At 36.8% G+C, this 57,671-nt stretch carries 51 protein-coding genes (2 of these 51 cut by a window edge); 29 read left to right on the forward strand and 22 right to left on the reverse strand.

What is annotated here, in order from left to right; genetic code table 11:
* Both ACYVHJ_RS07950 and ACYVHJ_RS07955 read right to left on the reverse strand, forming a co-directional pair.
* Nucleotides 1–1,926, reverse strand: the 5' portion of a protein-coding gene (locus ACYVHJ_RS07950) for a DUF5916 domain-containing protein (protein WP_460513873.1). 252 nt of this gene lie to the left of the window's left edge; the window shows 1,926 of its 2,178 coding nt (coding positions 1–1,926); the start codon lies at nucleotides 1,924–1,926; the stop codon falls past the left edge of the window.
* A gap of 176 nt (nucleotides 1,927–2,102) precedes the next feature.
* Nucleotides 2,103–3,296, reverse strand: a complete 1,194-nt coding sequence (locus tag ACYVHJ_RS07955; protein WP_460513875.1) for a Gfo/Idh/MocA family protein — start codon at nucleotides 3,294–3,296, stop codon at nucleotides 2,103–2,105.
* Nucleotides 3,297–3,528: 232 nt separating this feature from the next.
* On the opposite strand from ACYVHJ_RS07955, the gene ACYVHJ_RS07960 reads away from it, so the two are divergent.
* Nucleotides 3,529–4,209: a hypothetical protein gene (locus ACYVHJ_RS07960; RefSeq protein ID WP_460513877.1), complete on the forward strand. Its 681-nt coding sequence runs from the start codon at nucleotides 3,529–3,531 to the stop codon at nucleotides 4,207–4,209.
* 113 nt (nucleotides 4,210–4,322) lie between these two features.
* A complete protein-coding gene (gene lhgO / locus ACYVHJ_RS07965) occupies nucleotides 4,323–5,522 on the forward strand; it encodes an FAD dependent oxidoreductase family protein (protein WP_460513879.1) in 1,200 nt (399 codons plus the stop codon).
* 182 nt (nucleotides 5,523–5,704) lie between these two features.
* On the opposite strand, the gene ACYVHJ_RS07970 is transcribed toward lhgO, so the two are convergent.
* From ACYVHJ_RS07970 to ACYVHJ_RS07990, 5 genes are all read right to left on the reverse strand, one after another.
* Complete coding sequence (locus tag ACYVHJ_RS07970; protein ID WP_460513881.1) at nucleotides 5,705–6,055, reverse strand: hypothetical protein; 351 nt, start codon at nucleotides 6,053–6,055, stop codon at nucleotides 5,705–5,707.
* Between the two features lie 150 nt (nucleotides 6,056–6,205).
* Entirely contained in the window at nucleotides 6,206–7,432 is a 1,227-nt protein-coding gene (locus ACYVHJ_RS07975) for a BaiN/RdsA family NAD(P)/FAD-dependent oxidoreductase (RefSeq protein WP_460513883.1), read from the reverse strand.
* Between the two features lie 20 nt (nucleotides 7,433–7,452).
* Nucleotides 7,453–8,985, reverse strand: coding sequence for a P-loop NTPase family protein (locus ACYVHJ_RS07980; RefSeq protein WP_460513885.1), 1,533 nt, complete (start codon nucleotides 8,983–8,985; stop codon nucleotides 7,453–7,455).
* A gap of 213 nt (nucleotides 8,986–9,198) precedes the next feature.
* Nucleotides 9,199–9,606, reverse strand: a complete 408-nt coding sequence (locus tag ACYVHJ_RS07985; RefSeq protein ID WP_339902323.1) for a DUF4332 domain-containing protein — start codon at nucleotides 9,604–9,606, stop codon at nucleotides 9,199–9,201.
* Between the two features lie 32 nt (nucleotides 9,607–9,638).
* Entirely contained in the window at nucleotides 9,639–10,091 is a 453-nt protein-coding gene (locus ACYVHJ_RS07990) for a DUF937 domain-containing protein (protein ID WP_339902324.1), read from the reverse strand.
* A gap of 811 nt (nucleotides 10,092–10,902) precedes the next feature.
* Between ACYVHJ_RS07990 and ACYVHJ_RS07995 the strand changes: the two genes are divergently transcribed.
* Complete coding sequence (locus ACYVHJ_RS07995; RefSeq protein WP_460513888.1) at nucleotides 10,903–11,538, forward strand: molecular chaperone DnaJ; 636 nt, start codon at nucleotides 10,903–10,905, stop codon at nucleotides 11,536–11,538.
* 1,003 nt (nucleotides 11,539–12,541) lie between these two features.
* Here the strand turns inward: ACYVHJ_RS07995 and ACYVHJ_RS08000 are convergent.
* Nucleotides 12,542–13,144, reverse strand: coding sequence for a tetratricopeptide repeat protein (locus ACYVHJ_RS08000; protein ID WP_460513890.1), 603 nt, complete (start codon nucleotides 13,142–13,144; stop codon nucleotides 12,542–12,544).
* A 14-nt stretch (nucleotides 13,145–13,158) separates the two neighbouring features.
* On the reverse strand, nucleotides 13,159–13,974 hold the full coding sequence (locus ACYVHJ_RS08005; RefSeq protein WP_339902327.1) for a 2,3,4,5-tetrahydropyridine-2,6-dicarboxylate N-succinyltransferase: 816 nt from the start codon (nucleotides 13,972–13,974) through the stop codon (nucleotides 13,159–13,161).
* Between the two features lie 36 nt (nucleotides 13,975–14,010).
* Here ACYVHJ_RS08005 and ACYVHJ_RS08010 point away from each other — a divergent pair, with 36 nt between their 5' ends.
* The 16 genes from ACYVHJ_RS08010 to ACYVHJ_RS08085 all read left to right on the forward strand — a co-directional run bounded on the left by ACYVHJ_RS08010 (nucleotide 14,011) and on the right by ACYVHJ_RS08085 (nucleotide 27,943).
* A complete protein-coding gene (locus ACYVHJ_RS08010; RefSeq protein ID WP_460513892.1) occupies nucleotides 14,011–15,138 on the forward strand; it encodes a glycosyltransferase family protein in 1,128 nt (375 codons plus the stop codon).
* A 251-nt stretch (nucleotides 15,139–15,389) separates the two neighbouring features.
* Complete coding sequence (locus tag ACYVHJ_RS08015) at nucleotides 15,390–16,061, forward strand: metal-dependent transcriptional regulator (RefSeq protein ID WP_460513894.1); 672 nt, start codon at nucleotides 15,390–15,392, stop codon at nucleotides 16,059–16,061.
* Nucleotides 16,062–16,221: 160 nt separating this feature from the next.
* Nucleotides 16,222–16,674, forward strand: a complete 453-nt coding sequence (locus ACYVHJ_RS08020; RefSeq protein WP_460513896.1) for a thioredoxin family protein — start codon at nucleotides 16,222–16,224, stop codon at nucleotides 16,672–16,674.
* Nucleotides 16,674–18,056: a tRNA modification GTPase gene (gene mnmE, locus ACYVHJ_RS08025; RefSeq protein WP_460513898.1), complete on the forward strand. Its 1,383-nt coding sequence runs from the start codon at nucleotides 16,674–16,676 to the stop codon at nucleotides 18,054–18,056. The genes ACYVHJ_RS08020 and mnmE overlap by 1 nt, the downstream gene beginning before the upstream one ends.
* Before the next feature lie 499 nt (nucleotides 18,057–18,555).
* Nucleotides 18,556–19,134, forward strand: a complete 579-nt coding sequence (locus ACYVHJ_RS08030; protein ID WP_460513900.1) for a virulence RhuM family protein — start codon at nucleotides 18,556–18,558, stop codon at nucleotides 19,132–19,134.
* 18 nt (nucleotides 19,135–19,152) lie between these two features.
* On the forward strand, nucleotides 19,153–19,491 hold the full coding sequence (locus ACYVHJ_RS08035; RefSeq protein WP_460513902.1) for a type II toxin-antitoxin system death-on-curing family toxin: 339 nt from the start codon (nucleotides 19,153–19,155) through the stop codon (nucleotides 19,489–19,491).
* 70 nt (nucleotides 19,492–19,561) lie between these two features.
* Nucleotides 19,562–19,732 (forward strand): hypothetical protein, encoded by a 171-nt coding sequence (locus ACYVHJ_RS08040; RefSeq protein WP_460513905.1) that lies wholly within the window; start codon nucleotides 19,562–19,564, stop codon nucleotides 19,730–19,732.
* Nucleotides 19,733–20,075: 343 nt separating this feature from the next.
* Nucleotides 20,076–20,435 (forward strand): helix-turn-helix domain-containing protein, encoded by a 360-nt coding sequence (locus ACYVHJ_RS08045; RefSeq protein WP_460513907.1) that lies wholly within the window; start codon nucleotides 20,076–20,078, stop codon nucleotides 20,433–20,435.
* 254 nt (nucleotides 20,436–20,689) lie between these two features.
* Nucleotides 20,690–21,076: a hypothetical protein gene (locus tag ACYVHJ_RS08050; RefSeq protein WP_460513909.1), complete on the forward strand. Its 387-nt coding sequence runs from the start codon at nucleotides 20,690–20,692 to the stop codon at nucleotides 21,074–21,076.
* A gap of 409 nt (nucleotides 21,077–21,485) precedes the next feature.
* On the forward strand, nucleotides 21,486–21,869 hold the full coding sequence (locus ACYVHJ_RS08055) for a DUF2147 domain-containing protein (protein ID WP_460513911.1): 384 nt from the start codon (nucleotides 21,486–21,488) through the stop codon (nucleotides 21,867–21,869).
* Nucleotides 21,832–23,238 carry a TolC family protein gene (locus ACYVHJ_RS08060; protein WP_460513913.1) on the forward strand — a complete coding sequence of 469 codons (1,407 nt, stop codon included), beginning with the start codon at nucleotides 21,832–21,834 and terminating at the stop codon, nucleotides 23,236–23,238. The genes ACYVHJ_RS08055 and ACYVHJ_RS08060 overlap by 38 nt, the downstream gene beginning before the upstream one ends.
* A gap of 1 nt (nucleotide 23,239) precedes the next feature.
* On the forward strand, nucleotides 23,240–24,313 hold the full coding sequence (locus ACYVHJ_RS08065; protein WP_460513915.1) for an efflux RND transporter periplasmic adaptor subunit: 1,074 nt from the start codon (nucleotides 23,240–23,242) through the stop codon (nucleotides 24,311–24,313).
* Nucleotides 24,310–25,545 carry an ABC transporter permease gene (locus ACYVHJ_RS08070; protein WP_460513917.1) on the forward strand — a complete coding sequence of 412 codons (1,236 nt, stop codon included), beginning with the start codon at nucleotides 24,310–24,312 and terminating at the stop codon, nucleotides 25,543–25,545. Before ACYVHJ_RS08065 ends, ACYVHJ_RS08070 begins: the two co-directional genes overlap by 4 nt.
* A gap of 10 nt (nucleotides 25,546–25,555) precedes the next feature.
* Entirely contained in the window at nucleotides 25,556–26,224 is a 669-nt protein-coding gene (locus tag ACYVHJ_RS08075; RefSeq protein ID WP_460513919.1) for an ABC transporter ATP-binding protein, read from the forward strand.
* Entirely contained in the window at nucleotides 26,221–27,219 is a 999-nt protein-coding gene (locus ACYVHJ_RS08080; RefSeq protein WP_460513921.1) for a sensor histidine kinase, read from the forward strand. Before ACYVHJ_RS08075 ends, ACYVHJ_RS08080 begins: the two co-directional genes overlap by 4 nt.
* Nucleotides 27,200–27,943, forward strand: coding sequence for a LytR/AlgR family response regulator transcription factor (locus ACYVHJ_RS08085; RefSeq protein WP_460513923.1), 744 nt, complete (start codon nucleotides 27,200–27,202; stop codon nucleotides 27,941–27,943). Before ACYVHJ_RS08080 ends, ACYVHJ_RS08085 begins: the two co-directional genes overlap by 20 nt.
* A gap of 81 nt (nucleotides 27,944–28,024) precedes the next feature.
* Here ACYVHJ_RS08085 and ACYVHJ_RS08090 read toward each other — a convergent pair whose 3' ends face one another.
* The gene (locus tag ACYVHJ_RS08090; protein ID WP_460513925.1) at nucleotides 28,025–28,273 is read right to left on the reverse strand and encodes a hypothetical protein; all 249 of its coding nucleotides are present in this window, start codon (nucleotides 28,271–28,273) and stop codon (nucleotides 28,025–28,027) included.
* A 310-nt stretch (nucleotides 28,274–28,583) separates the two neighbouring features.
* Between ACYVHJ_RS08090 and ACYVHJ_RS08095 the strand changes: the two genes are divergently transcribed.
* From ACYVHJ_RS08095 to ACYVHJ_RS08120, 6 genes are all read left to right on the forward strand, one after another.
* Entirely contained in the window at nucleotides 28,584–29,156 is a 573-nt protein-coding gene (locus ACYVHJ_RS08095) for a Crp/Fnr family transcriptional regulator (RefSeq protein WP_460513927.1), read from the forward strand.
* Nucleotides 29,157–29,274: 118 nt separating this feature from the next.
* The gene (locus ACYVHJ_RS08100) at nucleotides 29,275–30,483 is read left to right on the forward strand and encodes an MFS transporter (RefSeq protein ID WP_460513929.1); all 1,209 of its coding nucleotides are present in this window, start codon (nucleotides 29,275–29,277) and stop codon (nucleotides 30,481–30,483) included.
* A 102-nt stretch (nucleotides 30,484–30,585) separates the two neighbouring features.
* On the forward strand, nucleotides 30,586–31,551 hold the full coding sequence (locus ACYVHJ_RS08105; RefSeq protein WP_460513931.1) for an LLM class oxidoreductase: 966 nt from the start codon (nucleotides 30,586–30,588) through the stop codon (nucleotides 31,549–31,551).
* 721 nt (nucleotides 31,552–32,272) lie between these two features.
* Nucleotides 32,273–33,073, forward strand: coding sequence for an alpha/beta fold hydrolase (locus ACYVHJ_RS08110; protein ID WP_460513933.1), 801 nt, complete (start codon nucleotides 32,273–32,275; stop codon nucleotides 33,071–33,073).
* Nucleotides 33,074–33,075: 2 nt separating this feature from the next.
* On the forward strand, nucleotides 33,076–34,191 hold the full coding sequence (locus tag ACYVHJ_RS08115) for a sensor histidine kinase (protein ID WP_460513935.1): 1,116 nt from the start codon (nucleotides 33,076–33,078) through the stop codon (nucleotides 34,189–34,191).
* Between the two features lie 498 nt (nucleotides 34,192–34,689).
* The gene (locus ACYVHJ_RS08120) at nucleotides 34,690–35,646 is read left to right on the forward strand and encodes an IS4 family transposase (RefSeq protein WP_460513937.1); all 957 of its coding nucleotides are present in this window, start codon (nucleotides 34,690–34,692) and stop codon (nucleotides 35,644–35,646) included.
* 306 nt (nucleotides 35,647–35,952) lie between these two features.
* Here ACYVHJ_RS08120 and ACYVHJ_RS08125 read toward each other — a convergent pair whose 3' ends face one another.
* Nucleotides 35,953–36,174, reverse strand: a complete 222-nt coding sequence (locus ACYVHJ_RS08125) for a hypothetical protein (protein WP_460513939.1) — start codon at nucleotides 36,172–36,174, stop codon at nucleotides 35,953–35,955.
* A gap of 578 nt (nucleotides 36,175–36,752) precedes the next feature.
* Here ACYVHJ_RS08125 and ACYVHJ_RS08130 point away from each other — a divergent pair.
* From ACYVHJ_RS08130 to ACYVHJ_RS08140, 3 genes are read left to right on the forward strand one after another with little or no spacing between them, the layout of a single operon-like run.
* Nucleotides 36,753–36,998: a ribbon-helix-helix domain-containing protein gene (locus ACYVHJ_RS08130; RefSeq protein ID WP_040417784.1), complete on the forward strand. Its 246-nt coding sequence runs from the start codon at nucleotides 36,753–36,755 to the stop codon at nucleotides 36,996–36,998.
* Nucleotides 36,995–37,267, forward strand: coding sequence for a type II toxin-antitoxin system RelE/ParE family toxin (locus ACYVHJ_RS08135; RefSeq protein ID WP_460513942.1), 273 nt, complete (start codon nucleotides 36,995–36,997; stop codon nucleotides 37,265–37,267). Before ACYVHJ_RS08130 ends, ACYVHJ_RS08135 begins: the two co-directional genes overlap by 4 nt.
* The gene (locus tag ACYVHJ_RS08140) at nucleotides 37,264–37,482 is read left to right on the forward strand and encodes a helix-turn-helix transcriptional regulator (protein ID WP_460513944.1); all 219 of its coding nucleotides are present in this window, start codon (nucleotides 37,264–37,266) and stop codon (nucleotides 37,480–37,482) included. Before ACYVHJ_RS08135 ends, ACYVHJ_RS08140 begins: the two co-directional genes overlap by 4 nt.
* A 152-nt stretch (nucleotides 37,483–37,634) precedes the next feature.
* On the opposite strand, the gene ACYVHJ_RS08145 is transcribed toward ACYVHJ_RS08140, so the two are convergent.
* From ACYVHJ_RS08145 to ACYVHJ_RS08180, 8 genes are all read right to left on the reverse strand, one after another.
* A complete protein-coding gene (locus tag ACYVHJ_RS08145; protein ID WP_339902368.1) occupies nucleotides 37,635–37,703 on the reverse strand; it encodes a hypothetical protein in 69 nt (22 codons plus the stop codon).
* Nucleotides 37,704–38,182: 479 nt separating this feature from the next.
* Entirely contained in the window at nucleotides 38,183–39,316 is a 1,134-nt protein-coding gene (locus ACYVHJ_RS08150; RefSeq protein WP_460513946.1) for a sialidase family protein, read from the reverse strand.
* 53 nt (nucleotides 39,317–39,369) lie between these two features.
* Nucleotides 39,370–41,040: an apiosidase-like domain-containing protein gene (locus tag ACYVHJ_RS08155; RefSeq protein ID WP_460513948.1), complete on the reverse strand. Its 1,671-nt coding sequence runs from the start codon at nucleotides 41,038–41,040 to the stop codon at nucleotides 39,370–39,372.
* Nucleotides 41,041–41,286: 246 nt separating this feature from the next.
* A complete protein-coding gene (locus ACYVHJ_RS08160; protein ID WP_460513950.1) occupies nucleotides 41,287–42,183 on the reverse strand; it encodes an alkaline phosphatase in 897 nt (298 codons plus the stop codon).
* 1,541 nt (nucleotides 42,184–43,724) lie between these two features.
* Complete coding sequence (locus ACYVHJ_RS08165) at nucleotides 43,725–44,903, reverse strand: sialidase family protein (RefSeq protein ID WP_460513952.1); 1,179 nt, start codon at nucleotides 44,901–44,903, stop codon at nucleotides 43,725–43,727.
* A complete protein-coding gene (locus ACYVHJ_RS08170) occupies nucleotides 44,903–46,381 on the reverse strand; it encodes a sulfatase (protein WP_460513954.1) in 1,479 nt (492 codons plus the stop codon). The genes ACYVHJ_RS08165 and ACYVHJ_RS08170 overlap by 1 nt, the downstream gene beginning before the upstream one ends.
* Before the next feature lie 31 nt (nucleotides 46,382–46,412).
* Nucleotides 46,413–47,894, reverse strand: coding sequence for a RagB/SusD family nutrient uptake outer membrane protein (locus ACYVHJ_RS08175; protein WP_460513956.1), 1,482 nt, complete (start codon nucleotides 47,892–47,894; stop codon nucleotides 46,413–46,415).
* A gap of 11 nt (nucleotides 47,895–47,905) precedes the next feature.
* Complete coding sequence (locus ACYVHJ_RS08180; protein ID WP_460513958.1) at nucleotides 47,906–50,995, reverse strand: SusC/RagA family TonB-linked outer membrane protein; 3,090 nt, start codon at nucleotides 50,993–50,995, stop codon at nucleotides 47,906–47,908.
* A 496-nt stretch (nucleotides 50,996–51,491) separates the two neighbouring features.
* On the opposite strand from ACYVHJ_RS08180, the gene ACYVHJ_RS08185 reads away from it, so the two are divergent.
* Nucleotides 51,492–52,361, forward strand: a complete 870-nt coding sequence (locus ACYVHJ_RS08185) for an AraC family transcriptional regulator (RefSeq protein ID WP_460513960.1) — start codon at nucleotides 51,492–51,494, stop codon at nucleotides 52,359–52,361.
* A gap of 91 nt (nucleotides 52,362–52,452) precedes the next feature.
* On the opposite strand, the gene ACYVHJ_RS08190 is transcribed toward ACYVHJ_RS08185, so the two are convergent.
* The 3 genes from ACYVHJ_RS08190 to ACYVHJ_RS08200 all read right to left on the reverse strand — a co-directional run.
* On the reverse strand, nucleotides 52,453–53,925 hold the full coding sequence (locus ACYVHJ_RS08190; protein WP_460513962.1) for a RagB/SusD family nutrient uptake outer membrane protein: 1,473 nt from the start codon (nucleotides 53,923–53,925) through the stop codon (nucleotides 52,453–52,455).
* Between the two features lie 32 nt (nucleotides 53,926–53,957).
* A complete protein-coding gene (locus tag ACYVHJ_RS08195; protein ID WP_460513964.1) occupies nucleotides 53,958–57,437 on the reverse strand; it encodes a SusC/RagA family TonB-linked outer membrane protein in 3,480 nt (1,159 codons plus the stop codon).
* Nucleotides 57,438–57,554: 117 nt separating this feature from the next.
* Nucleotides 57,555–57,671: the end of a FecR family protein gene (locus tag ACYVHJ_RS08200; protein ID WP_460513966.1), read on the reverse strand. It continues 885 nt past the right edge of the window; 117 of the gene's 1,002 nt are visible here — the last part of the coding sequence; the start codon falls outside the window, past its right edge — the gene reads right to left on this strand; the stop codon is at nucleotides 57,555–57,557.

Below are 57,671 nucleotides of genomic sequence, written 5' to 3' on the forward strand. Positions count from 1 at the left end.
TTCGGGCAGGTCTATTTGGTTGTAATTTCCAGTTATAGACAGGCCTACATAAGGTTGAAAACGGTAACCAATTTCACCGGCGAGGTTTAACCTTTCCCCATCAGCAAAGTAGCCCCCATACTGAGATGAAAGCGTATAGGTAAATAAGCTTTGGGGCTTAGAAATATACTCCAAACCGTAAGCATTCCACTGATGTTCAGTAAAAGCATCAAGGGTATTTTGACTATAATTGGTAGGGTCAAATTCTTGTTGTAAGACGATGTGATTGTAGGCATATTTTGCTGTCAGCACACTTTGACTCCTAAATTTAATCCCATAGGAAAGTGAAGTAATATTGTCTGTTTGGTTCAGGTCCATGTCATAAAACAAGGAGGTATTAACTGTTGGCCCATGGTTTAGAATTAATTTACTTTTTGGGAAAAATAAATAAGAAGCATTGGGATTAATTCGATAATAGCCGTTTCTGGGTACATAGCCTACTTCGGCCAAATAATTGGGCGCTACATATTCGTGTTTCCATTCCCAAATCAAATTCCCTCCCAAATATTTAATATTGGCAGCATGTACGGCACTTTCATTGGAAACTATAGGGCTAAACGATTTGACATAAAAAGCTTTTCCTGTCCATTTCCCGTTAGAAGAGGCCAAATTGTATTCCAAACCGGCATTTCTATTATAACTGGCTATTGGGTTTTCTACCCCTTCTCCTCCAGTTGGAATGCTTCCAATATTGGTCCGATTAACAAAAATTACACCTATATTTGATCTTTGTCCAACCCTCCTTTGACCGGCAAGAACGGTATAATTTTGCGAAGGAGTATTGGTTTCACTCACTTTTCCGGTTTGCATGTTCATGGCGCCTATACGCCAATCCTTGTTGATTTTCCCACTTAGCCTGGCACCAAACTGAATGGGTGCATTCAACCCAATTCTTCTGGAGAAAAACGGCCTGATGGTTTCATAACCAAAACTGGCAAATAGATCTCCGTTTTCCAGGAAAAATTGACGCCGCTCAGGATAAAACAATTCGAAACGATCAAGATTTGTAATTTGCCTATCTACTTCAACCTGTGAAAAATCGGGGTTAACCGTCAAATCTAAATTTAAAGAGGAACTAACGGCAATTTTAGCGTCTACCCCCACTCTGTTTTGATAATCTGATGGTAAATCTCTGACATTGTCTTTCACCATCCCTCCCATTACGTAAGGAATCACAGATACGTTCATACCAGGTTCCGGTGGTGCTTCGTCCCATACCAAAATACCGGTATAAGCCAATGAGGCAGAAGGGAATTGACGAGGAACAGGGGCCCAGGAAGATTTTTCTGTTGACTTGAGGTCTTTTCGGCTAAAGTTAATTCCCCATTCTTTGATTCCTTTTTTATACCGTATGGATTTAAAAGGAATGGCTGCTTCAAAAACCCATTTGTCGGGGTAATTTTGAACCTTAGAAAACCATTTATTGTCCCAACTTAAATCCACACTTCCACCTCCATACATGATACCATCCCACTGTGCTCCCGCGGCATTGGCTCCAAAGGAAAACCCGTTAGTTTGGTCATCAAAAGTATCCATGAATAGCAAAAAATTGTCATTTTTACCAAAGGTAAAATCCCTTCGTAGAGATTCTACATAATAAGGTCCTTCTTCTCCATGATGATTAATTACCAATAGGTAGATTTTGTCATCATCATAGGTCATCATAACCTTAGTCTTAACTTCAGCATAACTTGTATCAATGGGTAGAATCATGTAAAAATCTTTGGCTACATCGGCATCAGCCCAAGCCTGTTCATCCATTACTCCATCTATAATTATTGGAGAACTGGCTCGTTTAATATTTAACCTGTAGTCATCATTGATTTTTTGCGCCATCCCGGGTATGGCCAATAATAGTACTAATAATAAAGTAAAACTCTTTCGCATGATTCATTCCGCTTACCGTCAAAACTAAAAATTGAGCATTTGACAAGTAATTAATAAAATATTTAATTTTCTGCGCAATAATAACCTAATTATTGCAAAAACTTAGTTCGGCGCATTGGATTTTTTATTAAAAAAGCAGGATATTATGACTTACAGCAAAATGAGGGTATAAATGGTTAATTTTTTAAGGTCCTTTGGATCAACTTACCGGTTTCTTTGTGTTTCAAGATCAGTTTTTCATCTCCATTGGGCAATATTTCCTTTTTAATTAAAAAGTGTTCTGCGTCGTGGCTTATATATGCCTTCTCCTCCTCATTTCCTTCATTTCCGCGCCAATCCTCTATGATTACCTGCTCCCAATTTTTGCTTTTAGCTGATAAGAAGGCAGCATCCAATATGGCATTGACAATGTATCCATCATAAAAAGTTTCTCCGGGTGCTCTACCTTTATCCAATGCATCAAACATATCTGTAAACATATGAGGATAACCCAGCTCGTGTGCTTCATCACCTACCGGGAATAGCCAACCGGAATCCGACTCCGCTTTCTCAGCAATGTAATTGTCACCTTTTCCGGTAGTAAAAAGATCGAACCCGGTCCGAAGAAAACTATTTAACCAGATGGTTCCTTCTGTTCCCATCACCTCATCTCTCAAGTCCATCCCACCCCTAAAGGTCCAACTTACTTCAAATTGACCTATGGCTCCATTCTCATATTTAACTAATCCGATGGCATGATCTTCGGCATCTATGGGGTGTACCTGTGTATCAGCCCAACACATGACTTCTACCGGACGAACATCCTTGCCAATAAAGTTTCTTCCGATCTCCACACAATGGCAACCCAAATCTATAATGGCACCTCCTCCTGATTGTTCTTTGTCCCAAAACCAATCACTGTGAGGGCCAGGATGTGCTTCTCTGGATTTGGTCCATAAAATTTTTCCCAAACTCCCATTATTAACGCTTTCTACCGACTTTAAAAATTTTGGTGTATAACACAGGTCTTCTAAATAACCGGCAAAAATCCCGGCTTTTTCAACAGCCTCAAGCATTTTCTTTGCCTCCTTGGCCGTTCGCCCCAAAGGCTTGGTACACAATACTGCTTTACCGGCTTTTACACAGGCCATCACTGCCTCTTCGTGCAAATGATTGGGCAATGAAATGATAACGACCTCTACAGATTCATTCATAATTACCTCATCCATTGAGGTACTGTAACTTTCCAGTTCATAATCTGCTGCAAATCTTTTTGCATTGTCCTCATTTCTGGAATAAACAGTAATTATCCGATCAACTCTTCTTTGGGCATGAAGGGTATCTGCATAAAAACGAGCGATAAACCCGGAACCAAGCATGGCAATATTCATAAATCTATATTTTGGATTAAATTATTAATTGGAATAGACAGTAAAGGCAAACCGTGGGATACAACCTTACCCCTGACAAAATAAAAATTAATGTAACAAAATCAGTTTACAAAATAAACCCATAAGGTCATCTTTATTCTTATTTTTGGATGGTAAATCGATTTCTATGGTACATCAATTGTGGATAAATCGGTTTGAATTCAACCAATATTTCCTACGCAAAAGCCAATTGATGATAATAAATGATATAGAAAAATTCTTAGCCTGGGTTTCGGAAAAGGGGATAGACTTATCCTATGATACCGAAAGGCATAAAATTAGACTTTATGAGAAGCAGACAATTATAGGAGATGTTTGGCTGCCTTTTTCTCTTGCTTTCGATCCAGTGAAGAATGGGATATATAAAGTTGAAAAGAATTGGATCATTTTTTTAATCCGTGCCGGAACAGCGGCTCTGGGCTATTTTGAGGAAGGTGTAAATACCGAACATAAGGTTTTTAGGGCCTATATGGTTAGAAAAAAGCAGGGAAAAAGTCAAATAAAATACTTAAAAACCAAAGGCAAATCTCGAGCAGGATCAAGAGTAAGACTCGGAGCATCAGAGAAATTCTTTGCTGATATCAATGAAAAAGTTTCTGAGTACCTAGACAAATATCCTGTAGATTATATTGCTTATTCCTGTTCTAAAACCTTATGGCCTTTTCTTTTTTCCGCAGAAGGCAGCTTAAAAAAAGATGACCCCAGGTTATTTAAGGTGCCTATGCACATACAAGAACCGGGCTATGAAATACTATTGAAAGTCAATGAATTACTGCAGACTATCAACTTAATACCTGAGGAAAATTTTAATAGTTATTTCTCAGATTATAAAGAGAAAGAAACACAAACCCCTGAGGAAGAGGACGATTGGTGAAATCATTAACAATTTACAAGGCTATTGGGGCTTGAGGTATCCAAGTAAAATAAGAAGAGGAGAAATAATTTATCAATCTACTGTGTATATTTGTTGCAATAGAAAAAAGAAATATGCTTTACGATATTACAATCATTGGAGGTGGAATTGTTGGGTTAGCCACCGGTTTAAAGATAAAAACACAAAGACCGGAATTGAAGGTAACAGTTCTAGAAAAGGAGTCGGAAGTGGCCTGTCATCAAACGGGCAACAATAGTGGTGTTATCCATTCCGGATTGTATTACAAACCCGGAAGCATGAAGGCTAAAAATTGTATTAACGGTTATCATCAATTGGTTCAATTTTGTGAGGAAAATGAAATTCCATTTGAAATTACCGGTAAGGTAGTGGTAGCAACAAAGAAAGAACAATTACCTCAACTCAATTTTTTAATGGAAAGGGGATTGCAGAATGGCTTGGAAGGAGTCCGCGCCATATCTATTGAGGAACTGAAGGAGTTTGAACCCTATTGTCAGGGAGTGGGTGCCTTGCACGTTCCTCAGACAGGAATCGTAGATTATAAGCGGGTGACCATGGCCTATGAGAAGAAGTTTATTGCCTTAGGAGGGGAAGTATTGTTCAATCATAAGGTTCAGGATATTAGAGACTTAAACAAATCCATTACTATCAATACTTCAGCAGGAGAAATCGAGACAAAAATTGTAATTAATTGTGCCGGCTTATATGTGGATAAGGTTGCCGCAATGCTTGAAAAAGACCCTTTACCTATCAGAATCATTCCTTTCAGAGGAGAATATTTCAAAATTAAAAAAGAGAGGGAATACCTGGTAAAAAACTTGATTTATCCTGTACCGGATCCTAATTTTCCATTCTTAGGTGTTCATTTTACAAGAATGAAAAAGGGAGGAGTAGAAGCAGGTCCCAATGCGGTTTTAGCATTTAGAAAAGAGGGATACAAGAAAACCGATTTTAATTTAAGTGAATTTTTAGAGGCAGTGACTTGGCCGGGCTTACAAAAAGTAGCCGGAAAATATTGGAGGACAGGCTTGGGTGAATACAAGCGCTCATTTATTAAATCTGAATTTACAAAGGCTTTACAAGAATTGATTCCAGACATTACCTCTGCAGACTTGGTATCCGGTGGAGCCGGAGTAAGGGCGCAAGCATGTGACAAAGAAGGGGGATTGTTGGATGATTTTGCAATCCAAGAAACGGCCAAAGCAGTACATGTGATCAATGCCCCTTCACCAGCCGCTACCAGTGCTTTGTCTATAGCCGATAAAATCAGCGAGCTGGCTTTACAAAAGGTTTAAGGAGATGGATATGCATTTTCCATTGCCTTTTAAATAACCGTATAAGATATTAATTTGAAAAATTTATTTTTTCAGTGCTAAACATGGCTTTTATTTAAGAGATAAACCCCTTTAACGATTTACCAGTCAAATTATCTTTATTCAATAGGATAACTTTTTAGCAAAAAAGATAATTTCCTCGATTATTCTCGATAATCTCTAACATCGATTAGCAATGCCTTAGTGGCTGATTTAAATTCCTCTTTATGTTCATCCAGACAGGAATTAAAATTACCTTCTTCCATCAATTTTTTTCCTTCAGACAATAATTGAGATAAACGTTGAAGTCCAAAAAGTCCTAATGTTGGTTTAATTTTATGCCGTGCCATCTTGATGCTTTCAGCATCCTTGTCTTCAATACCTTTCAGGTAAGTTGTTTCAAGTTCTTCAACAGCAATCTCAATGGCATCCAGCAATTGGTTTCGGAAGTCTAAATCATCCTCAACCATATCTTCAATTTTTTTATAATCAATATTGGTGTAATTTTTTTCCATAGTTGTCAATTGGTTGAAAACTAAAATTGCATAGTCGTAAATTAATCAAACGACTGAATTAAAAAAACGAATAAGCCAAGATATTTCAAGGTTTTAGAAAAATTTTGAAATAAATTAAATGCTACAGAAGTATACTACTACAATCTAGTCCTATTGTATTACAATGCCACTAGACCTACTACCTGCTAAAAAACCTGTACTCCAGGCAGCTTGAAAATTATATCCTCCTGTGATTCCATCAACATTTATTACCTCCCCTGCAAAGAATAATCCTTTTACCAATTTACTCTCCATTGTGTTGGCATCTATTTCATTTAAAGACACCCCACCTGCTGTTACAAACTCTTCCTTAAAGGTAGTTTTTCCTGAGACTTTTAAAGAAAATCTCAGTAAATTTTCTATCAATTTATTGATTTTTTTCTTGTTCATATCTCCCCATTTAATATCAGAATTGATTTCGGCTTTATCAACCAAAAACTCCCATAACCTACCCGGCAAAGCAAATAGTGGGTTTTTATACACTATTTTTAATGGGTGGTCACATTTAAAGCCCAACAAGTCAGCCCTTAAACCCTCTTCTGTAAATTCTTCTCGCCATTTTACAAGTGCTACGGCCTTATATTCCTTGTCGTGAAGCCACTCTGCTCCAAAAGCAGAAAGCTTCAATACCGCGGGACCACTGATACCCCAATGAGTAATTAATATAGGGCCGGAGTATTGCAATTGGCTTCCTTCAAATCGAATGTGTCCATTGGGAACACTTAACCCTTTGAGTTGGATAATTTTTGAGCTTGGAGCATTGAAAGTAAATAGTGAAGGAATAGGAGGATGAATGGTATGCCCCAGTTGCTCTATCAAAGTATACCCTTCTTTTTTAGGCTTTCCTCCCGTACAAATCACCAATTTATCCACATATATATCCTCTTTTCCGGAATTCAATATAAACTTCCCATCAAGCCTCCTCACCTCTTGTATTCCAGTTTTATATAAAACTTTAACTCCATTGATTTCCGCTGCTTTTTTTAGTGCTTCTATTATACTGGATGAGCTGTTACTTACAGGAAAAACTCTTCCATCTTCCTCGGTTTTTAAAGGAACTCCTCTGCTTTCAAACCATTTAAATGTATCCTTGGAATTGAATGTTTTAAAAACTTTTTTCATGAAATTTTTACCCCTAGGATATCCTTTCAGAAACTCAGAAGGTGAACCGGTCCCATTGGTGACATTACATCTTCCACCCCCGGATACCAAAACCTTTGACAATACTTTATTGGTTTTTTCAAATATTAAAACTTCTGCACCATTTTTGGCAGCTTCAATAGCTGCAAAAAACCCTGAGGCTCCTCCTCCAATTATTCCAACCTTTAGTTTCTCCAATTTTCTAAATCTGCTTACAATTATCGCTTCTTATTGGTCAATGATCCCATGATTCCTCGGGTTAACTCTCTAAAGAAAGTCCTTCCCAACTGTCTTACCATGGTATTTTTACTCAAGGCTTCAAAAAAGCTTTCTTTTTCCTTAGCAGATGCTTTCCTTTTGCTCCTCGATGGGGCCTCTTTCTCCTGATTTTCAGGAGCTGCATTGTTCAGCTTTTCCTCAAGGATTTCAAAGGCACTCTCCCTATTAATGGGTTCATTGTATTTATTGACCAGTTTTGAAGCTTTAACTTGTTGGTCAATCTCCTCCGGACTTAAAATACCCATCCTAGAGACAGGTGCCCTTAGCAAGGTATGCACCAAGGGGGTTGGAATACCTTTTTCATTCAATACAGTTATCAATGCCTCTCCAATTCCCATAGAGGTTAACACCTCAGAGGTTTTATAAAATGGCGAAATAGGATAGTTTTCAGCTGTTTTATTGATGGCTTTTCGATCTTTTGCGGTAAATGCCCTTAAAGCATGTTGCACTTTAAGTCCCAGTTGTCCCAAAATCTCATCCGGAACGTCTGTCGGTGTTTGGGTACAGAAAAAGATCCCTACCCCTTTTGAGCGAATCAGTTTGACTATGGCCTCAATTTTCTCAAGCAAATCCTTACTGGCATTGGAAAAAACCAAATGGGCCTCATCAATAAAAAGACAAAGTTTTGGGGCTTCTTGGTCTCCTTGTTCGGGAAAGGTCTCGTAAATCTCCGAAAGCAAACTCAACATAAATGTAGAAAACAATTTAGGTCGGTTTTGGATATCTGTTAATCGAATAATGGATACCACTCCACGACCGGATTCTTGTCTTACAAAATCTTCCACCTCAAAAGAACGCTCTCCATAAAAGTTTTCAGCCCCTTGTTGCTCAAGCTCTATGATCTTTCTAAGAATAGTATTGACAGAATTGGAAGAAACAGCCCCAAACTCCTTGGTAATTTCCGCCTTGCCTTCATTGATGGCATATTTTAATATGGATCTAAGGTCCATCAAATCAAGCAAGGGAAGATGCTTCATGTCACAATACCTGAATATCAAAGACAGGATGCCAGATTGGGTATTATTTAGATCGAGAATTTGGGACATCAAAACTGGCCCAAATTCCGATACAGTAGCTTTCAACTTGACCCCTTTTTCATTACTAATAGACATCAATTCCACGGGTAAGCCAGTGGCTTCGTAAGGCACCCCTATACTGGCACACCTTTTTTCTATATGTTCATTGTTAGTTCCGGGGCAGGCCAAACCGGTCAAGTCACCTTTTAAATCCATCAAAACTGAAGGTATGCCTTTCAAAGAAAGTTGTTCGGCAATAACTTGAAGAGTTTTGGTTTTACCAGTACCAGTAGCTCCGGCAATTAAACCATGCCTGTTTAATGTCTTTAATGGGATTTTTACCTGAGCACCATTAAGGGCTTGCTGATCAAGCATTCCTGTGCCAATAATGAAAGCATCTTTTTTAAAGGTATAGCCAAGGTTTATATGTTCCTTAAATTTGTCTATTTGTTCCATCAATTTGTCATTAATATAAAAAAACCTTAATGCAATAAATAGAATTGCATTAAGGTCTCATGCTAAAGAAATAGGTGCAAATTGGTTTTACAGCAGCATCTCCAATTTTTAGGTTTATCATTATCAACCACCAAATACAAATGAATTGTTTATTCAGAGGCTAATTTAACTTCAAAACCGAACTACTCTTTAAAAATAAATAATTTTATTGAATTAATGGGTCACTACGGGATCCAAATTTTTAGCTTGTTCTATGAAATCTGTCACCCTAGAAAGTGCCGGAACTGCATTGGTCAAGTTTTTGGCTTCGTTGGTAGACACAAGTGCTTGATGTAAATTTTCTGCATTTCTGTTTCTCAGTTCCTTTACAGTATCAACACCTGCTGCCTTTAACAATTCAGCAAATTGACTGGCAATCCCCTTAATTCTAAATAAATCAGCCATATTGACCCAGTTTAGAATGATTTTTTCATCAATTCCACTTGCAGCGGCAATTTCTTTACGACCACTTTTTGAAGCACCTTTTTCAAGAAGATTCTCCACAGTAACAATTCCGGCAGCAGAAAGTTTTTCTTTGTTAACCGGACCTATACCCTCAATTTTAGTAATAGAATGTGACATAATTATATAATTAAGTTTATTGAATAAAAGTATTATTTAAATAAGCCTCCCAGACCTCCTTTAAGTAAATCTGAAGCTTTATCTGCTATGGCTTTGCCGGAAGATTCACCTAACATTTTAACCAAATCAGTTTTATCTAAATCTCCGCTTTTAGTACCGGATATTGCTGAAATTATCTTAGGTAATACAAAAGAAGCAATTGACATGGCCATTTCAGGGGAAACGCCCAATTTAGAAGCATAACTACCAGTTAAATTTCCTAGTATACTTTTAAACATAGGGTTTTGTGTCAATCCACTACCCTGGTTTAGCATACCCAAAATACCATCCAGATTACCTCCGGCTGCTTCTTTGGAAATACTTTCAAGCAAACTACTTTTGGTGGTGCTAACTGCCTCAGAAGCTTTACTTTGATCAAGTCCGAATTTTTGAGTCAATCCAGAGATTAGTTCAGGTGACAGATTTTCTAACAGTGAAGAAATCATATGTATATGGTTTAATAGAATTTAATAATTGCTCCTGTAATTTATAAGTTTATTTTGTACTTTAAAAATATTCTTATTTTTTGTCAAAAATCATTAGGTGATTATCAAGTAAAATTTTCATTTTCTTTAAATAAATCAAATTCATTTCAAATTTCTCAACACACAATAACCGTTCCATTTTATAATAAAAGAGGATAGGTTACCATCTAAAAATCATTGAAATAAAGGATTTTATACCAATTAGGAAAAAATTCTTAAATCATTTCCGCCTATAATAAACGCTTAATCAATTCCTATTCGGTTCCAAATAAAATCTTAATTTAATCCTATAAATACTTATATTTTATGGATAGAATTAACTATTTTAGTCTACTAAGAACAAAAGTATTCGCAAAATATTACTATTAATTCCCTCAAAAATGTTCAATTTCTATTACTCGATGAGAAAAAAATTATTCCCATTACATTTGCCCATTCTAACACAATAAAGCCTTAAAATAATGAGAATGCCCAATCTTTAAGCTTTAAAAAAAACCAAAATAGTCCATAAATTGTGGATTAAATTGGATAAAAATCTTTAATACCTAAATCAAATAAGGAGGTTTGCTACTCTAATAATTTCAATTAAAGGCTAAAAAGGATAAATTTCCGACATAATCCTTATTGGTTAAAAAACATTAAAGTTTAATTCTATAATTGAATTTCACCTCAAAGGTATTTACTTTGCCTTCCTGAAGAACCTATAAAAATGAAAAAACACCCTTTCCTGATAATTTTATTTCTATTAATTACTATAGGACTTACTCAACCTATGAGTATTTACGCACAAAGCCCCAGTTTGGGAACTACATCAGCAATGATGAGCCAAGCAAATACAGCCATGGAGAATGGTGATTATACCAAAGCCAATACTATTTTTAGAGAAATCATAGAAAGCAACCAGCCCATACCAGCTGAAATGCCTTACCTATTTGCCAAAACATTGTATGCATTGGGCCAATACCATAACAGTCAAAGCTTCGTCAACAAATATTTGGATTTGAATGGCTTTAAAGGAAGTTATTACAAACAAGCCAAAGCACTTCAAAACCAATTGGTAAACCCCTTGGCAGAAATTGTTTCGTGTCAATACTGTGATGTACGTGGTTATAGATATGGAACCTGTGAGACCTGCCATGGAGAAGGAAAATCAGAACAAGCTTGCTCTCTTTGTAAAGGTAGAGGAGTTATTGGTTGTAGCAGGTGTGCAGGAGACGGGTTGGTTACAAGGAAAAATGTATTCAATATCCTAGAGTATTTTGAATGCGAACGATGCTCAGGAAAAGGAAGATTAACCTGTACTGCTTGCAATGGCAGTTTGGTGGAAGTTGATACCTGCCCGGTTTGCGAAGGTACCGGCCATATCCTTACAGAAGAACTTTGCGACCATACTGCACCTGAAAAATAATACATCCTATTTCAGTCATTTTAATAAACTTCAATTTAAAAACAACTTAAATACTTGTTCTTAAATAACTGGTATACAATAATTTAATTTATATTGGTTAAAGTTTAATTCACTTGACTTGTATTTAAACTAAAACGAACCAATCAGTACTCAATCGAAATAATTTTCCCATTAATTTTCAATCATAGCGGTTAGATTTACATTAAGAATTAGGATGAAAATGCCAACTAAAAAGAGAATATTCAAGTAATTTTACCACTTCAAGTGAAAGCCAAATACTTATTTCACCGGGAACATTTCCATCAAAAGAGGAAGCATGATTCTCTAAAATTTATTTAATAAGCTTTTAACAATTTAAACTATCCGGTATACCATAAATTTTAATTTTCTTAGCCGGAGAATAGCATTATTATAAATTACAAACCACCTATTATTGCTCACGATACCTGGAAACCTAAAGCCATTTAGAGCTTTAGACTAATCAAATCATAAACTATTAGCTGAAGAGAATAACGGGCTTTTAGCTCCACGATCATTTTCAATGAATTTCATTGAATCAAGTTAAGACAATGACCAACAGGCTTTAACTATAAATTGAGTAAAGGTCAATTCAATTGAATAGTATTCAATGGCTATTAACCCACGCTTACTTTTTCTATTTAACAATTACAATGGGAAGCAAAGTTGAAACTGACACTAATCCTGTCGACATAAACAATTAATAAGTAGGTACATAGACTTATATTAAATCATATTCAATTTCATTAAACAAAGGTTAGCTATAGTTTTTCCAAAGCAATTGAGACAAAACCATTTTCATTTCCATTTCGATAAGTATTAAAAAAAATTGTGGAAACAAGATGAGTTAATCAATTGATTTTCAATATTAAAACAAAGTTCAATTCAATTAAATTACATTCAAAAAATATAAGATAAAATATTTCATGCATAAAAAAAGGCCTGAATAATCAGGCCTCTTGAAGTTGTCAATCCTACAAAAGATTTATCGACAATACTTATTAACAGATTCCTTTGCAGGTTCATAGTTATTGGTAACTGCAGATTTAAAATCCTTACAAGCATTAGCTGTCTGATCGGTGGCCACATAAAGCAAACCTCGATAGTAATAAGCTTGCCCATTTTTAGGACTCATCTTAATTGCAGTATTGTATTCCCTTATGGCTTCCTTAACATTACCCAATTTGTGCATGGACCTGGCTTTTAAGAAATAGGCCATGGAAGGAGCTCCGGATACAGATACTGCATGATCTGCGTACATCAAAGCCAGTTCCGGTTTGTCATTGTTATGGTACAAATTGGAAAGACTGAGCAAAATTTGTGTATTTTTTGGCTCTTGTTTCAATGCACGCTTGAAACTGTCTTCGGCTTTTTTGAAATCATCGAGCTCTTCATGGGCCCTACCTTTGTTGTACAATACCTGCACATTGTTGGGTTTGGTCTCCAAATAGCTGGTATAAGCTGCTATGGCTTCCTGGTATTGTCCATCATTATAAAAGGCATCGCCTTTATTGGAAGCGCTATTACCACAGGCCACCAAAAGACCGGTCAATAAAATAATGCTTAATAGGTTTTTAATCGAAATCATAAATTAAAATAAAATTATACGGCTACACTGTTGTCTCTGAGTGCATCATTGAGAGAAGTTTTTAAATCAGTAGAAGCCTTTCTTTTGCCAATGATAAGGGCACAAGGAACTTGGAACTCACCGGCATTAAACTTTTTATTTAATGTTCCGGGTATAACCACCGATCTTTCAGGAACATATCCTTTGTGTTCCACAGGCTCATCACCCGTTACATCAATGATCTTAGAACTGGCGGTTAGGGTTACTCCTGCACCAATTACGGCTTCTTTACCGATTCTTACTCCTTCTACAATAATGGCTCTGGACCCAATAAAGGCACCATCTTCAATGATGACAGGTGCAGCTTGAATAGGTTCCAAAACTCCTCCAATACCAACTCCACCGCTTAGGTGAACGTTTTTGCCTATCTGGGCACAAGAACCGACAGTAGCCCAGGTATCTACCATGGTTCCACCGTCGACATAAGCACCGATATTCACGTATGAAGGCATCATCACCACTCCGCTAGCAAGAAACGCGCCATATCTGGCAACCGCATGAGGAACGACTCTAATTCCTTGTTTGGCATAATTGGTTTTTAGGGCCATTTTATCATGAAATTCAAAAGGTCCAACCTCTATCGTTCTCATTTTTTGGATAGGGAAATAAAGAATTACAGCCTTTTTCACCCAGTCGTTTACCTTCCAAGAACCGTCTGACGTAGGTTCTGCTACCCTAACTTTACCATTGTCCAAGTCTGCAATCACCGTTTTGATGGCTATTTGAACATCTTTTTCTTTCAATAGATCCCTGTTGTCCCAGGCTTTTTCGATAATATGCTGTAATTCCATAAATTTAATATTAGCTTAGTTTGATTTTTCAATTTTATGCCTCAAAAACCCTCTATCATAATTGCTTCTGTCCTTAAACCGGTAGATGATTCCAGGATGTTATACAAGCTCGGATTTTCAATTCGTGAAACAAATAAATACGACCTTAACATCATAGGGTTTTCCTCAAAAAAAACGCCAAAGGTTGAAAATATTCGATTGATAGAAATTTTTTCCGGCCCCAGAACAAACCTTTCTAGGCTTTTAGTTCCTTTTAAATTCCTTCGACAGCTTATTAAAATAAAGCCCACAGTGGTTATTGTCACCACTTATGAATTGCTACCAATGGCCTGGTTAGTCAAGCGCTTACTATCTTTTAAACTCATCTATGATGTACAGGAAAACTATGTAAAAAACATTGCCTACAACCTGACCATGCCCGCTTATCTTCAGGTTTTAGCCAAATGGCTTGTTGGCTTTTCAGAAAGACTTGGCAGAAGGGCCATTGACCATCATATTCTTGCTGAAAAATGTTATGTTTCAGAGATGCCCGGTATCAAGAGTTATACGGTCATAGAAAACAAAGCGGCTATTTCAGGGCCATTTACACCTTCATTTCGGCTTTTGAATCCAATCAATCCTCATTTTATTATTAGTGGGACCATCACCCCTGTATATGGTGTTATTTCAGCCATTGAATGGTTTTTGAAGCTTAATGAAGCGCTACCAGAGGCCAAACTAAGCATTATAGGTCATTGTCCCCTAAATAACTTCTATAAGCAACTGACAAGGGATTATGGAGCATCAAAGGGGATACACCTAGAACTCTCTGATCAACCCCTATCTGTAACGCATATTAGGAGTAAGGTAATGGAAGCTGATATTTTGATGTTGCCCTATCAGCTACTGCCCAGTATCAAGGATAAAATCCCCACAAAACTCTATGAAGGAATTGCCCTCCAAAAGGTAATTCTTATGAGTCAAAACCCATTGTGGAAAAGCATTGTGGATAAGTATCCGGCCGGAATCTGCATCGATTTTAGGGCCATTAAAGAAGTGAATGCAGTGTGGAAAAGTCTGTTACAGCTTGATTATTACCGCTTACAACCCGAAGAAGACATCTTTTGGGAGGCTGAAAAAAGAAAATTCCAACAGTTACTGTTAAATATTACTTTACCTAACTAAGGGAAAAAGGCCCAAATTGTACTTTTCCAAGCTCCACATTAAAGACTGACTATCTTCTGATTTAAAAAATTTAATGGTATTAACCACTGTAAATCAATATCTTACATTATTTTTAGACATGACTAAATTATTTTACATAGATGTCTAAAATTGAGAAAAAGATAAGAACACAGTTATCCACAGCTGATTTAGATTAAAATTAAATATTTTTTTAGACAAGTCTAAAACTTATATTTGTGAAAAATTAAGTCATGAAAAGTTTAAGTGCTGCAGAAGAGAATTATTTAAGGACCATTTATAAGCTAGTCACAGATGGACTAGAAAAAGTTTCTACAAATGAGATTGCGGCTGCTGTCAATACCAAGGCCGCATCTGTAAGTGACATGCTTAAAAAACTGGCAGAAAAGGAACTGATTGACTACAGGAAATATTATGGAGTAAGCCTTACAGAGGAAGGTAGAAAGACTGCCCTATTTATCATCAGAAGGTATCGACTCTGGGAGGTATTTTTGGTGGACAAATTAAAATTCAATTGGGATGAAGTGAATGCCATCGCAGAAGAATTGGAACATGTAAAGGCTCCCCTACTCGTCCGTCGCTTGGATGAATATTTGGGTTTTCCCAAATTTGACCCGCATGGAGATCCTATTCCGGATGAATTTGGGGAACTCAGTGACAAACCCAGAATCACGCTTCAAGAAGTTCCTGTGGGGCAAAGTGGAAAGATAGTTTCTGTTAGTGATACAAGTGCAAACTTTTTAAAGTACCTGGATAAGGTGGGCATATATATAGGTGCCAAGGTACTGGTGCTTGAAAAAATAGAATATGATAGTTCCCAAGAATTATTTATTGACAACCAAAAAAAGGTTTTTGTTTCCAAAGAAGTGGCCACCAACATTCAGGTAATGCTCCACCCAAATTGATAAAGGGAACCGTTTGGACCGATAATGGGTTTCATAAAACCTTAGCATAAAGATTGCACGTTTAATTACAATACCTTTGACTAATTGGATTTGCAAAGGCTATGACCAAAATAATCTGAAAACCGAATTTGAAAGGGTAATAGAAAACAATTCAAAAACCATGAAAAAAGTAGTTGGACTTATTGTGATGCTGGTTTTTATTCATCAATTTTCTTTCGCTCAAAAAGAGTCGATCAACTGGCATAGTTTTGAAGAAGTGATAGAAAAAACGGCAGCCAACCCTAAGATGATCCTTATAGATGTTTATACCGACTGGTGTGGTTGGTGTAAAAAAATGGATAGAAATACTTTTACTGATCCAAAGGTAATTGAGTATGTCAATAATAATTTTTACGCTGTCAAGCTAAATGCCGAAAACAGAAAGAATAAGTTTAAATTTAGAGATAAAGAGTATTCTGAACAATCGATGGCTCGAAATATGAGGGTAAGGTCTTTTCCGAATTTTGTAATTATGGATGCATCCATGGAAAACATCACCCAACTTCCCGGATACAGAGAACCGGATAATTTTATCAGCTCATTAAAATCATTACTTGAAAATTTCGAATATTAATGGCTTTAAATTTTAGTCAAAAAGATGATACCATTGTCGCCTTAGCTACACCTCAGGGAGTAGGGGCCATAGCAGTTATTCGGCTTTCCGGAAAACATGCCATTTCCTTGGCCAACCAAGTCTTTTATGGAAAAGACCTGGAGCAACAAGAAAGTCACACCATTCACTTTGGAACGATTCGAGATGAAAAGCGAGTGATTGATGAGGTGCTAGTCTCCTTATTTGTTGCGCCAAAATCTTTTACAAAAGAAAATGTGGTAGAAATCTCTACTCACGGCTCTTCTTATATTATCAACCAAGTAATAAAATTACTTGTTCGGAAGGGGGCCCGCCCTGCCCTACCCGGTGAATTTACGCAAAGGGCATTTTTAAATGGGCAGTTTGACCTGGCCCAGGCAGAAGCTGTGGCCGACCTTATTCATAGCGATTCCGAAGCTTCCCATCAGGCAGCCATGAACCAAATGAGAGGTGGCTTTTCAGGAGAAATCGCCGGACTTCGCAATCAGTTGATCCATTTTGCTTCCATGATTGAGCTGGAACTGGACTTTACAGAGGAAGATGTAGAATTTGCCAGTCGAGATGACTTACGTGTTTTAGTAGAAAAGTTACTCCGCGTGGTGGAGCAGTTGATCAGCAGCTTTGACTTGGGAAATGTGATAAAAAATGGAGTACCAACTGTGATTGCAGGAAAACCAAATGCCGGTAAGTCCACCCTACTCAATGCATTACTCAAGGAAGAAAAAGCCATTGTTTCGGATATTGCAGGAACCACCCGTGATTTTATCGAAGACGAAATCAATATAGGTGGTGTAATTTTTAGGTTTACCGATACGGCCGGAATTAGAGAAACCTCTGATGTGCTTGAAGCCATGGGCGTTAGTCGAACGCATGAGAAAATGAAGGCCGCATCACTGATCCTCTATCTATTTGATTTGGGAGATACGGACATGGTAGAAATCAGCAAAGACATTAACAAATTAGAAAATCTAGGGATACCTTTCCTTAAAGTAGCCAATAAAGTAGACAAGTCCAATCCATTATTTATCAATGAATTAAAGAAGGCTTACCCGGACACTATTTTCATTTCTGCAGGAAAAAAAGAAAACTTGGAAAGCTTAACGAGCCGGATACTGGAACTGGTAAATCTAGACAAGTTCAGGACGGGAAACACCATTGTCACCAATATTCGCCACTACGATTCATTGACTAGAACCCGCCAATCCCTACTGGATGTTTTGACAGGACTTGACGAAGAAGTAACCAATGATTTCTTGGCCATGGACATCCGTCGTTCTTTACATTTCCTTGGTGAGATCACCGGAGAAATCACCACAGACGATTTACTTGCGAATATTTTTAGCAAGTTTTGTATTGGGAAGTAAGTTTACTCCTTTTATACTTAATATTTGAATGAGGTACCTCCACTGGAATGCTTACATGGAGGTTTCCAAGATGGAATTCGAAAAAGCCCCATTACGTTTTCATATACACAAAATGAAAACCATGATTTTCTCCTCTACCTTGCATTTTAATGATGGTATATGAACATCTGACATTACTGAAAGATTTCATTATTTATTTTTCCAAAAATAAATTAAAAATTTCTACAGCTATCTCCAATCAGAATAAATTTTAGGGGAAATAACCATATGCCTGATATTTAAGCATAAAAAAAGGTGCTTATTCAACTATATGGCCTGGAAAGTAGGCAGAAACAACTAAACAATAAATCAATTTTTTCTATTTTTTACCATTTAAGGTGTAAATTCACATTACCCCAGAACAGTTCCTAAATTGCTATATTTGGATATGGCCATGCTTATTAATGTGTGAAACAAGTTGAACTGGAGAAATTTGAGTGAAATTTACCGAACAACTTTTATGGAAAACAAAATCGAAATCTACCAAGGAAGTGATGGACAGACTCAAATCGAGGTAAAGTTTGAGAAGGAAACAGTTTGGCTTGATGCGCACGCTATGGCTTCTATTTTTGATGTTCAACGACCTGCTGTAGTTAAACACATAAATAATATCTACAAGTCAAAAGAATTGGAATTAGAATCAACCTGTTCCATTTTGGAACAGGTTGCAGCAGATGGTAAAAAGCGTAAGATGAACCTCTATAATCTTGATATGATTATATCAATTGGTTATAGGGTAAATTCATCAAAGGCAACTCTTTTCCGTCAATGGGCAACCAATCGGTTAAAGGATTATCTTATCCAAGGCTATGCAATCAATGAAAATAGGCTTGCTCAGAAGCAACAGGAAGTGCAAACCCTTAAAGATGGCATTCGGATTTTAAGCCGTGCCATTGAGCAGAAAGCACAAGATCAGAACTTGGATTGGTTAAACCAGTTTGCAAAGGGACTAGAGTTGCTTGATGATTATGATCATGAAAACCTTGATAAAAAGGGATTAAGCAAAAGAAAAGCGACCTATCCTGAATTATCAGATTAATAAGAGGTAATAAAATCCATGAGATCAGATTTTGAATCTGGTGTATTTGGTAAAGAAAAAGACGGAAGCTTTGAGAGTGCAATCGCACAAATCAGTAAAGGCTTCGGAAAAGAAGACTTCTATCCTACCTTGGAAGAAAAAGCCGCTACCCTGCTTTACCTGATTGTGAAAAACCATGGATTTGTGGATGGCAATAAAAGAATTGCCGCAGCCTGCTTTCTTCTCTTTTTGCAGCAAAATAAGCTACTTCATAACAGAGACGGTAACCCGATCATCAGTAATGATGCCTTAGCCAGTTTAACTTTGTTTATTGCATCAAGCAAACCAGAGGAAATGGATACGGTGAAAAATTGGTGATTAGTGTGTTGAATAGGAACCGTACTTGATTGGGAAAGTCAATTAAAACAGAATTCTAAAACTCAAGACTATGGCACATAAGAAAAAAGGACATCTAACTGTTTCCGGTGAATGGGCCAAACATTTACGAAAGCATAAGAGAAACCTATTTTGGAAAGGTGAAAAAAAAAATGCGGGTAAAGAATTTGTACGAACTGAGCTAAAAGGACATACCCGTCATCGTGATATTAAGGCAGATTAAGTAACTAACCAATCCTTTAATAATCATCGTATATTAATAGGGAGAAAACCGTAAAAATTAAGGAGATTATTAAAATATCAATCGAAATTGTAAAGAATTGATTTAATTGACCTTATAAGATTCTATTTTGTACAACTCCTGTAAAACTTCCCCCTTAAAAACACTGAATTTAAAATAGTTAACACTTACTGTATTGGGAAGTAAGGTTAAATTTAAGTTTAAAATCACTTTAATCATATATATTTAAACATCTAATTAACAAATTTTAATGATTTTTTTTTGAGATTACTTTAACCATCCATACAGAATATGACAAAATTAAAGGCATCCAAAATATCTAAGCATGATCAAATCAAAAAAAGAATACAATGCCATTTTAGAAAGAATTGAAGAATTGCTTTCTAATCCAGATAATATAGAAAATACTGAAGCTAAGGGGTTTATTAAATTAAATATACTTTCAGATTTAGTTGCAGATTATGAAGAAGCGAATTTTCCTGTATCACCACCTACCCTTGCAGAAGCCATTAAATTAAGAATGCATGAGCGTGGCTTAAACCAAAAAGCCCTTTCTAATTTCTTAGGCATAAGCAGTTCAAGAATTAGCGAATATCTCAATGGAAAAAGTGAACCTACACTCAAAGTGGCTCGTGAGATAAGCCGAAAACTTGATATTGAAGCTTCTATCGTTTTAGGAGTTTAAACCTACAGACTCAATCAAAATTTTAAAGAATTAATTGAATTGGCCTTATGAAATTCTTTTATCTACAACTCATGTGCAACCGAACGCCTAAGTAAATACTGAAATTCAAATAGTTTACATTTACTGTATGGGGAACTAAATTAATTTTCCTTAGTTTACTTTCTTCTCTATTTCAATTGATTAACGCTTTTGTTTTGCTTAACTTCATCTTCTTTCATTGATACTAACAAATTAGTAAACTCAAATTCCCTAAAATGATGAAAACACGAATACGAATTCTAGCTTTGGCCTTATTGGCCTTCTATACGCAATCCTGTAATAGCGTAGATCAGGATGATCCTGAATTAAACGATCTTTCGCTTTCCTGCCAAACCACCGATCCGATTAAAGAACTTCAATGGCTGGCTGACCTCGATTCCCAATATGAACAATTGTGGAACACGTACCGTATTATGGTCGTAGAGTATGACAAAAAAGGCTTTATTGTATTAGACGGAACTTTGAGTTCGTCTCCTGCATCTACCATTTTCAATTGTAATGGGGAAGTTGCCTTTAACAGTACCCTTAGCAAAATTACCTACAATGATTTTATTGACAATATGAGAATAGTAGAAGTTCTAAAAACCAAAAACTGGCCATAAAAAAAAGTGATACACCATTATAATTTTTTGGCACTTTAATTATATCGACTTTATTAGCTCAAAATGTATATACCTCAAAAGACACTAAGATATCGCCTATTTTTTTAGGCATCTCACTATATATTTAGCCAAATTCAATTACTTTTTTCTTTAATAGCTCATAGCCGGCCTGTCCATACATTTTTCTTTTGATGGTTTTAAGTCTGTTGACTTGCCTTTCCACCTGTCCACTGCTAATTTTTTGGTACTACAGCTAGGTTCACAGCTTAATCATCCGAGGCAAAACCTTTGAGTTCTAACTGTTCCGAAGTTGCCTGTTCAATTCACCTCAAAATTTGTTCATTTAACCTACTTTGTAATTAATAGATCTATCTATCTAACTCACATTTGCATTGTAATTAATAGGAATATGAGGTCATTAATGATAGTTGTATTGTTTGTGTTCACAAGCACAATCGCATTTTCTCAAAACAGTATTGAAGGTACTTGGCAACCAGAAGGGAAGCAAGCAATATTTAAAATCTTCGAAAAAAATGGCAAATACTATGGCCAGTTGATTGGTTCAACTAACCCAAATGAAGATAAAAAAATCAAGAGTAAAGAAAAAATTATCCTATTAAGAAACCTAGAGAAGGAATCTGACAAAGAGTATTGCTGTGGGGTCTTTATTGCACCAGAGAACAAAACAAAGCTTTCTGCATCGTTGACCCTTGTCGATAAAAACAATATTAAACTAACACTTAAAAAAGGCTGGTTTGGTAAAACCATCGTTTGGAACAGAATTAAAATTTGATAAAGCATTAAATCCAACTTTAGTGATTATGAACTTCCGAACTGTAACATACAATAAATTTAGAGCGATGGGAATATTGGTTATCCTATTCAGTTTTTTTCCATATGCTAATGCTCAAGTAGTGTTCCACTCAATAGACGAACTTTTTGCTTATGCTGATGACAATGCAATCATTTTAAAAAGTGCTACCGCAAACGAACAATTGTTTTTGTCAAAAGTGAAGGAGAAAAAATCAGATTTTTTGCCTGATATAAGTGCTTCATTGGGATACAATGATAATATTACACTTCAGCCAAATTTAATACCAGCTCAAATTTTTAACCCATCAGCCCCGGAAGGTGAGTTTTCAGAAGTCGTATTTGGTACTAAATATCAATATAATGGAAGCTTACAAGCTAAATGGGATGTACTAAATTTTCAGAGAATATTTGCCGTTGAAGTTTCTAAAATAGAGCTTTCTAAAGCCGAGGCCACCACAGAGATAAATCGCTTTAACCTATATAATCAATTGGCTTCTACTTATTATTCTATACTGCTGACTCGAGAAAGCATAAAGGTCTATGAAGAAAATGTAGCCGTTTCAGATACTATCCTTATTAATGCTTTGAATCAATTCCAAAAAGGCACAATTAGTGAATCAGCATACAATCAGGCTTTAATTAATAGTAGGCAAACAACAAGTCAATTGAAAATGAGTCAAAATAGTTTGCAGCAATATTATGTCCAACTTCAAAGCCAGTTACATACGCAAGACACTATCCTAATAGACGATAACTTCGAACAGTTTGGTTTGATAAACTCAACAAGTTTACAAGCTCATCCACAATTGCTCTTGCAAAAAGCCAACTTATCAAGTGCCGAAGCACAATTGAAACAAATAAAAGCGCTTAGGTATCCAACCTTAAGTTTAGTGTATCAAAACAGCAGAACTTGGGCTACTGATGATTTCATTGGCTTTTCTAATGCTAACGTACTACCACAACAAATTTTCGGTGCGACTTTAAGTATGAATCTTTTTGACTTTTCGGCTGAGAGAAAAATAGAGCAATCTAAAATCAACATACAGCTTCAAAAATTGGAATTAGAAAGTTCCAAGATAGAGCTTCAAAAAGAAGATGAGTTATTACAATTGCAATTAACTCAAGGATTAACTCAGCTTAGTGATAATGAGCAAATTTTAGTGCTACAGAAAAAGAATGACCAACATTCCGAGAATTTATATCAAAGCGGATTAATAAGTTTAGATAACCGCCTTGATAAGTACAAAGAACTACTCAATGCACAAAATAATTATTTAAGTAGCTTAGCTTCTTTGACTCTTTCAAAATATAAAATACACATTCGTCAAGTTGACTTTAATTCAAAGTAAAATGAAGATACATTATACATACATACTGGCTTTTCTTTTACTCACCAGTTGTGAGGAAAAAGAATCAACTTCTCCAATTAAGAAAAATATTCAAGAAGTAGTTTTTGCAAGCGGAACAATGGAAATGGAAGACGAGTATATGGTCTCTGCTCTTACAGACGGTCTTATTACATCACTAGAGATCAATGAAGGTGATATTATAAAACAAAATCAAGTGATTGCTATTCTAGATAACGAAGTTCAAAGCAATCAAGCCAAAGATGCACAAATCATTTTTAATGATTCTCGCTTAAATGCTTCTCCACAGTCTTCACAACTTCAAAATTTGAAATCACAAATTAATCAAGCGAAAGAGCAATTGGCGTTTGACAAAAACAACTATCTCGTTTACAAAGAATTGTGGGACAAAAAATCCGTTTCTAAGTTGGATTTCGAAAAAATGAAATTACAGTACGAGGCTTCTCAAAACAACTTGTCAGGGCTTGAAGAGAATTATAATGACTTGCAAAAGTCTTTAAACCTTGCGGTACAAAGAAATCAAGTACAACTCAATACACAAAAGGCACTTTTAAATGACTATATATTGAAGTCTACCTCCCCTGGGCAAGTAATGAATGTTTACAAAAAATCTGGTGAACTGGTGAGAAAAGGTGAGGCTATAGCGAAAATAGGACAAGGTGATTTTATTATAAAACTCTTTGTGTCTGAAGAAGATATTACTAAAATTCAATTAAACCAAACCGTCATTGTGAGTATAAATACCTACCTCGATAGGACTTTTGAAGGAAAAGTGTCAAAAATTCACCCAAGCTTTAATGAAGCTGAACAGTCGTATATAATCGAAGCCAAATTTGATGAACTTCCAGAGAAATTATTTTCAGGTACTCAATTACAAGCCAATATTCAAACAGGTAAAAAAAATGATGTTTTATTGATACCTACCCCTTACTTGAAAAACAATAAAGTGCATCTTGAGAATGGTGATGTGGTAGATGTTGAGGTTGGATTTAGTGATAGTAAATGGACAGAAATAAAGTCTGGCATTTCTGAAAATGATATAATTATAAAGCAATGACCACAAATCAAAAAATAGTCAAAGTTTTTCTAACCGCTCGTGTTAAGCAGCTGGTAGCGGCTGTTCTTAGTGTAATGTTTGGCATCTCTATGTATGTCTTTATGAACAGCTTTATGGATGGTGTCAACACCTTTCAAACTGACATAACATTTTCCGCTATGTCACATATTAAAATCTACAATGAACTCAAAGGTGATCCAAGAGCAATTATTACAAGTAATAAAGCGGATGAGTTAGTATTAGTTAGCAATGCCAAAAATATTAGGTACACGGAAGGAATTAAGAATATTGACGAAATTAAAGAGGGTCTAAAAGATTTAAGTCAGATTACTGGCATTGCGGCTCAACTCAATCAAAATGTATTCATTAGGAATGGTGTTTCAAAGATTAGTGCTAATTTATCTGGTATAGAGACTCAAGAAGAAAATAAAGTTTTTGGGACTGCAGAAAATATAGTTCAAGGCAACTTGTATGAGTTGGATAAACGCAATGATGGTGTTGTTCTTGGCACCGGATTAGCTGAAATCATTGGTGTAAATCTGAATGATAATATCACCATTCAAACTTCGGATGGAGTTTCCAAAGTTTTTAAAGTAGTAGGAACAATAGAAACAGGAGCTGCTAGTTTAGACAGGTCACGTGCTTTGGTCAATATTGATGTTGCTCGTCAGCTTTTAAACAAAAACAAAAGTTACGCTACCGATCTAATGATCGATGTAGATGAATATAAAAATGCAATTGGCATAGCCCAAAATATTCAGCCTCTTACTCAATACAAAGTAGAACCCTGGCAGGAGGGCAATGCCCAAATGGACTCGGGAGAACTGCTTCGGAATATTATTGCAATAGCCACTTCCCTAACTATTCTCATTGTTGCAGGGTTTGGTATTTATAATATTATGACGATGACCGTAAACGAAAAAATCAAGGAAATTGCCATCTTAAATGCAATGGGTTTTAACAGTAAAGACATCATAGAGATTTTTCTTTTACAGTCGATTTTTATTGGCTTCTTGGGAGGTGTAGCTGGTTTAGTTTTTGGAAATATTATTTCAAGAATTATTGATAATACTCCCTTCCAACTTGGACTTTTGGACTCACTTCCAATGAATTATAATCCTAAAGATTATGCTTTGGCATTTTTATTCGGACTTATCATCACTTTTATTGCAGGCTACTTACCTGCTTTAAAAGCCTCAAAATTAGATCCTGTAGATACACTAAGAGGTTAAACACAAAATAATGAAAGCATTACAAGTTCAAAATACTAACAAATATTTTTATACCCCAACAGAATTTCACGTTTTAAAGGATATTTCTTTTGAAGTCGATAAGGGTGAGTTTGTTGCCATTATGGGAAAATCAGGTTCTGGTAAATCTACTTTATTATATTTACTTTCTACTATGGATACCAATTATAATGGTAATATAGTTATAAACGGAACACAAATTACAGGTCAAAGCAAAAAGGATTTAGCCCGTTTTCGAAATGAGCATATAGGCTTTGTTTTTCAGTTTCATTATCTTTTGACAGATTTCACGGTATTGGATAATATTATGTTACCAGCACTTAAATTGAACAAAAAAAGTAAAAAAGAAATTGAAAATGAGGCTATGGAGTTAATAGAGTTAATGGACATAAAAGGACAAGAATATAAGAAGGCTTCAAAAATTTCTGGTGGTCAACAGCAACGTGTTGCCATAGCAAGAGCATTAATAAACTCCCCCGCAATAATAATGGGAGATGAACCTACAGGGAACTTGGATAGTAAAAATGCCCAAAATATTTTTGAGCTTTTTAAAAGATTTTCAAAAGAGCGAGGCCAAACGGTTATAGCCGTTACCCACGATGATGATTTTGCTTCTAATTGCGATAGAGTTATTGTATTAGGTGATGGTAGGATACTATGAAACCGAGAATTTATACTATACTGCCCATAGTATTAGCTATTGCCCTTCCAGGTATTGGTTTTTTCTTATCCGAAAATAATGCAATAGATGATACACCTCTTGCCATTAAATGGTCATATACATCAATTATCCTTTTATTATTGTGGCAAATATTGAATGTATCTTGGCGATTTAAGCCATCCATTAAGCAATTTTTCTTCTTATTTATAACTATACCGGTATTTATTTTCATTATACCGCTAATAACATACTATATTGGATTCAAAGAAAATTTTGGATTGGAAGCACAAGAATTGATAAGAATGATATTTCTAATATTAATATTCTTAATTATTCAGTACGGCCGTGAGTCACAACTAAAAATAAAAGAATTAGAGCTTGAAAAAGAACAGTTAGCCAAAGAGGGGTACAAAGCCCAATTAAAAAGCCTTCGCAAGCAAATTGACCCTCATTTCCTATTCAATAGCCTAAACACCTTACGTTCTATGGTGAGACAAAACCATAATAAATCAGAAGAATTCATTTTAAACTTATCAGATTTTTATAGGAGTACATTGAAGTATTCTGAAGAAACTACTTTGGCAATATCAGAAGAACTAGATCTTTTAAATTCATATCTACAGCTTATGAAAAGTAGAAATGAAGAAGCAGTTGATTTTGAAATTTCGTCTATCGAGAAACCCTATTCCCATTTTATTCTTCCATCCTTTGCACTACAGAATATTGTCGAAAACTGCTTTAAACACAATAGTATGTCTTCAAAAAAACCATTACATATTCAAATTATTAGCACTACGGATGGTTATATTGAAGTAAGAAATACTATACAAGAAAAGATAACTCAAGAACCCACTACTGGTATGGGATTAAAGTTACTAGAAAGAAGGTATAAGTTACATGGTATTGACAAAGGCGTGATTGCCTCCAATCAAAATGGCATTTTCAAAGTAAAACTAAAACTAATAAACCCTGAAAATGAACGTATTAATAGTTGAAGATGAGTTGCATACCGCCAAGTTATTAAAAGAAATAATCGAAGAAGACGATAATTTTCTTGTGGTAGACATCGTAGAAAGTATTGTAGATGCCGTTGCTTTTTTAGTGAAATATCAAAATAGTATAGATTTATTGTTTTTTGACATTCATTTGGCAGATGGATTAAGTTTTGAGATTTTTAATCACGTGGACATATATACCCCAATTATATTCTGTACAGCCTATGATGACTATGCTCTCAAAGCGATAAAAAATAACGGTATAGACTACATTCTCAAACCTTTCAGAAACAATGAAATCCATAAATCATTGATAAAGTACCAAACATTAGTCTCTAAATTAAATCCCAAAACACCTATTACATTTAGTCAAGAGAAGACGAACTACCAGCAACATTTTTTATGTCAATTTCAAGAGCGTACTATTATCATCAAAATAGCTGATATAGCCTATTTCAGTATAACAAATGAAATAACATATCTTCATACTTTTGAAAACAAAAAACACACTATTTACAAGAAATTAGAACATATTGAAGCGGTAACCAATCCAGAGCATTTTTTTAGAATAAATCGTCAAATGCTTGTCAATAGAAAGACAATTCAATCATATGAACCTTACTTTAACCGTAAAATAGCACTTCATCTTTCAGTAAAAACAGAAGAGAAGCCAATTGTAAGCAGATTGAAAGTTTCGGAGTTTAAGCAGTGGTTGGAACAATAGCAAGTATATTGAGTGATCTATCAATATTATACCTTTCAGCCACCCTAAACAGGAAAGGAATTTGGCTTTATTAAAGAAAAATCAGCCTATAAAGTAAAAATCAATCAAGAGGACAATTGGAAGTTTGTAGACCATTATTACACAAAGTCGCCATTCTGTGGGCCTTCTATTGGTAGTGATACTAAAACAGGTTTTTTTCCATAAGCCGTAATCAGACATAGCTTTACTGATCATCTCTTTGAACTTCAAAATGTTTATAACCTCTTCCATGGTCTTAAAGTAGGTTTTGTAGTCCTTTTTCACTGCATCAGCCCCGATACCTGCCACCAATAAACCACTGACGATTAATTAAAGTTATTTTTTGTATGGGTAAATAAATCAAGTTTTCTTAGTTTCTTTCTGCCCAATTTTTTTTTACTAATTATGTATTTCCAGGTAATCCAAATGCTGCAAATACATAATTAATGCTTGGAGAATTTCCTGAGATCCACCCAATTTAACTATGGCCTTAAATAATGGTTTTTAAGTAGCAAATACCTTAGATTTGATTTGCTTGGTTGCTTCACAGGCATTGACATTTTCATGAAAAACCTTCAATCTTAAGGCTCCTTCCTTTAAGATTTTTGTATAATTTTACGCAATGCAAGACAAGTACTCCCTTTTAAGGCAACATATTGAAGAAATTGTCTCGATAACTGATGAGGAATGGCATTTTGTCAAATCTCATTTTGAATTTAAAAGCTATAAAAAGTATCAGTTTTTGATTCAAGCAGGACAGGCGGTAGATTTTGAGTATTGGATTATAAAAGGTTTGGTAAAAGCATATTCCATAGACGATAAAGGCAAAGAGCATATTCTTCAATTTGCCATGGAAAACTATTGGGTAAGTGATCATTGCGCTTTTCAGCATCAAGAACCAGGGACTATTTTTGTAGATTGCCTAGAAGACTCAGCGTTTTTCTGTTTGTCTTTAGAGAACAGGGAAAAGATTTGCTTTGAGGTCTCCGCCATGGCCAATTTTTTCAGGATTAAATCAAACCATGGTTATATTAACTTGCAACAAAGGATCCTTTCTTTGCTTACCATGACTGCAGAAAGCAGGTATGCCCAACTATTAAATAAACTACCCCAATTGGTTCAACGGGTTCCAAAAAAATTAATCGCTGCTTATTTGGGCGTTTCTCGAGAAACTTTAAGTCGCTTTAATAATTAAGCGTAAATCCTATCCCTAATTTAAATTGATCTACATCACATTAAATGGGTGATGTATGTCCTCGCACACCCCTTGGTTTCCATAGAATTTTGTATCGAACAATTAAATACAATGTACTATGAAAACTATAACAATACATCAAGGGGAATCAATAGCAAAAAAGAAGAGTCTACCAGCAGCATTATGGGCATTGACTATATGTGCATTTGCCATAGGAACAACGGAATTTGTAATTGTAGGTTTATTGTCTACCGTTGCAAGTGACCTAGGCACATCATTAACATCAGCAGGATTATTAGTAAGTCTGTACGCCATTGGTGTAGCTATAGGCGCACCGCTATTAACCGCATTAACAGGTAAAATTCCAAGAAAACAATTATTAATGGGCATTATGCTCCTATTTATAATTGGTAACGGTTTAGCAGCCATTTCACCAAGTTTTGAATTGTTGCTTTTATCAAGAGTGGTTACTGGTTTTGCCCACGGCGTATTTTTCTCCATCGGTTCCACCATTGCAGCTAGCTTGGTGCCAAAAGACAAAAGGGCTACGGCTATTTCTATAATGTTTGCAGGTCTTACGGTGGCTATTGTAACCGGTGTGCCTTTAGGAATATACATCGGTCAGAATTTTGGCTGGAGAGCTACTTTTATAGGTGTTGCCCTTTTAGGATTAGTAGGTGCAGTAGCTAGTTTAGCTTTGGTTCCTAAAAACATCAAACAATCGGCTCCATTACGACTTATAGACCAATTAAAAGTAATTAAAAATCCGTCTATTTTATTGGTGTTGGCCATTACCGCCTTTGGATACGGCGGTACCTTTGTCACCTTTACCTACTTAACACCTTTGTTGGAAGAAGTAACCGGTTTCTCTTCAAACATGACTAGTGTATTCCTTTTAATTTATGGTATTGCCATCGCGATTGGGAATATCATAGGTGGTAAAGTCTCTAACAACAAACCAGGAAAAGCCTTATTGGTAATGTTTGCTTTACAAGCCATAGTGTTGTTTGTGTTATACTTCACCGCTTCTAGTCAAATTTTTGCTATAGTAACCCTTTTTTTTATGGGAATATTAGCGTTTTCAAACGTGCCTGCATTGCAATTATATGTAGTAAAAATGGCGGAAAAGTACTTGCCCGGAACCGAAGACGTAGCATCTGCATTAAACATTGCTGCTTTTAACGTCGGTATTGCTATAGGTGCTTATGTAGGCGGAATAATTGTAGAATCGATCCTAGGTATTGAAGCTACTCCTTGGGTAGGTGGTATTCTAGTAATCGTAGGGTTCTTATTGACTCTCGTCCTATATAAAAAAGAAAAAATATAGTTGATAAAGCGAACATACACTGCAGAAAGTATCTGGAATACTTAAACACATTATTCATCAGGCGTCTTATCGGATGCCTGATGAATTTAATTAAAACACACTATGAATTCATTTGATAAACTATACAAACCAGGTAAAATGACACTTGGAATAGAGTTTCCTTTAGACAATGATTGGTCAACCGAAGGAAATCGCAAACGTTTAGAAGACAACAGACCTTTTGGCGTACCTGATATTTCTAACCATTTAGCATTGGCAAAACAAATTGACGAAGCAGGGTTCGCAGCCTTATGGATGCGTGATGTTCCTGTGTACGACACCAATTTTGGTGATGGTGCACAGTTGTTTGACACCTTACCGTACTTTGGTTATTTAGCTGCTGCTACCAAAAACATTTTGTTGGGTACGGCTGCCATAGTATTGCCATTACAACAACCTATAAAATTAGCAAAAGCCGCTGCCACCATCGAAAATTTAAGTGATGGCAGACTTTTGTTAGGCTTAGGTTTGGGCGATAGACCTGTGGAGTTCCTAATGTATGGTATCAATTACCAAGAGCGACCAAAGTTGTTTAAAGCACATCTGAAAATAATGCAAGAAGCTTGGAAAACGGAAAGTGATTTATCCCAATTTTATCCGTTTTTAAACCAAGATGTAGCTGTTTACCCTAAACCAAAAAACAAAATTCCTTTGGTAATAGCAGGGTATTCGGGACAAAGTATGGAGTGGATTGCCAAAAATGCGAATGGTTGGTTTAATTATCCCAAGACACCTGAAGAAACCTATCTAAATCAAAAGAAATGGTGCGAAGCTTTGTATGATGCCGATCAAGCTTGCAAGCCATACATTTCGGCATTCCACTTAAACCTATTAAAAGATGACAATGCTGAATTTAGACCACATCGATTTGGTGGTGGGGTTGGTGTGAATCATTTAACGGAGTTGCTTAAAACCTACGAAGAAATCGGCGTGAATCATATGGCACTGCACTTGCGCAAATCAGAAACTCCGGTAAGTGAGTCAATTGCTAAAATAGAGGAAAAGGTTTTGCCTTATTTTGGCATTTGATTAAAAAGCTTGCCTAGAATTTTTCTTTAGTTTAATGTATTCAAGTAAATATTTTCAATTTAAGTATTCAAATTAATAACACATTGTATATTGAAGAGACCCAAAAAAAAACATCAAATTTACTTTATATAAAATTATTTATAATACTTATTTTCAATGATTTATGTTAATTTTTATAATGTTTAAGTACATTATAAAAACCATTATTACTTAGGTAAAAGCGATTACTCCATGGCTTTCGTTTTCTTGTTGAAGTCTTGCCTATTTCCCACTGCCTAAGTCCGGACAATTATTAAGTTGATCATTAAAAGCTACTTCTATGAGGTAGATACTCCCTTATCTTTCTTGCTTTATTTACACCCAAATTTATCTCAGCCTTCAAGCATTTAGTTGTAGGTTTCAGGTTGTTTACTATAGGGGCAAAATGCCCTTTTTTAGGCGGACATTAGTAAGGCAACAAATTCCTTAAGCACTAAATCCAAGGACAATTTGAACATGCTTTTATAGGAACAGTAAATAATAATAGAATTTATTTAAGGTACTTAAATAACCATTAATGCTGTATAGATGGTGATTTTCAAGAAGGTAGCTAAATTACTAATTTCTGAGGACAATCAATACCTTAGACTTGTCCGTTCTCTTTGATAAAACTTGAAAGATTTATTTTATCAAAATAGGCCTAAATTGCTAAAATAGCCCGATTTTTGTTACAAAATGGCAGATGGAAAAAGCCATAATAAATAAGAACAATGTAAAACGGATAGGTAAAGGAAATCAAGCCATCCTTTTTGCTCACGGATATGGTTGCGACCAGAATATGTGGCGATTTATAACTCCGGCATTTGAAGAAGATTATGACATTGTACTTTTTGACCATGTAGGATCCGGTAATTCCGATGAAAGTCATTATGATTATCAAAAATACAATTCTCTCAATGGTTATGCCGAAGATGTCATTTCATTGATTGAAAACCTGGAGCTTGAAAAGGTGATTTTTGTAGGCCATTCTGTAAGTAGCATTATCGGTTTATTGGCAGCAACTCAACGTCCTGATTTATTCAAATCCATGATAATGATCGGACCTTCACCTTGTTATATTAATGATGAAGAGTACTTTGGAGGATTTTCAAAAAGTGACATTGATGAGCTTTTCGAAACACTCGAAAGCAACTATCTTGGCTGGTCGAGTTTTATTACGCCAATAATTGTAGGAAACCCTGATAAACCTGAATTTTCAAAGGAACTGCACAATAGTTTTTGTAACATGAATCCGGATATTGCCAAACATTTTGCTAAGGTAACTTTTTTAGGAGATAATCGTTTAGACCTTAACAAGATGAGCATTCCCGGGTTGGTTATTCAATGTCACCCAGATAACATATCACCCGTGAAGGTTGGGAAGTATGTATATAATAACTTACAAAATGGCGAATATATGCTGCTTGAAGCCTCCGGCCACTGCCCCCACCTTACGGCACCTGAAAAAACGATAGCGGCTATAAAATCATATCTTAAGTCTTAATATTGGAACAGCGGAATTATACAGAGCATACGGAAGACCTTTATCAAAACGCACCTTTCGGCTATTTAACCATTTTGGTAACTGGTGAAATTATCAATATAAATAACACCTTACTCAATTGGTTGGATTTCGAGCGGGATGAGACTTTAAAAAATATCATTTTTCAGGATTTATTAGGGGTAGGTGAAAAAATTTTCTTTGAATCACGAGTAATGCCTTTATTGCAAATGCAGGGAGAGGTTTCCGAAATCAATCTTGAATTAAAAGGAAAAGGAACAGTACGCTTTCCTGCACTAATCAATTTCAAAAAGATTCAAAGAGACCCAACCGATGCTCTGGTTTACAGAATTTCAGTACTTGACATTACACAGCGGAAAAATTTTGAAAAGGAATTAATTAAAGCAAGAAAAGAAGCGGAAGAAAATGCCAACCGACTGAAACAGATCAATGTAGACCTGGAAAGGTTTGCTTATATTGCTTCTCACGACCTGAAAGCTCCTTTAAATACAATTGAAAGTATTGTTGCCTTAATAAAAGACGAAAATTTAGTGGAGCCGAATGGGGATAGGGATGAGTTATTTTCTTTAATTACGGTGAATACCAACCGCATGAAAATGATGATCAATGATTTGCTGGAATATTCAAGCATAGAGGATAATTCAAGCAAATTTGAACCAATTCATCTGAATGAAATTTGCTTGGAAGCTCTTGGAACTTTGGATGAAGCGGTACGCAAAAATCAGGCAATATTCAACATTCCGGAACTTCCTGAGGTAGCGGGAATTAAAATTCAGTTGGAACGGCTATTCCAGAATTTATTTTCCAATGCGATAAAATACCGATCAGAAGCAGACCCAATTGTAACCGTTTCTTGGGAAAAAACGGATACTTATTACACCTTCAGAATTAAAGACAATGGTATAGGCTTTGAGCAAAAAGAACAAAATAAAATTTTCGGTTTTATGGAGCGGCTGAATACATCTAAGACCATATCGGGTACAGGCATAGGTCTTTCCTCTTGTAAAAGAATTGTAGAAGTACATGGCGGCACCATTGGTGTCACCTCAGCACCGGGAAAAGGAAGCACCTTTTATTTTACCCTTCCAATTAAAAGGTAAGCAATGATCATTTTTTTTTATAAAATAGCTTTCTACGCTTAACAATTTGAAAAACAATACCTGAGAAGAATTAGAGCTAGACTGGATCTTTGTAACCAAGCATTATTTTTTTGGCCAAGAAACGAGAAACCCATCAACTTTTGAAGTATTTCTTTTTGCTGACCACTTCAATAGCTAGGGAGAAATCAAAATTGAAGGTTAACAACAAGTAATTGGAAACTATTTAAATTTGAGATTTTTTTCCACTGTATTATAATATCTACTTTACGCTCACCTCTGATACTTATTAACCCGGATTATCAATGTCGTTTAGTTAAGAAATTTTTATTATTTTTAGGAAAGAAAAGGGAGCATAGTTTTTTTGAAAATAATCTAACAACAATCAAGTCCTTTTCCTTTTCGAAGGACTTTTTAAAACTATTAAAAAACAATATAGAAAATGGATTAACACGCGATAGGTTCCGTACGACTGACACAGCATTTGTTCGCCAGCGGTGTTTGGGTTTTACAGATCTTATCTACTTCATGTTGGGCCTGGGTAAATCGAGTGTTCAGCAAGAACTTGATAATTTTTTTTCCGACAAATCGGTCAGCTATTCCAAAGGAGCATTCAGTCAGCAACGATCCAAACTAAATCCCAAGGTGTTTACATGGCTCAATGAACAACAATGTTCTTTTTATTATAATAAAGCCAGCCATATCCGTAAATGGAAAGGTTTTCGGCTTATAGGTATCGACGGCAGTACTTTGCAGCTTCCTTACAGCAAAGAATTGGCAAAAGGTTTTGGCCATTTCGAAACCCGGACTGAAAACGGGAGAAAAGTAGTGTTGGCCCGTGTTTCCCAAGCCTACGATGTACTCAATCAAATCAGTATAGATGCCAAGATCAAACATTACAGGACAGGTGAACTTGCTCTGTGTGAAAGTCATCTTCCCTGTCTAGGGCAGGGCGACCTGCTTATAATGGATAGGGCTTATGCGGCCTTTTGGCTCATGTCCTCATTGGTTCAGCAACAGAAATCCTTTGTCATCAGGGTAAAGGCAAACAGATGGAAACATGCAAAGGCATTTTTAGCATCTACCCAAAAACAGCAGGTCATAGAGTTTTCCCCTTCCAAAGAGGCCTTAAACAGGTGTAGGGAAAGGAATATTCCTACTGAGGCACTCAAGTTAAGGCTGGTACGGGTACCGATTGCATCAGGAGAAGACCATATATTGATAACCAACCTAGTTGACCATAAGAAGTACCCTGTCAAGGAAATACGTGAGCTTTACAGGAAAAGATGGCCTGTTGAAGAGTCTTTCAAGCTACTCAAAACCAGGGCTGAACTTGAAAACCTGAGCGGAAAGACGGCCAGGGCCGTTCTCCAGGATTTTAATAGAATCATTCTCAGGGCCAACTTGAGCAACATCCTCAGTAAAACACTAACCAAAAAAGGGGATCGACTACTGTAATAAAAAACGGAAAAACACTTATCAGATCAACAGAACCCAGGCGTATCGTAAAACCAAATCTATAATTGATCAACTCAAACAAGGAATGGACAAAATCATTGGAAAAATATCTGATTATGCTTTCAAACTGTTGCTTCAACTTGAAATAGTACGGCCCAACAGGTCAGTTCCTAGAATAAAAAGGTATAGTGCCAGACCCAGTAATTTTATAACTTATAAACCTTAGCTAAATGACATTGCCCGGATTATGTAATAGGATTCGTAATGAGTGTTGCAATCTCAAGAAAATCAGACTGTTTGGAGATTTTAGCATAGCACCGCTATGGTGAAATTGAAAACAGCAACGATTGGGTATTTTAAAGCGATTTCAGCACGTAATAGAATATCTATCGCATATTTCGGGTTTAAAGTTCTCTGTTTGTTCAAGGTCTCTTTGTTTACCTCATCTCTGTTTACAAGGGGATAATCATTTTCGTCCAATAATATAATCAAGTCTACCTTCAATTGGCGCAGTCCCGCTTGTTCCAATAGGTATATTTTGCTTTGTCATCTACCACATCTTTCACCAACTGGCATTGGAAAAATCTGTCAACGTTACCCAAGCGCTTTTAGAGTATTCATCATCCACGAATTACACTGATGTACTGACCACCAAAAACAGCCTATTAAAAGCCCAATTAAACGGAGTGAGTGATAAACTGCAAGAATTACAGGAAGTCGTTCTGTTGTACCGAGCCCTAGGTGAAGGTTGGCAATAGTACAGTATTCAGGTGTATGTGAATTAGGTAGTTCTATTCTTTAAATCCAGCTTTTATAATTTCAAGTTCCGGTAAGAAAAATACTGTTTGTATAATAGCCTAATTTTGATGGATTGGAAAAAAGCTTTGCAACACTTTCATATACTTGGAGAGGTCCTTTATAAGGATGCTGATAATATCATCTATATCCGGCCAACATAAGTAACCGAACTGAATTAGGATATTTTTTAAGGTTATAGGGTATAGAATTTTTATAAAATGACATTCAATAATAGGGTACAAAATAAACAAGATACATTGTATACTCGTTAAATATGGTGTATTATTACACCATAAACACACAAAAAAATGGCTAGACAAACTATCTCTGTTAATGAACCGAATGACCGTTGGATGAAACAAAAAATTGAAGAGAATGAATTCTCCAGTAAAAGTGAATTGATCAACGACCTGATTCGTAGACAAAGAGAACAAGAAGAGGAGCGGTTATTGTTAAGGAATGAGCTTATAAAGGGTGAAAATAGTGGACTATCGAATAAATCTATGGCTGAAATTCTTACAGAGGCTAAACAAAGGGTAAAAAATGGCCAATGAATTATGTTCTTACCCGCCAAGCAGAAGAAGACCTTATTCAAATTTATCTTTATGGTCAAGTAGCTTTTGGTCCTACCCAGGCTGAAAAATACCATGGATCGCTAGAGAATACGTTTATTAGGATTGCCGAAAATCCTGAAATGTACCCTTTGGCAACTTCTATTCGTAAAGGTTATAGATATTGTGTTCATAGCTCACATACCATATTCTTCACAGTAGAGGATCAGGTCAGAATAGTTAGGATCATTGGTAAACAAAAATTTCCTTGATTTTAGATGTTCCATTCCGTTTATATAAGTTTTTTACACCAAAAATTGTTAATAAAAAAAGCGGCATCTCACCCAATATCGCACTCCGAATTCAGACCGTTTCTGGTGGAAGCGCCGAAATGTGGACTAAAATGCAGCACAAATATGACATGGTGCTAGCCATCAAAGAATTCGAGCGCAATAATCCAAAATTGAAAAGATTTGAAAAAGCTTAGAATTTTTGAGAAGAAACATCAAAAAAAGATTACAATGTCTTTAACCGCTTTCGGGTCTCATTGGAATGAGGAGATATTATAATATGGAGGAAATATTGGCCTATGATATTTGAGATTGTTTTTAACACTGTTTTATAATACCCAATTTACGCTCACCTCTGATACTTATTAAAATTCTCTGCTTGTTCAAAGATCTCTTTGTATACCTCATCCCTGTTCACAGGAGGGTAATCATTTTCGTCCAATAATATAATCAAGTCTACCTTCAATTGGAGCAGTCCCGCTTGCTCCAATCGGTATATTTTGCTTTGTCATCTACCACATCTTTCACCAACTGGCATTGGAAAAATCTGTCAACTTTACCCAAGCGCTTTTAGAGTATTCATCATCCACGAATTACACTGATGTACTGACCACTAAAAACAGCCTATTAAAAGCCCAATCAAACGGTGTGAGTGATAAACTGCAAGAATTACAGCCAGTCGTTCTATTGTACCGAGCCCACCCTAATAATCATGCTATATGCAGAAAGGATATAGTTTTTAGTACCTGCTAATCAATTGATCCAATAGAAATAAAACCTTCCAGGTTTCACTCGTCTAATTTTAATATCAGGCTGATGATCAACAAAACCCGGAAGGTTTGCGGATTTAACGTAATCATTACAATCAATAATTATATAATTAACCATTAATAATTATCAATTGTCCAAAAACGCCTCCCAATCCTTACCATCCGTAAGCCAGGCAAGGTTGAAAATGGCCATTTTACCTGAGTAGCCTTTTGGATCTTCGCCTTCCCCTTCAAAGAATAGGTAAATCAATCCTTCGCTTGGGGTACCGGCCCTTCCGGCGGTCATGGATGAATAGGCAAACTTGCCTTCTTCTACCAGTTTGTTTACCGGCCAGGTTTTGCCACCATCGAAGCTGGCCCAGACGGTCCCATGGTTTCTGCCGTCATTGGATACTATATTGCTATATAGCAACACATCATGCCCTTCGATTGGCAGTCTAATCAAGCCTGCCATCAAGCCGTAATCCCCGCTTTGGTCTCCATCAGGCAATTCTTCACTGACGTATAGGCCTTCCCAGGTCTCTCCCCCATCTGTACTATGTGCAATATGCCTCATTCTTGGGTTCAAGCCATCGGTGGACAGGTGCCGGCGGGAATTGTAGTAGATGGTTCCATCGGAAAGTTCTGTCAGCGTGGCTTCGCCTGTTCCATTGGCAGGAAAAGGGGCGCTTGTGTGCCAGGTTTTCCCTCCATCATCGCTATAAATGGCATTGGTATAATGGTTGGGCCAAAACTCCTTGTTGTTTCCTCCATCATAGTTGCGGGTTGCCCGAATCAATCTGCCTTTCTTTTCACCGAATTGTAAGGTAATGCCATGCTCATTCATGTGCATGGAAGGAACATTTCCATTTTTGTCTCCTATTAGGCTTGTTTCTTCAGCTGCCCATGTTTTCCCATTGTCTTTGCTCCTGTACATTTTAAAAGGGGAAATGGGATGACCTTCTTCTACAAATGCCAAAATATCTCCTCTTTCTTCGTCCACAATGACTCCTCCTCCTTGAAAACCGGGCTCGGCAAGGGTAATGATTGGTTGCCAGCTTTTTCCTCCATCTTCACTCCTGCGTACCTGGTAACTTTTATTTCCCCAAGTAGCTACAACAGAACCATCCTTGGCCGTCACCACATTGGGAAAACGCTCTCCTACAAAAATCTCTCTTAACTCAAAAACCGCTTTGCCATCATTCCAAAATTCATTTTTGGTTTTTTGATTGGCACAGGAACCCATAATCAAAAGGAGTGCGATAAATACTGATTGTCTCACTAGTATAAATTTTATTGGTACAAATTAAGAAATCAAAACAGGTAATAGTCAATTTAAATATTTTCCCTTTGACCAACAAGCAATACCCAAGGTTCATTGTCTGGGGCAGTGAAGGTCTGAACAGTTTCAGTCACAGAAGCTGCTGGCAAAAATGCTCCTGTCTTCGGATTGAACCATTGGTAAGGCATTTCAGGTGTTAACTCACTTAGGGTTATTTCTCCACCTTCGTTGAGATAGCTTACATAGAACTGACCAGCTTTTGCCAAGCAATGCATCCCTCCTGCCAGATCTTTTCGCTTCTCCATATCTGTAAAAGGCATGCCCTCCAAGGCACGTGCTACAAATCCCACATAGCGACTACCTTCCAGGTTCAAAGCTTCTCGCCAAGATACTTCAGAATTTGCCCATGCGGCCCATCCTTCTTCATCAGGACTCACTTTCCACTGCCACATGCCACCAGCACCGTAAACAACGCCCATGGTTCCTCCTGACATCAACTGCATCCATGCCTCTTCTCCCTGCCACCAGCCTGAACCATTTTCCGGATCTCTTATTCCTTCATAAGTCGGTTCTCCATTGGCCACTGCTTTGATAGGCTTGTTCTCATACATTTGCTCTACTTTATCATAAATCTTCTGGGCAGTATGTCCTGTTTGTGCCCACTGAAAGTCCAGCCATTCGGCATCCTGATAGGCTTTATTGTAATGTATTTCATAGGTGTCCGGATCAGCCCATTCAGGGATAAAATCATCAAAAGGATTGTAGTGAATGCCGGTAGGCTGTTGGTAAGCATCCCAAGCTTCTACTGCTTCGCCCCCTTCTTTAACGCCTACTTCTCTACCCATTCCATCTGCCCCTACCAACCACATGGCAGGCCAAGCACCATAACGAGCCACCAAGTATTTGCAATAGCGGGCATATTCAACAGGATCAACATTCTTGCCCAATACCTCTTGTCCTTTCCACCCAAAACCATGAAAGACAGGTTGATAGACTGGTACAATTTCATGAGCAACAAGGATACCCATTAGGCTGTCCATGTATTGAAAATAATCTGCATTGATTTGATTGATATGGCCCTGAGGCAAATCCGAAAAAGTAACAGCAAAACCTTGATCCGTATCCCGAGCATTGGGGCCGGTAGCTCCTTTGTCAGGCTGAATGGTCATAAGTAAAGCGGTATTAAAACCTTTTTCGCTACGATTTTTGGCGTAATGGGCCGTATTTTCATAGGTAGATCTCCAGGGCATGGCCCAAGGTGTATCACCCACCACGATAAAAGGCGTACCATCCGCATGCACCACATTTCGTTTGCCCTCAGACATGCGCAAAAGCCCATGACCTAACAATTGATTATTCCCGGTGTAGGCCACACTTTTAAGTCTTCCCTCTTGTCCATGCAAGCCGGTATCACTGCTATCAGAAGCGAGGGTATGCCACTTCCATTCGCCTTGAGCAACCGGAGAGGCAAAGCGAACTTTCCAGTTTTGCCCTCCATCCCAGAATGCAGGTCGGCGTAGTTTTTGTGACTCAGGGCCTATAAACTCAGCATACATTTCTACATCCGTATAGGGATTGTTATAGGAATTGGCAGCCGTAAAAACCAGCTCTATTTCCTCCCACTGAGGGGCCTCAATGGCAGCTTTTTCGGATTGAGAGGGAGTACAACTAAAGAGAAAATTACTAATGACAAGTAGGGCAAAGACATTTCTTGTTGGCTTCAAAATGGTAATATTTATGTACAAAATTAAATCGAATTTGGCTTATTTGGAAAATCCACACCCAGCTTACCCTATAATAGTAACTGATAAATACAAATAAACATACATTGAGATAAATACAATAAGTATATGTTTAAAATATTGTCATTGCCTTAGATTTTGTAATTATATTTTATAATAGACCAAAAGAGTTAAAACATTGGTTTTTGTTTTCCCAACAAATTTTCAATATTCTTTTAAATGACCTATTTATTTAATGCTTTCCAAAACAGGTTTTCCTCTCCATGCCTGTGGCATATCCAGACCAAATATCCAAGCAATGGTGGCAGCCGTATCATAGGTCATGATCAAATCCGAAATCTCATGGTCTTTTTTTATTCCTTTACCTGCAATTAACCATGGAATATATACTTCTTCAAGACTTTTCCCACCATGTCCTTTGCCCGTACCGCCATGGTCTGAAGATAGCATAAAAATGGTTTCATCAGCAATGCCTGCTGCTTCAATGGCCTGATAAATACGCCCAATTCTTTGGTCAACATTTTTTAGTTCTTCGTAGTATTCCGGAGTATCATGTCCAATTCCATGCCCTACGCCATCAGGTTCACTCAGGTGGACAAACAAGAAGTTTGGCTTATCATTTACAATAATTTCAGCGGCTTTTTCTGAACAGATTTCGTCATCATCCCCATGCATAATAATATCAATGGCATCTTTTTCCAGCAGGTATTCAATGCCTCCCCAGCTGTAAATGGCAGCAGTCTTGGCCTTTGGCATTTGTTCCCTAATTAGTCCAAATATGGAAGGGTAAATCCCGTAATTGCCAATTTTCGCAGATGGAATTTCAGGCGTTTTGCTACCCCATTCGGTATATCCATGGGCCGTCGGACCTGAGCCCATCAACATAGAGGCCCAGTTTACAGCACTTGATGATGGCAAAACCGTTCTGGCTTTTAGGCTGTAACTTCCGGATTCCATAATTCTTTTAAGATTTGGCATTTCAGCCTGAGGGATCGCATAAGCCCCTAAGCCGTCCAAACCCAATAAAACCACATGTTTTACTTTTTTCACCTGAGCTTGCAAGCCCACAGTCGTCAACAACATTACCGGCAATAACAGCACTAAAATTAATCTTTTACAGTTCATTTATTTTGATGTTTTAAATTGATCCTACTAATATTTGGTTTTCTAAGGTAAGATTCAAAAATACAACCGCTTATCCTCAGTCAAAGACCAATATTCATTCTAAGTTGTTTTTAGTATTCTTTATTCTAATTTAAGCTCCAAATCTATCAAATACTTACCAATTCAAAGTCCCGTTCATCCCAATTTTGGTATATTTTTAGGTGCAAATTAAATGATGAGATGGTAAGGCAAATGTATATTTTGACCCTTATTTAATTTATTTGACTTTATTTTAATTTGGTGAATATTTCAGGCTAAGACAAATTTTAAGCTAGAATTCAGGAAAAATGAACAGATAGGGTAAAGAAAAATTTGTAGGCAAGTAGGCAAGTTAAGACTTAGATTAAAAGATCAATTCATATTCATAGGAGAACGTTTATCAGAGAGATTTTGGCGGTATTGTTGCAGAATTGGCAACAATATTGCCAAAATCAATGAACGTAGGAATATCAATCCGGTGGCTCAGGCCACCGGCTACAAAAATATCACCCCTAAAGGGGTTTTCCGCTGGCATAAAGGTTAATATATGGTTTCGGTAAAGGATTGCAAAGTAGAGATTTTGTCAGCATTGGTGCGGAAATGGCAGCAATACCGCCAAAATCAATTGACGTCTACTTCACTAATCCGGTCGTTGAGGCCACCTGCTATAATCATGTCGCCCTTAAAGGGGTTCATGTTTATCGTAAAGAAAAAGATTTTGTTTTAACAGGGAGAGTTGCTAGTTAGGTTAATGGTCCAATTGGCTAGATAGCTTTAGGTGTTTCATTGAATCTCGACAAAGAAACTCTTTTATGACAGCATGTTATTTCAGGTATTTTCGGCCTTCAAAGCTTATGGTTTTTGGAGATGGATGGAGGGTGTTAAAAAAATGAGTTAGCTCCAATAAGGAGATCTACTCATTTTTAGCCAGAAATTCAGCTCCAAAAATCAAATGATGGATACGCTAATGATCTATTTTCCCTAAACCTAATCCATCATTTAAAATAAGATTTGACAGCCTTGACTTTTTTGGTTCGTTTTTGGGTCAAGCCAAAAATGAACAGTGGGAATAATGAAAAATTAACCAGTCAGGTGAGATCGGGATTACAAGGTCAATTCATTTCCATGAGAAAACGTTCGTCAGGGAGATTTTGTCAGCATTGTTGCAGAATTGGTACCAATACCGCCAAAATCAATGAACGTTGGATTATGTAAACTTGGGACAGTACTAACAAACAATAAATTTTAAAACTGAAAACTTTTTTCAGGACGGGTCATATCAATCCGGTGGCTCAGGCCACCGGCTACAAAAATATCACCCGTAAAGGGGTTTTTTATAGTTAAATAATTAATATGCGGTTCGATAAACCCAAACCATATTATTTTTAAAACCGGTGTATACGCATCCCTGAGTTGTCTCGTTTACTTAAGCTTATAAAACCAAAAAAAACCGTGGATTTTCATCCACGGTTTTTTAAACTTTTTTGTACTCTAAACACTATAAATGTTTGGAAATTAGAACTTTACTTAATCTTTCTGAACTTCTTGATTTTATGGAAGGTAAGGAAGTTGGCATCATGGTTATTGTGTGCACCTCCTACCCCATCATCATAAGCAGTTCTGGATAAGAAAAGAATGTCTTTACCATTAAACACCCAATCGACGTATTGAAAACCATGATTTTTTATGTCATCATGCTGCAACAACACCTTTTTTTGTTCCCAATGAATTAAATCAGGAGAAGAGAACAAGGCCTGAGTATTCCGGATACCTGCTGGGTTGGTTCGGTCTGTGGACTGTTTAATTGCTTCCGGAATAACATTGGCAATGGTCCAGTACAAGTTACTTTTCTTATCAAATCGGATGGTAAATTTTTTACTTCCTCCAGGAAAAGCTATAAAACCGGTTGCCGGATCAAAAGTAGCTTTTTTGCCATCCGCACTTATTTTTACCATAGCAGCTTTTTCTTCCAATGTAGATCGGTCATCAACTCTCAAAATGTCCCAAAGTTGCCCTTCTCTATCCACTACAGCATTGCCTTCTAGCCAGCCACCAAAATTACCATCAAGGTAAGTGGAGTCATAATATAGAATATTGCTGCTGGTCCAGCTGTCTGCTTTTAATAAATCCGCATCCACAGGGGCTGATAACATGAAAGCACCGTACCTTTTTCCCCATTTCTTGATTGGGCCCATGGCACTTTCCATGGCTCTCCAAATTCTGCCATTGTGCTCGATAATTGGCATTGGTGCACAATGGTACTCCCCTTCCAGAATTAAGCCATTATTTCCATCTGTGGGTTTTGTCCAGGTTTTTCCACCGTCATCTGAGCGCCTCACAAGCGTATTCCCATGATGTCTGTCCGGGCCAATTAACCAAAGTGTCCCTTGGTTCACAAAAAGTTTGGACCAAAATGCGCCATCTATTTCAGCAATTACCTCCCAGGATTTCCCTTTGTTGCTAGAGCTATAGATTTTAGAGGTTGCACGCACATGTTCATTGGACTCAGGTCCAAAATAATCATGAGAAGCTACGTAATCCCCATTAGGTAAAATGGCCAAACTTGGAGATCCGATGTATTTGCCTGAGGAAGCAGGGCTATAGGCCACTACTACACCGGGTACTTTTGAATCATCAAATTCCTGAGCGGCCAAGCCAAAACCGGAAAATAAAACTGTTATTAGAATCGCTACTATTTTCATTATTTTAAGTTTGTTTGTGTATTAATTCGTGGAAAACGCGCATTGGATGCATACAGCCGATCCAAAAGCGCTTCTTTCATTCTATCAGCTTCCCAGGGGCGAGCCTTGCTAAGATCAATCGATTCACCGGGATCGTGCTTAAGATCATAAAGCTCCACTTGGTCTCTGTCAAAAAAGTAAATCAGTTTCATCTGTCCCTTACGGATAGCCGCTTGAGGTCTAGTCTGACTGGCTTTACCATCTTCCACACCTATGTCCTCCAGTGCTTCATCGTACTTTTTCCCCTCTGGGTGGTAGTAAGGAAAATACCAAAACAAGGGTTTTTCTCTTGCTATATTCTTTCCTAATAACAATGGAATAATGGATTGCCCGTCCAGTTTTTCCATATTTATCGTCTTTGCTCCCCCAATTTCCATAAAAGTTGGCCAAAAGTCGGTTTGAATTACAGGACTGGCTGAAATACTGTTCGCAGCAACCTTCCCAGGCCAGGAAACAAGCATGGGTATTCGAATACCTGCCTCATATAAATTCCATTTACTCCCTCTATAGGGTGCATGAGAGGCATATCTGGGATGGCCTCCATTGTCTGAAGTAAATATTACCAATGTGTTCTCCCTTTGCCCTGATTTATCGAGGGCTTCCATTACCTGTCCCACATAATGGTCAAGCAATTCAATATTGGCGGCATATCGAAGCTCTTCTTCACTTAAATTTCGTTGGGCTTTTGCCTTGTATTTTTTCTCAATCCATTCTAAACCTTTCAGGTGCGGTGTATGAACAAAATAATGACTGACCATTAAGAAAAAGGGGAATTGACGCTCCTTTTCAATGAACTTAACCGCCTCAGTGGTTAATAAATCCTCAGGATATTGCCCTTCTTTAAGTTCTGTTAAAGACTTAGTTCCATTATAAGGATGCGAACCAAAGGTTTCTTTTGCCGTATCAAAGCCTTGTTGAGCAGGACCATGAGTCAAACTCCAGCCCTTGTAAACTTTATTATGGGAAGCCACATGCCATTTTCCTACGATCCCCGTTTCGTAGCCAAGTTCTTTAAGTCCTTCTGCCACAGTAACCTCATCTAGGGGAAGGTTTAAGGTAATAGGGGGAGAAATAAGCTTTTTATTTTTAAAAAGGGCTATCCATCGGTCATCCTCCCAATCCAGACTATCTTCCTTGAACTTGGTCACAAACTCAAAATTTAGCCTAGCAGGAGATTTTCCTGTTAGCAAAGCTGCTCTAGCCGGAGAACATAGAGGTGCTGAGGAATAGGCATTCGTAAAACTCATTCCTGATTTCATCAACAAATCTATATTGGGCGTTTCGGCTATTGATTCCCCACTGGCACCCGGATAATTGGCAATATCACCATAACCCAAATCATCTATATAGATCAAAAGGATATTGGGTTGTTCAGGAGGATCGTGTGGAAAAACCACTTTGCCTTCGGCACCAAAAATGGTGCCTAGGCAAAAGGCCATGAGCAAAAGCTTTTTCAAATTATTAATGGGTTTAATATCCTTCATTTTGAACTAGAAGTGGATTTGCATCCATGGTTGCAAAAGGAATTGGATATAATCTATGGTAGGGTTTGGCATTTGTCGCACCTCTGGCATGAGCAAACTCTATTAACTTATCCATTCTAATCAAATCTAATCTTCTTTTTCCTTCAGAATAAAATTCCCATCCTCGTTCATCCAGCACCTGCATCCTCAACTCTTCCTTTGAGGAAAAATCATTAAGACTCAATGGTGTAGTAATTCCTGCTCTTTCCCGAACCCTATTGATCAAGTCAATTGATTCTTGGTTTACCCCATTTAACTCATTTAATGCCTCAGCTCTATTTAATAAAATTTCAGCAAAACGAATTTCAGGGATATCATTTCCAAATGAAGCATTTACTCCCTCAGGATCCGGCCAATATTTGAAAGACCGAGTATTATCTTCCTCATCCAATAGAGAAATTAATTCACCATCTGTATTTATATATTCATGTAAAATCAAATCTTTCCTTCGGTCATTCTCATCAAATGAAAAATAAAATTTATCTCTAATTCGAGATTCATTAGGCCAGTTTCTCCAAGCATTTGAAAACTCTAATCCTGTTCGAGGATCTTTAGCAAAGCCAACAGGAAATGCAGTATTCATCCAACTATTAGACGCTCTTCTATCAGCGCTTGTTTTGGCAGGTCTTACCCAAATGTACTCACTGTTTCTCTCATTTTCTACTTTAAATAGGTCTTCATAAACGGGAAATAATTCGTAATTCCATTGGTCCATTATTTGACCTGCAAATTCAGCAGATTTTTGCCATTCTTTATTATTTAAGTAGAAATTTGATAACCAACCTTGGGCAGCAGCTTTATGAGCCCTACCATAATTGGCTTCCTGTCCAGGATCAGGTAGATCTTCCAATGCAGCTAACAATTCGGTTTCAATAAAGCCTAGCAGTTCTTCTGAGGAAGCCCTTGGTAACTGGATGTCATCTTCAGTTGATAATCTCAAAGGTACAGGGCCAAACTTCCAGTACAGTTTGATATAACAGGTTGCTCTTATAAACCTAGCTTCTGCAGCATAGAGCGTCTTCAGACTCTCAGATGCTACCAACCCATCTAAATTTTCCAAAACCAAATTGGCATTCCTTATTGCCCTATAAGGATAATCCCAATTTTGGCTTTGTAAAAGTCCAATGGAGGCATCCCAAGTAAAGTTAATATACTGAACAGCCGTAGCATTTACCCCATCACCTGTTTGGTAGGCAAAATCAGTTGTCCATTCGTCGGCCGCAAAAGTATAAATAGAGTTGTTTGAGATCATATTAGATGCATTAGCATATGCAGCGCCCATTAAGGATTCGATACCTTCTTTGGTTTTTAAGAAGTTTTCAGGTGCCAACTGAGAATAAGGATTTTCTTCCAAATAATCAGCACATCCATTAGTAAATATTACGGTTAATACAATAGCTAAACTTCTATATATCTTTTTGATTTCCATGATTCAATATTTTATAAAGTGAAACTGATTCCTGCCAAAAATGTCCTTGAAACAGGATATGCATTCCAATCAATCCTAAAATTTGCTCCTCCATTAGGATTAATCGCAGGATCCATACCACTATAATTGGTAATGGTTAATAGGTTTTGTCCAGTTACGTTAATTGTAGCGGCACTGAAAATGCCATTATTGGCCGGAATGTGATAACTTAATTTAATAGTATTCAACCTTAAATAGGAAGCATCTTCGACTGTTAAACTATTTACACGTTTTTCACCTTGGCTACTTGGGTTTACAAAAGAAGGAAATTCGTTAGATGGGTTTTCCGGTGTCCATCTATTTAACAAAGGTTCCGCATACCTATTTCTCCTTACCCCGGCAGGGAAATAGGTATCGATCAAACCATTATTAAGCATACTGGCTCCTTGCACACCTTCAATAAATACATATAGATCCAATCCTCTGTAGCTAAGGGTATTTCCTAAAGACCAGATAAAATCAGGAAACGAATTACCAAGAACTGTTCTATCATCAGTGTTTACAACACCATCTCCGTTAATATCTAAATATTTGATATCACCAGGATTTACATTGTCATTAGTGGAATCAAAATCATCTCCAGTCTGCCAAATCCCCAATACTTTATAACCATAGAATGACTCTAGCGGAACCCCCTCTTCAATTATTGCGATTTGTCCAGTGGCTCCAGCACTTCCTGTAACGATCCTTTGAATGCCTCCAAGGTCTGTCACTTCATTTTTTAAGGTTGTAAATGCTACGTTGGTTACCCAACTGATTTTACCTGAATTGATATTCCTAGAGGTCAATGCAAACTCAAAGCCTGAATTTTTAATACCACCTACATTAGTCAATTGAGAGGTGAAGCCAGTTGATCGTGGAATAGGCAAAGACAAAAGCATATCTGAAGTATTTTTCACATAATAATCCATACTACCATATAGCCTATCTCCCCATAAACCAAAGTCTAATCCAAAATCCAATTGCTCTGTTGTCTCCCACTTAAGATCCTGATTGGCAATTCGCGCAGGTTGTGTGGATGAACGTTGCTGATCATCATAGACTACTGTTGGCCCACCACTAAAAGTAGTAATAGATCGGAAATTTCCAATTTCTTGATTACCTGTTCTTCCCCAACTTGTTCTTAACTTAAAGGTACTTACCACTTCCTCTAGGGAGGAAAAGAAATCTTCCTCATTTAATTTCCACCCGGCTGCAAAGGATGGGAAATAACCGAATTTATTATTTTGTCCAAATCGCGATGAACCATCAGCTCTAATTGATCCAGTTAGTAGGTATTTATTGTCAAATATGTAATTTAGTCTAGCTAAATAAGAAAGTAGGGTGTTGTCCACCTTTGAACTACTAATAACGTTTAGGCTAGGGTTTCCTAGACTCAGGTTGAACGTTTCTGTAGCATCAGAAGGAAAACCTCTTCCTTGGGAAGAAAACCTTTTGGTGATAAATTTCTGAGTAGTCACACCACCAACCGCATTAAACGAATGTTTTTCAAATGACTTTTTGTAATTAAATAGGCCCTCAACCAAATAATTGGAAGCAACTCCATGCATAATTGTAGCTATACCACCTGCAGCCAACCCATCAATGGTTGTTCGATCGATATAATAATCTCTTTGCTGATTACTTACATCCCCACCAAGGTTTAATCTAAAAGAGAACTCAGGCGTAAAGAAGTATTCTCCATAAATGGAACCAAAGGTTCTATAGGTATTCCCTACCCCTCTTTTACCATTGGCTAAAGCCACAGGATTATCCACATTAATATGCTGGGAAATCACATAATCACCATTCTCGTCCCAGACATTAAGGGTTGGATCCATATGCATCGATGCAAAAACTACTCCGGCATGTTCATTAAGTTGAAAACCACCCGGGGTAAATTGATCATTGGAATAATTTGTACTAAGATTTATACCTGTATGAAATTTGTCATTTATTTTATGATCTAAATTGAACCTCAAACCATATCTTTCAAAAGATGAATTCATAACCAAACCCTCTTGATTGAAATAATTAAGTGATATCAAATAGTTAGTACTTTCATTTCCTCCTGATAGAGACAGGTTATGACTTTGGATTCCTGCATTCGGATTGTAAACTTCCTCCAACCAATCCGTACCTTGGCCGGTATAGTTTTCTACTAAATCTGTCGTAGAACCACCACCTGAATTAATAATATCATTAATAATTGTCTTGTATTCATCTGCATCAAGTAAATCTACCTTATTGGCAACATTTTGAATACCGGCATATCCATCATAAGAAACTTTCATTTTGCCACTTTTTCCATTACGTGTGGTTATAAGAACTACCCCATTTGCTCCTCTGGCACCATATATAGCAGTGGCGGATGCATCCTTTAGTACTTCAATAGATTCTATATCAGCAGGGTTAATAGAGCTCAATGGAGACCGCTCTGTCCTAGGGGCTGGGAATCTTTCTCCGGCACCGGACACAGCAGAACCATTACTAAAGGGTAATCCATCAATTACATAAAGGGGTGAATTACCAGAGTTGATAGATCCAACCCCTCGGATATTTACAGACATACCCCCACCAGGTTCCGCACTATTTTGTACTACCTGCACACCAGGCATTTTGCCAGCCAATAATTGCTCGGGACTTGAAATTGCACCTTGGTTAAAATCTTCTCTTTTTAATGCTGCAACTGAACCAGTAAGGTCACTTTTCTTGACAGTCCCATAACCTACGACTACGATTTCCTCCAAGGCGCTAATGTCTTCCGTTAAATTCACATTGATAATAGATCGGGAGTTGACCTGAATTTCTTGTTTTTCATAGCCAATCATGGAATAGATCAGTACCTGGTTACCATCGGGGACATTGATCGAATAGGAACCATCAATTTCAGTAACAGTTCCGATATTGGAGTTTTTCACTAAAATATTTACGCCAGGAAGACCCATAGGATCATCTTGGGTGGTCACCTTTCCTTTAATGGAAATTTGCTGAGCATGGGAAACATTCGATAAAACCATTACAAAAAAAAGTAATGGTAATAAAAGTGAAAATCCCCTAAAATAAGGCAGTCTTACGTTCATTATAAATAGATTTTGGGTTAGTATTATTAATTGAATTAAAATGCTTGAATCTTTACATAATTACTTACCAATATTATTGGGAAAATGCAGGCATTTAAACTTTTAAGCTTATTAATTTATGCCAGTTGATTAGTAATTTCTTTTATATCCAGACAAAGTATTTACACCTTCACCTACAGCTTTTCAGATGTAAATCCATCACATTCACTTTGTTTTTTCCTTCGAATTAACCTAAATCACTTGTTGGAACTAAAAAGAGTTTTGGATGTTCTTTCAACTGTTGCAGAAAAGAAATCAAAATTGATTTATACAAATATGTCATAAATCAAACTGAATTAATTATTATTTTTTGCCAAAAAATTATACTATTTTATCAATATTGGTAATTAAAATGCAGTATTTGATTGTAATTAATAATTAAATAATGCAAACTTTTATGCTAAAGGTGTAAAAGTGACATAATATTAAAATAATTAACCAGTCTAGCTTTAATTTAATGAAGCCACATTTTCATAAAATACCGAATTCATCACAACGCTCTTTCAGCATTCGATACGATAAAAGTCCAAACTTTGGAACTTTATGGCATTTTCATCCAGAATTAGAATTACACCATATTATTAATGGTCAGGGTACCCAGTTTATAGGTGATACAATAAGGAGTTTTTCTGATGGAGATCTAATTTTACTTGGTGAAAATCTACCTCATACATGGCGGTGCTCAGAAGAATATTTTCAAGGAAATCCCAAAATTAAAGTAGAAGCATATGTGCTTCAATTTTTACCTACCTGTTTCGGGAAAGATTTTATTGAATTGCCGGAGACACAAACTATAAACTCCTTATTTGAAAAAGCAAAAAAAGGAATGTTTATCTACGGAGAGACAAAAAATAAAGTAACAGATATATTAAAAGATACCTTTATATCAAATGAATTAGATCGATTAATTAACCTGCTCCGGATACTCAAAATTTTGGCTTTCACATCTGAATATGAAACAATATCACCAGGATACGCCAACAGTCAGCTTGCAAATGATACAGAGATGCAGAGATTAGAAAAAATTTACACCTATATTATGTCCCACTTCCGCGAAGACATTAGTTTAGAAAAAGTTGCTTCAATTGCAAACATGAGTGTAAGCACATTTTCTAGGTATTTTAAAAAAATGACAAACAAAACTTTTCTAGAGTTTCTGATTGAAATACGTATTTCAAATGTGTGTAGTGAGCTAATCGAGGATAGACTGCCAATAGAGATTATTTGCTATGACTGTGGTTTCAATAATATTAGCAACTTTTATAGGCATTTCAATAAAATTACCGGAATGACACCATTTGCCTATAAAAGAAAATATTTAAACTAATACCAAATATTAAGATGCTTAAACAAAAAAAAGAGGAAAACTACCGGTATTCAGGTAATTTCCCTCTTTTTTACTTTAATGGATGGCTATATTACTTCAGCCACCAAGTCATTTCATTGATATGGTCATTACCTTCACCAAACTGTCTGCTAATGGCATCAGTAACATTGCTGGCGTTGTAATTGTATTCTGATTGTGGATAAATCCATCGGTAAGGAACTTCCACCCCTGCAGGCCTTCTGAAGGAAGGATAGCCACCTGTTCTTAAGTGATCAAAGAATGAGGTCCATCCTAACTGGAAGAAAGATTGCAAATATTTTTGCATGATAATCAACTCCAATTGTTCCTCTTCAGTCTGGGCCATTGTAAAGTCATTGATGGGCTTGGACAGATAGTCTTCCGCATCCTGTTCACCTACAAAGGAAGAATAGTTCTCTGCATACATTTCGTAGAACTTAAAAGAAGCCTTGACTGCAGACTCATATAACATGCCTGCATCTGCATTGATCCATCCTTTGGTTGCAGCTTCTGCAAGAATCAATTGTTGTTCGGAATATCCCAAAAGGACATAAGGCTCATTTACAGGATCTTTATGGTATCGTTCATTTACTTTTGAAACATTTCCTTCTGTGGCTTTTTCATTTACCTCAGCATAAGGCGCTGCTGGATCTCCTCCTTCATAAGCAGAAAAATCATTGAGGTCTTTTCCTGCCTCTTTAGCGGATTTGGTCTGCGTACTGTATATGAACAACCTTGGATCTTCACGATCCTGTAACCTTTTGATAAAGGTGGAATCCATGTACATTCCAGAGCTGAAGCTACTTGAATTAAATGTTGGATACCGGTTTCCTTGTTGATCCAAAAAGACCAATTGCCCACTTTCTTCCACACTTTCCATCAGCGGCTCATTTTGATAAATAGAAGCAAACTCGCTTCCATCATTCATTCCGTCTTTTTCAGATAAGGTCAACAGAACCTTTAAACGAAATGCATTGATCAACTTCCTCCAGCTATTAACATCTCCATCATAAATAATATCTCCTGCAATAATGGTATTGTTGGCAGCTAATAAGTCATTTGCTTCCTCCAACTCCATCAAAATTCCTTCGAAGACAGTCTCCTGATCGTCGTAAACTGGTTGGTAATCTTGTTCTGATTCCCCCATCAAAGCAGAGGTATAAGGTATATCACCAAAAGTCAATGTCAGGTTATAAAAGTAGTAGGATTTAAAAAATTTACCCAAAGCAACGTAGGTAGGTTCTCCAATTCTCTCTCCTTCTTCCATCATTTTGGTAACATTTCTCAATGTTCCGAAAGACCCGTAGCTTCCACGGTCCCACTTATAATATTGATTTGTATTTTCTCCATCTGTTTGTACAAGCATTTTCAATGCATACAAAGGTGAAGTCCCCCGAGAATCTCTGAATACATCCCATTCAATATTGGTCAACAATAGTTGGGGGTGCGTTTCTGTCGGTAAATTAGGATTGATATTCATTTCCTCCAAGTCCTGACAAGAGGCCAGCCCAATCAACAATAAACCTATAACTAATATATTTTTCATTTTATCTATTTTTACTTAGTCCGGAAAATCTATTAAAAGGTAGCTCGTAGCGTGAAACCTACATATCTTGAAGAAGGGTCCTGCAAGTTGTTATCATTTCCATAGTCAGGGTCCAACAAAGGCATCTTTTTCCACATGGCCAGATTATAACCATATATAGATAGATCTAGATTCTTTATTTTTTCTGAAGTCATGATATTCATCAAGTCATAAGACACTGATAATCTCCTTAATTTAAAGTAAGAACGATCATATACATTCGCGAAAAACGAGTTTTCTTCCTCGGTAACTTGAGCTCTATAGGGATAAATTTGTGACCAGGTTTGCCAGCTAACAGCAGTTGTATTTGGAGAATATTCTCTGCTATCAGTAATAATAGCTCCATTTACATCCCTTACTAGTTCACCTCCGGTTACCACAACACCTTCAGGTACGTATACAGGTTGCCCTGCCGCATATTCCTCATCTCTGTACAATACAGAGTTTGGATGTTTACCACCCCACCACATTTTCTCTATGGTCAGGGATCTTATCAGGCCACCCCAAGCACCATCTATGTCCATATCAATCCTAAAATCTCCTACCTTAAACTTATTTTGAAGACCCAATCTCCATGATGGATTCAGATGACCAATTTTAGTTGGATATGGATCCCTGGTAGGCAAGCCAGTATTGGCATCAAGGATCACCTGGCCGTCAGCACTTTTCTGCCAAACAGTAGCGTAATACGCATCAGACCTATCACCCACAACGAGATTTCCGAATTTCTCATTGTTGGCATAGATTTCGGTAATTTTCTTCACATACCTGGTCCAATTAAGCCCAATATCCCATGAAAAATTACTTTGTGCTATGGCACTGAAATTAACCATGGCCTCTAAACCCTGAGTAGTGTATTCATTGCCATTAACTTTCCTAGAACTAAAACCTGAAGCTTCAGAAATACTTAAATCAATGATTTGATTTTCATCCAAAATCCTGTAATAGGTACCTTCAAATGTAAATCTTTTCTGAGCAAAAGAAGTGGAGAAACCAGCCTCAAATGTAGTAGACTTTTCAGGCATAATGCTGTTGTTTACCAAACCTGATGGATAGTAAACAGAAGGAGTAGCTCCATAAGTAACACCTTTTTGATAGGTAGAGTAAATACTGTAAGGACTTAAATCACTAGATACCTGTGACCAAGAACTGTAAACCTTCAGGTAATCCATTGCTTTTGGCAATTGAACAAATTCTGAAAGCATAGCGCTCAAAGATGCTGAAGGGTAAAAATAGGAATTGGTAGAAGTAGGCAGGGTGGATGACCAGTCATTTCTACCGGAGAAATTCAAAAATATTGAATTCCAAAAATCAAAATTAACCGAACCATAGGTACTTCTTATGGCTTTCTCATCAAAATAATTGCTTGCCTGCACAGGTCCTTGTGTATTACTTAAACTATAAATACCGGGAACTATCAAGCCATCAGAAGAGGCATACTCTTGCTGATATGTTCTATAAAATATAGATCCACCGGCATTTACCGCGAAAGAAAAATTATCACTAACAGTTTTGTTATAAGAAGCAAGAATATCCGTATCCAAGTTCAAACGGCTATTGTTCCACATTTTGTAATCCCCATTTCTTGAATCTCCGTAGTTCATGTAAGATTTTGGGCTTTGCATGTCAGAAAATACCCTGTACTCTCTGGCAGAAACCCTACCTTGAATATTAAAATTATCTGAAACCTGATAATTCAACTTTAACTTACCATCAAGGGTATTCTGGTTGTGCTGTTGGTTCAACTCATGAGCGGCAAAATATACATTATTATACCAGGCATAATTGTAATTGGCTTGTCGGTACCCTTCTAGTCCGGGTACATACATATGATCTCTTAAATCTTGACCATTCACATCATCTCCCATCCAGATCAAAATGGTATACATATGGTTTTTTGGTCCATAACCATACCTAGGGTAATTGGGAGAATAAACTTTGTTATAACTTAAAGTTGCATCTAAAGTCAATTTATCCGTTAGGTCAAAAGAACTATTGAAATTCAAACCACCAGTATTAAGCGCCGTATTAGGAACCTGCCCTTTTTGATAGGAATAATTCCCGGAAAAGTAAAATCTGGACTTTTCACCTTGATAAGCAATGGAAAAATCATTTTTTGAAACCACTCCGGTTTTCAAAAAGTCATTTAGGTTGTCATGTCTTTTCCATTCAGTCGGTACCCTTTCATACAAGGACTTATCATCGTAAATCGTACCGGCTACATTTCCATACCAATCAACCGTTTCTCCAGTTTGTATATTTCTAATTGGACTGTTCCATTGAGGAACCATCACACCTGGTTCAAATTTAGGACCCCAAATCATGTCCCCATCGGAAATACCACCATCTGCACCATCCCAGAATTCATACTTACCATTGGAACCATTACCGTACTCAGTTTGGGTTTCCGGAAATACAGTAAATCCTGCTGTTACCATATTACTGGTAGATGCGGTAACAGTAAGTCCTTCTTTTGAAGCATTTTTTCTTGTAATTAAGATGGCCCCATTTTTTCCTCTAGCACCATAAAGTGCCGAAGCCGCTCCACCTTTAAGCACGTTGATACTTTCAATGTCTTCAGGAGATATGTCAAATAAATTGGTTTCTACAGGAATTCCATCCAATACAATCAATGGAGTCTTACCTCTCAAAGAAAATGATGGCGACTGGAAAATACCCGTAGGATTGGTCACCGTTAAACCTGCTACCTGACCGGAAAGTGCATTACCAAGGTTCATGGTTCTTGCTTCACCTAAAACCTCGGTATTTACCTCCTGTGTAGCATAACCCAGCTTTTTCTTTTGCTGCTTGATACCAATGGCAGTGACCACCACTTCATCAAGATTTTGCTGGTCTTCTTCCAATACTACATCAATTATTGACCGTCCATTAACTGATTCTTCTAAAGTAGCAAAACCTATAAAGCTGAACTGAAGGATAGCATTTTCATCAGCCCGAATGCTGTAATTGCCATCAAAATCTGAAATGGTTCCCTGCAAAGTTCCTTTTACCTTAACTGCAACTCCCGGCAAAGGAAGGTTGTCCGTTCCTGATGTAATTTGTCCCTTAATATCTATTGGGGCATCTTCTGTATTTTCTTCACCTTCATTGTTATTGCGATGACGGCGTACAGAAATATTATTGTTTATCTGCTGAAAGGCCAATCCTGTATCTTCACTGATCTCCAAAAGAGCGTCCTCTACGGAGATTTTCTTGTGATGGATAGAGATTAGCTCATGTAAGAATTCATCGTTTTCATGTACTGTGAAATGAAATTCGGACTGATCTTCAATTTCTTTAAATACATCAACCAGTTTTCCCTTGTTAAAGGAAATACTTACAAATACTTCATTGATTTTTTTAGCTTCAATTTTTTCTGCATGCAGTGCATTGGAGAAAACTAATTGTAGCAAAAAACCAAGCATGACATACCTTGTCATTTTTAGAATTAGTGGTAAAGGTTTTTTTCTCATAATTTAACTTGTTAAAATACTGTATCGGCATTAAAAGATTTAGCAAAATAAATTTTTAAACATTTGCTGATAAAAGTTTCAGAGACTTCAAAGCATTAAGCCTTTGGTTCTGAGGGTTTAAAATTGAATTGTTACCTGATCGTCGTTTATTTCATAGGCGAATTGTTTAGCGTATTGCAAGTCCATTAATATATTTTTAAGAGATTCCTTTTTGTAAACAGTGCTCACTTTCCA

It is taken from the genome of Cyclobacterium sediminis (assembly GCF_054781075.1).

Bases quoted from the DNA above. Each gene is read 5' to 3' on its own strand.
- ACYVHJ_RS07995 (WP_460513888.1), top strand. From the start codon at position 10,903: ATGAGTATTTACGCACAAAGCCCCAGTTTGGGAACTACATCAGCAATG.
- ACYVHJ_RS08055 (WP_460513911.1), top strand. From the start codon at position 21,486: ATGAGGTCATTAATGATAGTTGTATTGTTTGTGTTCACAAGCACAATC.
- ACYVHJ_RS08050 (WP_460513909.1), top strand. From the start codon at position 20,690: ATGATGAAAACACGAATACGAATTCTAGCTTTGGCCTTATTGGCCTTC.
- ACYVHJ_RS07970 (WP_460513881.1), bottom strand. From the start codon at position 6,055: ATGGAAAAAAATTACACCAATATTGATTATAAAAAAATTGAAGATATG.
- ACYVHJ_RS08130 (WP_040417784.1), top strand. From the start codon at position 36,753: ATGGCTAGACAAACTATCTCTGTTAATGAACCGAATGACCGTTGGATG.
- ACYVHJ_RS08185 (WP_460513960.1), top strand. From the start codon at position 51,492: ATGAAGCCACATTTTCATAAAATACCGAATTCATCACAACGCTCTTTC.
- ACYVHJ_RS08000 (WP_460513890.1), bottom strand. From the start codon at position 13,144: ATGATTTCGATTAAAAACCTATTAAGCATTATTTTATTGACCGGTCTT.
- ACYVHJ_RS08015 (WP_460513894.1), top strand. From the start codon at position 15,390: ATGAAAAGTTTAAGTGCTGCAGAAGAGAATTATTTAAGGACCATTTAT.
- ACYVHJ_RS08135 (WP_460513942.1), top strand. From the start codon at position 36,995: ATGAATTATGTTCTTACCCGCCAAGCAGAAGAAGACCTTATTCAAATT.
- ACYVHJ_RS08190 (WP_460513962.1), bottom strand. From the start codon at position 53,925: ATGAAAAATATATTAGTTATAGGTTTATTGTTGATTGGGCTGGCCTCT.
- ACYVHJ_RS08085 (WP_460513923.1), top strand. From the start codon at position 27,200: ATGAACGTATTAATAGTTGAAGATGAGTTGCATACCGCCAAGTTATTA.
- ACYVHJ_RS07955 (WP_460513875.1), bottom strand. From the start codon at position 3,296: ATGAATATTGCCATGCTTGGTTCCGGGTTTATCGCTCGTTTTTATGCA.
- ACYVHJ_RS08045 (WP_460513907.1), top strand. From the start codon at position 20,076: ATGATCAAATCAAAAAAAGAATACAATGCCATTTTAGAAAGAATTGAA.
- ACYVHJ_RS08195 (WP_460513964.1), bottom strand. From the start codon at position 57,437: ATGAGAAAAAAACCTTTACCACTAATTCTAAAAATGACAAGGTATGTC.
- ACYVHJ_RS08080 (WP_460513921.1), top strand. From the start codon at position 26,221: ATGAAACCGAGAATTTATACTATACTGCCCATAGTATTAGCTATTGCC.
- ACYVHJ_RS08100 (WP_460513929.1), top strand. From the start codon at position 29,275: ATGAAAACTATAACAATACATCAAGGGGAATCAATAGCAAAAAAGAAG.
- ACYVHJ_RS08020 (WP_460513896.1), top strand. From the start codon at position 16,222: ATGAAAAAAGTAGTTGGACTTATTGTGATGCTGGTTTTTATTCATCAA.
- ACYVHJ_RS07985 (WP_339902323.1), bottom strand. From the start codon at position 9,606: ATGTCACATTCTATTACTAAAATTGAGGGTATAGGTCCGGTTAACAAA.
- ACYVHJ_RS08065 (WP_460513915.1), top strand. From the start codon at position 23,240: ATGAAGATACATTATACATACATACTGGCTTTTCTTTTACTCACCAGT.
- ACYVHJ_RS07980 (WP_460513885.1), bottom strand. From the start codon at position 8,985: ATGGAACAAATAGACAAATTTAAGGAACATATAAACCTTGGCTATACC.
- ACYVHJ_RS08170 (WP_460513954.1), bottom strand. From the start codon at position 46,381: ATGGCCTTTTGCCTAGGCACCATTTTTGGTGCCGAAGGCAAAGTGGTT.
- ACYVHJ_RS08175 (WP_460513956.1), bottom strand. From the start codon at position 47,894: ATGGAAATCAAAAAGATATATAGAAGTTTAGCTATTGTATTAACCGTA.
- ACYVHJ_RS08180 (WP_460513958.1), bottom strand. From the start codon at position 50,995: ATGAACGTAAGACTGCCTTATTTTAGGGGATTTTCACTTTTATTACCA.
- ACYVHJ_RS08095 (WP_460513927.1), top strand. From the start codon at position 28,584: ATGCAAGACAAGTACTCCCTTTTAAGGCAACATATTGAAGAAATTGTC.
- ACYVHJ_RS08005 (WP_339902327.1), bottom strand. From the start codon at position 13,974: ATGGAATTACAGCATATTATCGAAAAAGCCTGGGACAACAGGGATCTA.
- ACYVHJ_RS07990 (WP_339902324.1), bottom strand. From the start codon at position 10,091: ATGATTTCTTCACTGTTAGAAAATCTGTCACCTGAACTAATCTCTGGA.
- ACYVHJ_RS08110 (WP_460513933.1), top strand. From the start codon at position 32,273: ATGGAAAAAGCCATAATAAATAAGAACAATGTAAAACGGATAGGTAAA.
- ACYVHJ_RS08105 (WP_460513931.1), top strand. From the start codon at position 30,586: ATGAATTCATTTGATAAACTATACAAACCAGGTAAAATGACACTTGGA.
- ACYVHJ_RS08165 (WP_460513952.1), bottom strand. From the start codon at position 44,903: ATGAAAATAGTAGCGATTCTAATAACAGTTTTATTTTCCGGTTTTGGC.
- lhgO (WP_460513879.1), top strand. From the start codon at position 4,323: ATGCTTTACGATATTACAATCATTGGAGGTGGAATTGTTGGGTTAGCC.
- ACYVHJ_RS08070 (WP_460513917.1), top strand. From the start codon at position 24,310: ATGACCACAAATCAAAAAATAGTCAAAGTTTTTCTAACCGCTCGTGTT.
- ACYVHJ_RS08040 (WP_460513905.1), top strand. From the start codon at position 19,562: ATGGCACATAAGAAAAAAGGACATCTAACTGTTTCCGGTGAATGGGCC.
- ACYVHJ_RS08160 (WP_460513950.1), bottom strand. From the start codon at position 42,183: ATGAACTGTAAAAGATTAATTTTAGTGCTGTTATTGCCGGTAATGTTG.
- ACYVHJ_RS08010 (WP_460513892.1), top strand. From the start codon at position 14,011: ATGCCTCAAAAACCCTCTATCATAATTGCTTCTGTCCTTAAACCGGTA.
- ACYVHJ_RS07960 (WP_460513877.1), top strand. From the start codon at position 3,529: ATGATAATAAATGATATAGAAAAATTCTTAGCCTGGGTTTCGGAAAAG.
- ACYVHJ_RS08035 (WP_460513902.1), top strand. From the start codon at position 19,153: ATGAGATCAGATTTTGAATCTGGTGTATTTGGTAAAGAAAAAGACGGA.
- ACYVHJ_RS08030 (WP_460513900.1), top strand. From the start codon at position 18,556: ATGGAAAACAAAATCGAAATCTACCAAGGAAGTGATGGACAGACTCAA.
- ACYVHJ_RS08075 (WP_460513919.1), top strand. From the start codon at position 25,556: ATGAAAGCATTACAAGTTCAAAATACTAACAAATATTTTTATACCCCA.
- mnmE (WP_460513898.1), top strand. From the start codon at position 16,674: ATGGCTTTAAATTTTAGTCAAAAAGATGATACCATTGTCGCCTTAGCT.